This is a genomic window from Marinobacter sp., from assembly GCF_040882185.1.
GTDB lineage: Bacteria > Pseudomonadota > Gammaproteobacteria > Pseudomonadales > Oleiphilaceae > Marinobacter.
Genome location: NZ_JBBEBW010000034.1, coordinates 1 through 57,671, shown reverse-complemented (window position 1 = coordinate 57,671; position 57,671 = coordinate 1). Strand labels below are relative to the sequence as shown.

General features: G+C 50.3%; 48 protein-coding genes and 1 other RNA gene. 28 read left to right on the top strand and 21 right to left on the bottom strand.

Annotation, left to right across the window (positions count from 1 at the left end):
- Positions 1–83 precede the first annotated feature (83 nt).
- Complete coding sequence (locus WEB64_RS16495) at positions 84–806, top strand: hypothetical protein (protein WP_368059487.1); 723 nt, start codon at positions 84–86, stop codon at positions 804–806.
- A gap of 17 nt (positions 807–823) precedes the next feature.
- On the top strand, positions 824–2,308 hold the full coding sequence (gene prpD / locus WEB64_RS16490) for a 2-methylcitrate dehydratase (RefSeq protein ID WP_368059489.1): 1,485 nt from the start codon (positions 824–826) through the stop codon (positions 2,306–2,308).
- 75 nt (positions 2,309–2,383) lie between these two features.
- On the opposite strand, the gene WEB64_RS16485 is transcribed toward prpD, so the two are convergent.
- On the bottom strand, positions 2,384–3,121 hold the full coding sequence (locus WEB64_RS16485; RefSeq protein WP_368059491.1) for a PEP-CTERM sorting domain-containing protein: 738 nt from the start codon (positions 3,119–3,121) through the stop codon (positions 2,384–2,386).
- A gap of 394 nt (positions 3,122–3,515) precedes the next feature.
- Here WEB64_RS16485 and WEB64_RS16480 point away from each other — a divergent pair, with 394 nt between their 5' ends.
- The 8 genes from WEB64_RS16480 to WEB64_RS16445 all read left to right on the top strand — a co-directional run bounded on the left by WEB64_RS16480 (position 3,516) and on the right by WEB64_RS16445 (position 12,693).
- Positions 3,516–4,928 carry a TIGR03013 family XrtA/PEP-CTERM system glycosyltransferase gene (locus WEB64_RS16480; protein WP_368059493.1) on the top strand — a complete coding sequence of 471 codons (1,413 nt, stop codon included), beginning with the start codon at positions 3,516–3,518 and terminating at the stop codon, positions 4,926–4,928.
- Positions 4,929–5,038: 110 nt separating this feature from the next.
- Entirely contained in the window at positions 5,039–5,656 is a 618-nt protein-coding gene (locus WEB64_RS16475; protein ID WP_368059495.1) for an XrtA/PEP-CTERM system exopolysaccharide export protein, read from the top strand.
- Positions 5,657–5,707: 51 nt separating this feature from the next.
- A complete protein-coding gene (locus WEB64_RS16470) occupies positions 5,708–7,237 on the top strand; it encodes an XrtA system polysaccharide chain length determinant (protein ID WP_368059497.1) in 1,530 nt (509 codons plus the stop codon).
- The gene (locus WEB64_RS16465) at positions 7,237–8,175 is read left to right on the top strand and encodes a polysaccharide biosynthesis protein (RefSeq protein ID WP_368059499.1); all 939 of its coding nucleotides are present in this window, start codon (positions 7,237–7,239) and stop codon (positions 8,173–8,175) included. The genes WEB64_RS16470 and WEB64_RS16465 overlap by 1 nt, the downstream gene beginning before the upstream one ends.
- A gap of 475 nt (positions 8,176–8,650) precedes the next feature.
- Complete coding sequence (locus WEB64_RS16460) at positions 8,651–9,457, top strand: outer membrane beta-barrel protein (RefSeq protein WP_368065681.1); 807 nt, start codon at positions 8,651–8,653, stop codon at positions 9,455–9,457.
- A gap of 33 nt (positions 9,458–9,490) precedes the next feature.
- Positions 9,491–10,357: an XrtA system polysaccharide deacetylase gene (locus tag WEB64_RS16455; protein ID WP_368059503.1), complete on the top strand. Its 867-nt coding sequence runs from the start codon at positions 9,491–9,493 to the stop codon at positions 10,355–10,357.
- 10 nt (positions 10,358–10,367) lie between these two features.
- Positions 10,368–11,699 (top strand): FemAB family XrtA/PEP-CTERM system-associated protein, encoded by a 1,332-nt coding sequence (locus WEB64_RS16450; RefSeq protein WP_368059505.1) that lies wholly within the window; start codon positions 10,368–10,370, stop codon positions 11,697–11,699.
- A gap of 1 nt (position 11,700) precedes the next feature.
- Positions 11,701–12,693 (top strand): GNAT family N-acetyltransferase, encoded by a 993-nt coding sequence (locus WEB64_RS16445; RefSeq protein WP_368059506.1) that lies wholly within the window; start codon positions 11,701–11,703, stop codon positions 12,691–12,693.
- A gap of 25 nt (positions 12,694–12,718) precedes the next feature.
- Here the strand turns inward: WEB64_RS16445 and WEB64_RS16440 are convergent, their stop codons facing one another.
- Both WEB64_RS16440 and WEB64_RS16435 read right to left on the bottom strand, forming a co-directional pair.
- Positions 12,719–13,681 (bottom strand): polysaccharide deacetylase family protein, encoded by a 963-nt coding sequence (locus WEB64_RS16440; RefSeq protein ID WP_368065683.1) that lies wholly within the window; start codon positions 13,679–13,681, stop codon positions 12,719–12,721.
- A gap of 115 nt (positions 13,682–13,796) precedes the next feature.
- A complete protein-coding gene (locus tag WEB64_RS16435) occupies positions 13,797–14,975 on the bottom strand; it encodes an ATP-grasp domain-containing protein (protein ID WP_368059508.1) in 1,179 nt (392 codons plus the stop codon).
- A 116-nt stretch (positions 14,976–15,091) separates the two neighbouring features.
- On the opposite strand from WEB64_RS16435, the gene WEB64_RS16430 reads away from it, so the two are divergent.
- The 5 genes from WEB64_RS16430 (at position 15,092) to WEB64_RS16410 (ending at position 21,074) form a co-directional block, all read left to right on the top strand.
- The gene (locus WEB64_RS16430; RefSeq protein WP_368059510.1) at positions 15,092–16,207 is read left to right on the top strand and encodes a glycosyltransferase family 4 protein; all 1,116 of its coding nucleotides are present in this window, start codon (positions 15,092–15,094) and stop codon (positions 16,205–16,207) included.
- Positions 16,204–16,758, top strand: coding sequence for a low molecular weight phosphatase family protein (locus WEB64_RS16425; RefSeq protein ID WP_368059512.1), 555 nt, complete (start codon positions 16,204–16,206; stop codon positions 16,756–16,758). The genes WEB64_RS16430 and WEB64_RS16425 overlap by 4 nt, the downstream gene beginning before the upstream one ends.
- 3 nt (positions 16,759–16,761) lie before the next feature.
- The gene (locus WEB64_RS16420; protein ID WP_368059514.1) at positions 16,762–18,042 is read left to right on the top strand and encodes an O-antigen ligase family protein; all 1,281 of its coding nucleotides are present in this window, start codon (positions 16,762–16,764) and stop codon (positions 18,040–18,042) included.
- A 483-nt stretch (positions 18,043–18,525) separates the two neighbouring features.
- Entirely contained in the window at positions 18,526–19,791 is a 1,266-nt protein-coding gene (locus WEB64_RS16415) for a glycosyltransferase family 4 protein (RefSeq protein WP_368059516.1), read from the top strand.
- On the top strand, positions 19,788–21,074 hold the full coding sequence (locus WEB64_RS16410; RefSeq protein ID WP_368059518.1) for a phenylacetate--CoA ligase family protein: 1,287 nt from the start codon (positions 19,788–19,790) through the stop codon (positions 21,072–21,074). The genes WEB64_RS16415 and WEB64_RS16410 overlap by 4 nt, the downstream gene beginning before the upstream one ends.
- A 268-nt stretch (positions 21,075–21,342) precedes the next feature.
- On the opposite strand, the gene WEB64_RS16405 is transcribed toward WEB64_RS16410, so the two are convergent.
- The 10 genes from WEB64_RS16405 to WEB64_RS16360 all read right to left on the bottom strand — a co-directional run bounded on the left by WEB64_RS16405 (position 21,343) and on the right by WEB64_RS16360 (position 33,126).
- Complete coding sequence (locus tag WEB64_RS16405) at positions 21,343–22,233, bottom strand: hypothetical protein (protein WP_368059520.1); 891 nt, start codon at positions 22,231–22,233, stop codon at positions 21,343–21,345.
- Positions 22,234–22,344: 111 nt separating this feature from the next.
- Positions 22,345–23,523: an acyltransferase family protein gene (locus tag WEB64_RS16400; RefSeq protein WP_368059522.1), complete on the bottom strand. Its 1,179-nt coding sequence runs from the start codon at positions 23,521–23,523 to the stop codon at positions 22,345–22,347.
- Between the two features lie 370 nt (positions 23,524–23,893).
- The gene (locus tag WEB64_RS16395; protein ID WP_368059524.1) at positions 23,894–25,054 is read right to left on the bottom strand and encodes a glycosyltransferase family 4 protein; all 1,161 of its coding nucleotides are present in this window, start codon (positions 25,052–25,054) and stop codon (positions 23,894–23,896) included.
- An 87-nt stretch (positions 25,055–25,141) separates the two neighbouring features.
- A complete protein-coding gene (locus WEB64_RS16390) occupies positions 25,142–26,077 on the bottom strand; it encodes an ATP-grasp fold amidoligase family protein (protein ID WP_368059526.1) in 936 nt (311 codons plus the stop codon).
- 133 nt (positions 26,078–26,210) lie between these two features.
- Positions 26,211–28,016: an ABC transporter ATP-binding protein gene (locus WEB64_RS16385; RefSeq protein ID WP_368065680.1), complete on the bottom strand. Its 1,806-nt coding sequence runs from the start codon at positions 28,014–28,016 to the stop codon at positions 26,211–26,213.
- 65 nt (positions 28,017–28,081) lie between these two features.
- A complete protein-coding gene (locus tag WEB64_RS16380) occupies positions 28,082–29,251 on the bottom strand; it encodes a glycosyltransferase family 4 protein (RefSeq protein ID WP_368059530.1) in 1,170 nt (389 codons plus the stop codon).
- Between the two features lies 1 nt (position 29,252).
- Complete coding sequence (locus WEB64_RS16375) at positions 29,253–30,290, bottom strand: polysaccharide deacetylase family protein (protein WP_368059532.1); 1,038 nt, start codon at positions 30,288–30,290, stop codon at positions 29,253–29,255.
- A gap of 206 nt (positions 30,291–30,496) precedes the next feature.
- Complete coding sequence (locus tag WEB64_RS16370; protein ID WP_368059534.1) at positions 30,497–31,540, bottom strand: sugar-transfer associated ATP-grasp domain-containing protein; 1,044 nt, start codon at positions 31,538–31,540, stop codon at positions 30,497–30,499.
- Positions 31,541–32,083: 543 nt separating this feature from the next.
- The gene (locus WEB64_RS16365; RefSeq protein ID WP_368059582.1) at positions 32,084–32,575 is read right to left on the bottom strand and encodes a sugar-transfer associated ATP-grasp domain-containing protein; all 492 of its coding nucleotides are present in this window, start codon (positions 32,573–32,575) and stop codon (positions 32,084–32,086) included.
- 8 nt (positions 32,576–32,583) lie between these two features.
- Complete coding sequence (locus tag WEB64_RS16360; RefSeq protein ID WP_368059536.1) at positions 32,584–33,126, bottom strand: hypothetical protein; 543 nt, start codon at positions 33,124–33,126, stop codon at positions 32,584–32,586.
- 316 nt (positions 33,127–33,442) lie between these two features.
- On the opposite strand from WEB64_RS16360, the gene WEB64_RS16355 reads away from it, so the two are divergent.
- Positions 33,443–34,594: a glycosyltransferase family 2 protein gene (locus tag WEB64_RS16355; RefSeq protein ID WP_368059538.1), complete on the top strand. Its 1,152-nt coding sequence runs from the start codon at positions 33,443–33,445 to the stop codon at positions 34,592–34,594.
- Positions 34,595–34,603: 9 nt separating this feature from the next.
- Positions 34,604–35,785, top strand: coding sequence for a DegT/DnrJ/EryC1/StrS family aminotransferase (locus WEB64_RS16350; protein ID WP_368059540.1), 1,182 nt, complete (start codon positions 34,604–34,606; stop codon positions 35,783–35,785).
- A gap of 80 nt (positions 35,786–35,865) precedes the next feature.
- Here the strand turns inward: WEB64_RS16350 and WEB64_RS16345 are convergent, their stop codons facing one another.
- Positions 35,866–36,537, bottom strand: a complete 672-nt coding sequence (locus WEB64_RS16345; RefSeq protein WP_368059542.1) for a THxN family PEP-CTERM protein — start codon at positions 36,535–36,537, stop codon at positions 35,866–35,868.
- Positions 36,538–36,913: 376 nt separating this feature from the next.
- Here WEB64_RS16345 and xrt point away from each other — a divergent pair, with 376 nt between their 5' ends.
- Positions 36,914–38,488: an exosortase gene (gene xrt, locus WEB64_RS16340; RefSeq protein ID WP_368059544.1), complete on the top strand. Its 1,575-nt coding sequence runs from the start codon at positions 36,914–36,916 to the stop codon at positions 38,486–38,488.
- A 25-nt stretch (positions 38,489–38,513) separates the two neighbouring features.
- Here the strand turns inward: xrt and WEB64_RS16335 are convergent, their stop codons facing one another.
- From WEB64_RS16335 to WEB64_RS16305, 7 genes are all read right to left on the bottom strand, one after another.
- Positions 38,514–38,879: a fibronectin type III domain-containing protein gene (locus WEB64_RS16335; RefSeq protein ID WP_368059546.1), complete on the bottom strand. Its 366-nt coding sequence runs from the start codon at positions 38,877–38,879 to the stop codon at positions 38,514–38,516.
- 425 nt (positions 38,880–39,304) lie between these two features.
- Positions 39,305–41,998 (bottom strand): tetratricopeptide repeat protein, encoded by a 2,694-nt coding sequence (locus tag WEB64_RS16330; RefSeq protein ID WP_368059548.1) that lies wholly within the window; start codon positions 41,996–41,998, stop codon positions 39,305–39,307.
- Positions 41,999–42,061: 63 nt separating this feature from the next.
- Positions 42,062–43,435 (bottom strand): PEP-CTERM-box response regulator transcription factor, encoded by a 1,374-nt coding sequence (prsR, locus tag WEB64_RS16325; protein ID WP_368059550.1) that lies wholly within the window; start codon positions 43,433–43,435, stop codon positions 42,062–42,064.
- A 125-nt stretch (positions 43,436–43,560) separates the two neighbouring features.
- Complete coding sequence (gene prsK / locus WEB64_RS16320; RefSeq protein ID WP_368059552.1) at positions 43,561–45,747, bottom strand: XrtA/PEP-CTERM system histidine kinase PrsK; 2,187 nt, start codon at positions 45,745–45,747, stop codon at positions 43,561–43,563.
- Positions 45,748–45,798: 51 nt separating this feature from the next.
- A complete protein-coding gene (locus tag WEB64_RS16315) occupies positions 45,799–46,746 on the bottom strand; it encodes an SDR family oxidoreductase (protein ID WP_368059554.1) in 948 nt (315 codons plus the stop codon).
- Positions 46,746–47,561, bottom strand: coding sequence for a lysophospholipid acyltransferase family protein (locus WEB64_RS16310; RefSeq protein WP_368059556.1), 816 nt, complete (start codon positions 47,559–47,561; stop codon positions 46,746–46,748). The genes WEB64_RS16315 and WEB64_RS16310 overlap by 1 nt, the downstream gene beginning before the upstream one ends.
- Before the next feature lie 14 nt (positions 47,562–47,575).
- A complete protein-coding gene (locus tag WEB64_RS16305; RefSeq protein ID WP_368059558.1) occupies positions 47,576–48,469 on the bottom strand; it encodes a D-hexose-6-phosphate mutarotase in 894 nt (297 codons plus the stop codon).
- Positions 48,470–48,838: 369 nt separating this feature from the next.
- Between WEB64_RS16305 and WEB64_RS16300 the strand changes: the two genes are divergently transcribed.
- The 10 genes from WEB64_RS16300 (at position 48,839) to WEB64_RS16255 (ending at position 57,566) form a co-directional block, all read left to right on the top strand.
- Positions 48,839–49,555 (top strand): 2OG-Fe(II) oxygenase, encoded by a 717-nt coding sequence (locus tag WEB64_RS16300; RefSeq protein WP_368059560.1) that lies wholly within the window; start codon positions 48,839–48,841, stop codon positions 49,553–49,555.
- A 100-nt stretch (positions 49,556–49,655) separates the two neighbouring features.
- Positions 49,656–49,752, top strand: an RNA gene (ffs, locus tag WEB64_RS16295) — signal recognition particle sRNA small type.
- Between the two features lie 175 nt (positions 49,753–49,927).
- A complete protein-coding gene (dnaX, locus tag WEB64_RS16290; protein ID WP_368059562.1) occupies positions 49,928–51,910 on the top strand; it encodes a DNA polymerase III subunit gamma/tau in 1,983 nt (660 codons plus the stop codon).
- A 102-nt stretch (positions 51,911–52,012) separates the two neighbouring features.
- On the top strand, positions 52,013–52,333 hold the full coding sequence (locus WEB64_RS16285; RefSeq protein ID WP_368059564.1) for a YbaB/EbfC family nucleoid-associated protein: 321 nt from the start codon (positions 52,013–52,015) through the stop codon (positions 52,331–52,333).
- 41 nt (positions 52,334–52,374) lie between these two features.
- On the top strand, positions 52,375–52,977 hold the full coding sequence (gene recR / locus WEB64_RS16280) for a recombination mediator RecR (protein WP_368059566.1): 603 nt from the start codon (positions 52,375–52,377) through the stop codon (positions 52,975–52,977).
- 18 nt (positions 52,978–52,995) lie between these two features.
- A complete protein-coding gene (locus WEB64_RS16275; protein WP_368059568.1) occupies positions 52,996–54,147 on the top strand; it encodes a ribonuclease D in 1,152 nt (383 codons plus the stop codon).
- The gene (locus WEB64_RS16270; RefSeq protein WP_368059570.1) at positions 54,144–54,437 is read left to right on the top strand and encodes a YcgL domain-containing protein; all 294 of its coding nucleotides are present in this window, start codon (positions 54,144–54,146) and stop codon (positions 54,435–54,437) included. The genes WEB64_RS16275 and WEB64_RS16270 overlap by 4 nt, the downstream gene beginning before the upstream one ends.
- Entirely contained in the window at positions 54,434–54,880 is a 447-nt protein-coding gene (locus WEB64_RS16265) for a YcgN family cysteine cluster protein (RefSeq protein ID WP_368059572.1), read from the top strand. The genes WEB64_RS16270 and WEB64_RS16265 overlap by 4 nt, the downstream gene beginning before the upstream one ends.
- Positions 54,881–54,896: 16 nt before the next feature.
- Positions 54,897–55,238: a hypothetical protein gene (locus WEB64_RS16260; RefSeq protein ID WP_368059574.1), complete on the top strand. Its 342-nt coding sequence runs from the start codon at positions 54,897–54,899 to the stop codon at positions 55,236–55,238.
- A 69-nt stretch (positions 55,239–55,307) separates the two neighbouring features.
- On the top strand, positions 55,308–57,566 hold the full coding sequence (locus WEB64_RS16255) for a VWA domain-containing protein (RefSeq protein WP_368059576.1): 2,259 nt from the start codon (positions 55,308–55,310) through the stop codon (positions 57,564–57,566).
- The last annotated feature ends 105 nt before the right edge of the window (positions 57,567–57,671 follow it).

The window sequence follows — 57,671 nt, the reverse complement described above, 5'->3', positions numbered from 1 at the left end:
CTAAAAGTTTGGCTGAGTCGTTGTGTAACTAAAATGTAACAACTAAGCTGTCGTCCTAACAACGCATTCAGGAACTGGTTGGTATGAAAATTAGAATTACCCCCTTGCACATATATTTTGGCTTTCTGACCATAATAGGTATTTTGCTGCTTTCGAATCTTGCGGGAATAGCGCTTGCGCATTTCACAATTCATGACCATGCGTGGGGTTTAATAAGCCTGTTCGATTTTCGCACAGAGCGCAGTATTCCGGCTTTTTATTCATCATTGGCTATTTTGATTTCGGCCTTGCTTCTCTTTACGATTGGAAGAAGACATTGGCAGGCGGGTGAGCGCGCAGTAGCTTGGATATTTTTAGGATTCATTTTTGTCTTTTTGAGTTTTGATGAGATTGCTTCCTTTCATGAAAGATTAGGTGATCCGGCACAGGAGTACTTTCAGACCAGCGGGTTCCTGCATTTTGCATGGGTCATACCGGGCGTTGTTGCTATTTTGATTGTTGGTCTGCTGTATATCCCTTTTTTACTGCGGTTACCCCGGAGAACTGCTGCTATTTTTATTGGGGCAGGCACTCTTTTTGTTGGTGGTGCCATTGGTGTCGAAATGATTGGCGGTTGGTATTATGAAAGCAATGGTGCTACCAGTATCTATGGGATTATTTATACGTTGGAGGAGTTAATGGAAAAACTTGGTATTGCTACGTTCATTTACGGCCTTCTCGATTACATGACGCGTCGATTCGGAAGCATACAAACTCAAATATTATCGCCAGCTCAGTTCAACCACGAATCCAAAGACAGGCAATAAACAGCCCGGGGGAAACTATGAGCATAAATGTCGACCAGAACGCCCGCCCGGATTACGACGAGATCCTGCAAAGAATTGCGGATTACGTCCTCACCTACGAAATCGATAGTCAGGATGCCTGGGACACCGCCCGGAACTGTTTAATCGACACCCTCGGTTGCGGTCTGTTGGCCTTGCGGTTTCCTGAGTGTACGAAACACTTGGGGCCGTTAGTGGAGGGCACCACTGTTCCTCATGGAGCCCGTGTGCCCGGAACGTCTTTTCGTCTCGACCCGGTGAAAGCTGCCTGGGATATCGGTTGCATCATCCGCTGGCTCGACTATAACGACACGTGGCTTGCAGCGGAGTGGGGTCATCCTTCAGACAACCTCGGGGGCATTCTGGCGGTGGCCGATCACCTGTCCCAGAAACGGGTAGCTGAAGGCAAAGATCCGTTAACCGTGAGAGACGTTCTGGAAGGCATGATCATGGCCCATGAAATCCAGGGCGTATTAGCGCTGGAAAATTCGTTTAACCGCGTAGGGCTGGATCATGTGGTGCTGGTTAAAGTTGCTTCAACAGCGGTGACTGCCAAGTTAATGGGCGCAAGCCGCGAGCAGCTGCTGTCTGCATTGTCCCATGCCTGGGCCGACGGCCAATCCCTCAGAACCTATCGCCATGCTCCTAACGCGGGCTCCCGAAAATCCTGGGCGGCAGGGGATGCGACTTCACGCGCGGTGCGTCTGGCGGATATTGCCATGAGGGGCGAAATGGGAATACCCGGTGTTCTCACTGCGCCGCAATGGGGTTTCTATGATGTTTTATTCAACAAGACCAATAAAGACCAGAAACTAAAACCGGAAGATAAGCGCCGGTTTTCGCTGCCACAAGATTTTGGCTCCTACGTGATGGAACACGTATTATTCAAAATTTCCTTTCCTGCCGAGTTCCATGCTCAGACGGCAGCAGAAGCTGCTGTCCTCCTGCACCCCGAAGTAAAAGATCGGTTACATGAGATCGACCGGATTGTGCTTACCACCCACGAGTCCGCCATTCGTATCATTTCCAAGCAAGGCAAGCTTGCCAATGCTGCGGACCGGGACCACTGTCTGCAATACATGACCGCTGTTCCATTAATCTTTGGCAATCTGGTCGCTGAACAATACGAAGACAGCTTTCACGAAGCTAACCCGATTATTGATGAAATCCGCGAGAAGATGGAGGTCATTGAGGACGAACGCTACACCCAAGAGTACCTTGAATCAGACAAGCGCTCTATTGCCAATGCCATTCAGGTGTTCTTCAAGGATGGCACCAGTACGGACAAGGTCGTGGTGGAATATCCCATTGGCCACCGCCGCCGCCGGACCGATGGCATTCCGTTATTGGAAGAAAAGTTTCGCAACAACCTGGCCACTCGCTTCCCCGCGCAGCGGTGCGAGCAAATTTTTGACTTGTGTGGGAATCAGAAAATTCTGGAGGAGACGCCAGTGCATGACTTTGTGGGGATGTTTGTTATCTGACGGGCAAACAATAAAAAACCCGAGGATTCTGATCCTCGGGTTTCGAATTATCTCTAATTCGTTAGGACTGAACCATTACGCCTTGCGGCGACGAGCGATTACAAGTCCCATCATGCCGAGGCCGAACAGCGCAAGAGTGCCTGGCTCAGGTACTTTTGCAAGTGTTACGTTATCAATACCCCATCCGTCGTTGTCGCCTACGCCGTTGTTAAACACCAATGACGCGTTGGAAAAGTAAACGTCTGAGAATAACGTAATGTAAGCAATGTTACCGTTGCGCAGGGGGCTTGTCAGATCCAGCGTTTCGGTGGTGCCATCGTTAAATTCGAGCGTCAAGGCAGCGCCTTGATCGTTGGCATCAGAGATGTAAAAACCAAAGGCATTGTATTGGCCGTCGAGGATATCCCACAACACTGAGTCTGCGTCGTTGCTGTCCAGCCACTGGGAATCATAGTTGTCGCTGCGACCGAATTCGCCAGTTGTGGCGTCTTCAATCATGAGATCACCAGGGTTAACGTCATTCCCGTCGGGGGACGCTTCCGGGCTTTGCATTGAGAAAGTGCCGACAGCCGTGTCGAAAGACGGTGCTGCCTGAATCCAGCTATCCTGGTCACTGCTGCCAACCTGGCCGGTGTTCGCAAAGCCATTGAACGTTTCGGTGGTCTGATTATGGGAGTTTCCCAAAAATTGCGCTTCAGCTGCAGTCGCATCAGCCAGACCATACGCTGCTTCGAATTTCAAAAGTGCTGCGCTTGCGGAGCTGGCTGCGCCAACAAGTGCTACACCCAGTAAAGCTCTAGAAAATAGTTTCATAAGACAACAATTCCTTTATAAAAGTTTTCCAGTTTAATACGGCGACGCCGCTCGTGATTGAGTTAAAGCGAGATACGTGCCAAAATCTAAAATAATATTTAAAACAATAAGATGTGGTTTAATGTATGGGAAGGCTAGATAGCGGTGGTGTAAATAAAATCGACGGTTTTAGCTGTGAGTGTTCCCATTTGCTTACATGATTAACAAAGGCTGTTTGCTCTTTCGAATCTTAACCCCTGTTTAATGAACTAAATAAATTGACATTTGTTAACGCTATTAACCTATACAGATCGATTGAAGTTCCTTTCAATTACCGTACAATCGCCGTTCATCGCATAACCCGAAGCATTGGACGTGCTGTTCAGAAATTGAGTGAGCACCACAAGGAGTTGACGTGGCCCACGTCAGATTGTTCAGACACTATATTCACCTTCCTTTTGTTATTCTCGGCCTGATTGATTTTCTGGTGCTTGTACTCGCCTTCAGTTCGGCAGTGTTCTTCCGCTACTTCGGTGACACCTCTCTTCTGGTAGACAATTTTAATTTCCTGCTGCCTTCAGCGCTTGTGTTCTCAGCGGTCAACATTGTCGTGATGATTGCACTGGGCGTTCATCAGGCGCGAGTGGAAGAGGGCTTGTCCGGAATGATGCTGCGAACCATTATGGGGCTGATTGTTAGCTTGCCCCTCTGCGGCGCAGCTTACCTGATTTCCTCTGACTGGCTCTGGTATCTGGCGGGTGACGGTGTGTTAACAAGCGCATCCGTGTTTGGTTTTTTTCTTCTGGGCATTTTCCGTACTCTGTTCTTCTCACTGGTGAGCGCAGACGCGTTCAAGCGTCACGTGCTTGTATTGGGGGCCGGGGTGCGAGCGAGGCAAATACTCGAAGATCTTCGTACTCCGTTTAATCGTAAGGGATTTACCCTCGCAGGGTTTGTCGCTTTACCAGAGGAGCCGGTGGAGATCGACAAAAAGTACCTCGTAGACGTGCCACATTCCCTGCAGAGCTATGTCCTGACACATCCGATACGGGAAATCGTGGTGGCGGTAGACGACCGTCGCAAGGGTCTGCCAATGGAAGATCTGCTTGAGTGTAAAATGGAAGGTGTTCGAATTGTTGATGGCGCCACTTTCTATGAACGGGAGTCTCGCAAAGTGGCTCTTGAAATGATTACCCGGGGCTGGCTTGTGTTTTCGGATGGCTTTACGGTCTCGACAGTCTCGGGTTTTGGTAAGCGGGCTCTGGATATTCTCGCGGCTGCGACCCTGCTATTGGCGGGTTTACCGTTAATGCTTCTTACGGCGCTTGCCATAAAGATAGAGGATGGCCTGAAAGCACCCATTTTCTACAGCCAGGAGAGGGTTGGGTTGAATGGCCGCGTATTCAAAGTCCATAAGTTCAGATCGATGGGCACGGATGCCGAAAAAGATGGCGCGGTCTGGGCAAGCAAGAATGATGTGCGGGTGACCAGGGTAGGGGATTTTATCCGCAAGGTAAGAATTGACGAGCTGCCACAAATATTCAACGTGTTGAATGGCACAATGGCCTTTGTCGGCCCCCGGCCGGAAAGGCCAATGTTTGTGGAGCAATTGATTGAAGCCATTCCGCTTTATAACGAGCGTCACAGGGTAAAGCCGGGTTTGACGGGCTGGGCACAGCTCTGTTTTGCTTACGCAGATAACGAGGAAGACACTCGTGAAAAGCTCCGGTATGACCTTTATTACATTAAGAACCAAAGCGTGTTGCTGGATTTGTTGATTATAATTCAAACAGTAGAAGTGGTATTGTTCAAAAAAGGATCAAGGTAGTTCCGGGTAACACGTAGTACGGGACATAGACTCATTGCACCGACCCATATATTTAGAGAGGTAGATCGATGTTGCGTAGACCACTATTGCGAAAGTTCCCTGGACTTAGCGTGTTTTTGACGGGTATGGCAGTCATTTTGCTGGCTGGCTGTGCCGCGAATCCGTCATCCTCCCCTGAAAGAATCCAGGCAGCTTTGAACGCGAGTTCAGGTGGTGATACACCGCCTTATATTCTGGGTGCCACCGATGTGGTTACTGTATCCGTCTGGCGTAATCCGGATCTCAGTACTTCAGTGCCTGTTCGTCCGGATGGAAAAATCTCGGTTCCACTGATTGGGGATGTCCAGGCCAGTGGAAGGGCACCACAAGAGCTTGCAAAAAGTATCGAAGTAGATCTGAGTAGCTTTATTCGCGAACCTCAGGTCAGCGTGGTTGTTACCTCCATGGGGAGCCATGAATTCACCGACCGTGTCAGGGTTACCGGGGCGGTCGCAAGTCCTGTCTCATTGCCCCATCGAGACGGAATGACAGTGCTGGATTTATTACTCAATGCTGGCGGCGCCAATGAGTTTGCTGCGTTGAATAACGCCATGCTCTATAGAACTTTTCAGGGTGAGATAGTCGCGATACCGGTTCGGTTGGACGATATCCTGAGCCGGGGTATTATAAAAACCAATTACCGTATGCGGCCAGGTGACATCCTGACTATTCCAGAGCGAAACTTTTAAAAAGCAGTTCACGTTTGTCCAGAATGTTTACATGAATTTCGGGTATTAATTATGGCATTACCGTTGTCCCATCTACCTAAAGAGATTGCTCGCGAAGTCCGCACCCGCAAATGGCTGGCGTTCCTGCTGTTTGCTGTAGTCAGTTTCGCGGTTCTTGCTGCAGGGTTCCTGTGGCCCTACAAATACAGCTCTCAGGTTGTAATTTACGTTGATGACCAGAACATCATCGGGACATTGATGGAGGGTAGTGCCGTTACTACGAAGATAGATGAGCGCGCTTCGACCGCCAGAGAAACGTTATGGGGGAGGAGCGTTCTTGAACAGATTGCCACCGACCCTGATATCTATGGTGAAGGTGCAGCATCAGCAGAGCAGGCCCAGATTGAAGGCCGGGTAGCCTCACTTCGCGGTGGTATCAGTGTTGAGGCGAGAGGTGACAATTACTTCAATATAATTTATAGCGGTTCGTCTCCCATGCAGACATTCCGTATCGCTCAGCGGCTCGGGCAGGTATTTATCGAGGAGACCAACCGAAGAAAACGGGTGGAAAGCCGCGGCGCTTATGATTTTATTGATAAGCAAGTAAAAAGCTATGAGGAGCAGTTGGCAGCGGTCGAGACTCGTCTTCAGGGGTTTCTCTCAGAGAACACCGAGGGTACCGAAGCAGAAGCGAACTCCCGAATGGCAAACTTGCGGGGCCAGTTGGAGCTTGCCGAACTTAATAAAGCCGAACTCACCACGCGAATGAATTCGTTGGAAAACCAGATTGCAGGTGTGGATCAAACCATACGTCAGGGCCGTACGGTGGACGTTTATCAGGAACGTATCAGAGCCATGGAGTCGCAACTGGATGAACTGCGCCTCAGGTACCTGGATACGTACCCTGATATCGTTATTTTAAGAGAGCAAATAGCCGAATTGCGCAAACAGCGAGACCAGGCGCTCGCAGGTGGCCAGCCTAGCCAAGACACTTCGTTAACAAGCGAAAGCACGATAAACCCGCTGTATCAGGAATTGGGTGGTGTTTTGTCTGAAACCCGGGCAGACATGGCCAGCCTCGAGACCCGGATCCGCTCGCTTCAGCAGCTCATAGCCCAGCAAGAAAATCGCATGGAGATCATCCAGGCCAATAAAACGGAATACTCTGAACTGACCCGTGACATGGAGGTAAACAAGCAGATTTACGATGACCTCCTTAAACGCCGCGAAAAAGCAAGGGTGTCCATGCACCTGGACATTGAGGGCCAGGGTCTTAACTACCGAATAAATGAGACAGCGCAATATCCGTTAACACCGGATGGACCCAAATTCTTCATGTTCGCCATTGCGGGTCTGTTTCTTGGTATGGCCGCCCCTTTCGGGACTGCGGCTGGGCTGCTTCAGGTTGATCCCCGAGTGCGGGCCCGCGAGCAAATGGAAGAGCAAACTGGGTTCCCCGTGCTGATGGAAATTCCGAATGTCCGAACGCCTTTCGAGAAGAGGCGCGACAGGCGAGCCAAGTCGGGAATAATTGTTTGTTCACTCATCGTTATAGTGGTTTATGTCGCTATTGCAGTAACGTCTGAACTAGGGATTTTTTGATGACTGAATCCAAACAGAACAGCAAGGACACTCTTCATACTGTTGCCACGGGCAAAAAGAACCCCGACGACGTCGAAAGCGGCGAGGCAAAAGACCTTGATACTTCCGATAGTCTTCCCGAGAAAACAGAATCCTATTGGATGAAACAGAAAGACCGGGATGACGGCGGTGTCGTCAGCTACTCTGAATTTGACGACTCGAGGCTGCTAGTGCCCAGCTCCCTTGAGCTCGGGCCTGGCGTCGTCGACAAATACGTCATAAGCAAGCAAATAGTCAGGATGCAGGAACCGCGTACGCTGACAGGTGATGACCTGGACGAACGCCGAATCATCTATCCTGACTCCCCTAACCGGGACTTGGTAAATCGCTTCAGAAGCCTGAGGACCAAACTGCTTGAGAGGTCCGGTGGTAACAATTTCACGATGGTAGTGAGCGGAGCCAGTGAGAGTGCTGGCTCCTCCTTTGTCGCGTTGAACCTGGCAGCAGCGTTTGCATTTGACGAAGCTAAAACAGCGTTGATAATCGACTGTAATCTTCATGACCCGGCACTGCATTCAACTCTGGATATTGTCCCGGAGAGCGGTCTTACTGATTTTCTTGAGGATCCGGATTACGATATTGGCCGCATTCTTTACCCCACGGGTATTCCGAGGCTTCGTCTCATTCCTGCGGGTAGGCGACGGGAGACACCTGCTGAATTTTTTACATCTTTCCGTATGAAGCAGTTTCTGCAAGCGGTCAGGCGTCGTTATCCAGACCGCTTCATTATCCTGGATACTGCGCCTATCTCTGACTCGCCGGATGCGCGCATCCTGACCGAACTATGCGATTTTGCATTATTGGTGGTGCCGCACGGTAAAATTACACCGGGAAAGGTTGAAGAATTGGCTATGTCATTCAATCCGGAAAAATTTGCTGGGGCGGTTATCAATGGTTAAATTTAATCGATCAGGGAAGATGCGGCTGCTTGCGGCTCTTTCATCCGGTGCAGGTCTGGTTCTCGTGTCTTCCCATCTCCTTGCCGAGCCCGTTCGGCTTTCCGTTGGGCTTGATAATCGGTTCAGCGATAACGTGAATTTGTCAGAAAATAACGAACAAAGCGACCTTGAGACACGTTTCAATGTCCGTGCGCAGCACCAAAGTGACCCGGGACGTTGCAATTCGTATCTCTCCGCGGACCTGGGTTATGGTTATTTTCACAAGGATACCTTCGATCCAGAGGTATATACTAATGGCAGTTTCGTAGGGAACTGCGAGTTAACTGAAAGGCTTGTGTGGCAGGTGTCTGACGAGCTCCGGCAAGTGAATCAGAACAGCAGAAACCCTTCCACACCTGCAAATACGACACGTAGAAACATTTTTCGAACGGGTCCTCGATATTCTCTCGAGCTGGGCGAGGTGGATACTGTTAATTTGTCTGCTGAATACCAACGTACGGAGGTAGAGGGATCGCAAGGAACGGACAGTGACCGCGTAATCGGTACCGTAGCATGGGATCACATCTTCAGTGATACCTTTACCGGGGGTGTCAAAGCTGAAACCAATCGTGCGGAACTGGATACCGGAGAAGAAATTGACAGCAATACATTCAGGCTAACGTTTACTCAGCGCTGGGTAGCAACTCTGGTAAGCGGCTCCCTGGGTTATACTGAGCAGGAGCGTAGGTTTGGAAATACAATTCAGGAAAGCAACGCGATAGTCGGCGATATAATGGTGCAACGGAGTATCAATCCAAGCACGGATCTGTATTTTACCGCCAGCCGCGATCTGACAGACCAGACATCCGATTTCGATACCCAGTTTGACGAGTTCCAGTTTAACCTTCAGGAGAGTTCCACTGTTGAAGTGACAGCAGCAGAGGCTGGTATCAATAAACGCTTCAGTGACGCCAGTTCTGTCAATGTCGGTTTTAATGCCAGTCGTTCACTTTACCTGCTGACTGATACCAGAGAAGACTCCTTCGGTTTGTCCACCCGGTATGTCCGCCCGGTAGCAGAGCAACTTTTATTTAACGCGGGTGCCAGCTATCGTTATCTCCGGTATCAGGATGAAACCAGCGAGGATAACATCGCAAGCGTGGATCTCGGACTGGTCTACCAGCTTAACCGCAAGCTCGATCTCTCCGGCAGAATCGGACATAACCAGCGAACCAGCAATGTGGCTGGCCGGGAATATACCGAAAACTGGGTCCTCGTAGGGCTGAACTACCGCTTCCTGTAGTGGTTAACCATTTATCAGAAAACTGAGTAAATCATGCAACAGATAAAGAACGCCCTGACCGTCGATGTGGAAGATTATTTCCAGGTTGCGGCGTTAGCGGAAGCCGTCGAAGTCAAAGACTGGCCCTCCATGGAGTACCGGGTAGAAGCCAATACCGATAAGCTTCTTGAACTGTTTGACGCGCGCCAGACCAAAGCTACCTTTTTTACTTTGGGCTGGGTAGCAGAACGTTCACCCGCTTTGGTTCGCAGAATTCAGCAAGCTGGCCACGAAATCGCAAGCCATGGTTATAGTCATCAACTGGTCTATAACCAGAGCCCTGAGGTGTTTCGCGAAGAAACCCGCAAATCCAAGCAACTTCTTGAAGACATCACCGGCGAGCCAATAAAAGGTTATCGGGCGGCCAGTTATTCCATCACCGCCCAGTCTCGTTGGGCGCTTGATATTCTGTGTGAAGAGGGCTTCACCTGGGACTCCTCCATATTCCCGGTGCACCATGATCGGTACGGCATGCCTGGCACGCCACAACATCCCTATCTTCTCGAGGCTCCTTCCGGTGGTGTATTAAAGGAATTTCCGCTTTCGACCTGTCCAGTGGGAAGCTATCGCATGCCGATCGCTGGCGGGGGTTACTTCAGATTGTACCCGTACGCGTTGAGTCGCTGGGGCCTGGGTAAAATCAACCGGGCAGGGCAGCCGTTTATCTTCTACCTGCATCCGTGGGAAATAGACCCCGGCCAGCCGCGATTAAAGGTCAGTGCATTTTCGAAGTTCCGGCATTACAACAATCTGTCCGTCTGCTATGACCGTTTGCGTCGACTTTTAACGGATTTCCAGTTTGGTTCGGTGTCTGACGTAATGGACGTCATTGAGTTCAATGCATCGCCAGTAAAGGTCTAGATCATACCTTATGGAAGAGTTGTCTCACTCCGTGGTCCAGTCACACAAACCGTCAACTAAACAGCGATTGGAAGATCTCAAAGCCCTAAAGGGGGGCTTGAGTCGTCAGATTGGCCAAGCCAAGAAAGCCGGTGATGATCCAGATACCCTGATTGAACAGCTTAAGGCCGTGTCGGACGAACTCAAAGCTTTGCAAAAAGCGCAGAAGAACAAGCTAAACAAGGCCGAAGATTCGGCTGTACCTGCAGAACTGACTCTGCCGGACCTTGCCAACCCAATCCAGAACATCTCCTCAAAACCGGTTCATCAAATAGTGGCGGTGGTTCGAGGAGCAGAGGCAGAAGCAGCCTGGGATGAGTTTGTTAAAAACCACCCTGCAGCCACTCCTTATCATTTCATCAATATTCGCAATTTTATCGAGCAGACTTACGGGCACCGTACCCAATACTGCTACGCTTTGTCTGCGGATGGTGAAATGCTCGGCGTTCTTCCTTTGGTTCAGCTTCGCAGCCGGTTGTTCGGGAACTTTGCGGTCTCCGTACCTTATTTTAATTACGGGGGCCTGCTCGCCAACAGTCCGGAGGCGGCGACCAAGTTGCTGGCCGCAGCTGAGGACTGGCGCGCGCGCGTTGGCGCCAGTCACATAGAGATGCGCCATATTCAGAATAGTGGGCTGGGGTTGCAACAACGAAGCGATAAAGTCACTTTCTGGCTACCCTTACCAGCCGACTCGAACACGCTATGGCAAAGTTTCCGGCCCAAACTTCGAGCGCAAATTCGTCGGTCCGACAGAGAAATACCGGAAGTGAGAATTGGCGGGCCTGAACTGCTGGTTGCATTCTATGAAGTGTTTGCCAGCAACATGCGTGATCTCGGCACTCCCGTTTACGGCAGGGACTTCTTCCTGAATTTGTTGAAAAACCTTGGTGAGTCGGCCCGGCTAGTGGTCGTTCAGTTAAGTGGCAAGCCCGCCGGTTGTGCATTTTTAATAGGCCATGGGGAGCAGATGGAGATCCCCTGGGCTTCCACCCTCCGGGAATTTAACACCACCGGCATCAACATGTTCATGTACTGGAAAGTACTGGAATATACGATATCCAAAGGCTACAAGGTGTTTGATTTTGGGCGCTGCAGCAAAGATGCTGGCACCTACAAATTCAAACAGCAGTGGGGCGCCCAGCCGATCCCTTTGCATTGGGATTATTGCTTGCCGAAAGGCGAAAGCCTGCCTGAACTTAACCCTAATAATCCTAAATTCAAACTGCTGATTGCAGTTTGGCAGCGGCTGCCAATATGGCTTACGCGGGTTATCGGGCCCCATATCGTGAAAAGCCTGCCGTGATATGAGCCTGTTTCAAACCGCCGCCTGGCAAAGTGCCTGGTGGGATACCTGGGGCGCGGACAACGACCTAAAACTCGTCAGAAACTGGGGCGCGGGCAGGTCCGGCATATATATCTCTACCTACCGTATAAAGGGCCTGCTACCCATTACATCTATCGAGTTTGTGGGCAGCAGCTATCGGAAATTCCGGTCCACCAGAACGGAATACAATACCTTTTTGAAAGCGAATGAAGCGCCCTCATCAGCCCTAGAGCAAGTAAAAAAACTGCTGGATAACCGCCCCTGGGCAGAAGCCATATTCAATGACCTGCTTGCCAGTTCAGACGAAGTGGCTGAACTTCTCGCATTAGCCCATCACAAAGGATGGCTGGTTCGGATCGCTGCAGAGGATACCGCGTGGAAAATTGGTACCGACAGCTGCTTTGAAGAATATCTGAAGTCCCTGGGACGCAATACGCGACTTCGTCTTTATAACCGTCGTACAGTTCTGGAATCTCTGGGGGCTATTTCCCACGCAAATGTCTATGAGGCCAGCAGCGATCCAGCGGAGTTCTTTCGTTTCCTCAATGATTTTCATCAACGCCGCTGGGGGAAACCAGTCTACGGCGCGAAAGCCCTGGCTTTCAATACCGCCTTTCTGGAGCGAGTGATAAGCGAAGGCGGGGCGCCCCAACTTCTTGCGCTACGGTCCCGTGGCCAACTGATATCCGTGCTCTACAACGTGAAGTATCAGGGCTGTGTCTACAACCTCCAAAGTGGCTTTGAGGAAAACTTCCACCCCAAGCTCGCCATTGGCACCCTGCACCTCGGTTACGCCATTGAGAGGGCATTTCAGGAGGAGGGCGCCCTTAGCTTCGATATGCTGGCCGGCTCGGGAAAGAATGAAAATTACAAAAAGCGGTTGGCGACGGATAGCGAGCCACTGGTGTCTTTAATGCTGGTGAGAAATCCGCTTTTGAAACGACTATACAAGTGGAAAGACAAGAAGAGATAAGTATTCAGTTTTTCCTTAGAGAACACTACCCACGAGACATCCTCTCTTTGGCATACTCAAGCCAACTGCAATATTGCTTGAAGTGAGCCATATCGTTCGGAAAACTAAACCGTTTCAAGGCATAAAGGTTGTTCTTCGCCTGCGTCAGATGAACATAGCCAGGATCAGCAGACAATGCACCGATCAAGCCTGCTTGTTTCACGATTTCCTGTTCTCTCTCGCCAAAATCAATACCTTCCCGGCCGCTCGGGTAACAAAAAATCGGGACAGGATTCGCGATATTGGCCTGCAGCGCTTTCCAACTACCAGTAATTTCTTTTTGTGCCTGAGTATCGCTGATCTGGGCCAGAATGGGATGGCGCTGAGTGTGTGGTCCGAATTCAATATAGCTCGACTCCAGGCTGCGGGCTTGCTCCCAAGTGATCGGTTGGTATTCGTCAGGGGCTTCTGCGGGTAGATCTACCTCAAGGCGCTCTGCGAAGCTTGCGACAGCAGCTTCTGCTCCGTGGTTTGGTAGGCGCTTATGAACGTTTCTCAGCTTTCGTACCAGCGTTCTTCTGTCTCCGGGGTCTGCAAAAGCCATTTCTCTCGTTCCTTCACCGAGATCAAGTTCCAGATATTCGAGAGAAGTATGTTTGAACAGGTATTCGAGCTTGTAGTCCCACGACCAGTAACGCTGGTCCTGCATGTCGGTGGCCAGAAATAATGTAACCGGTGCTTGATAGCTTTCGAATACAGGCAACGCGGTTTTGGCCTGGTCATAGAAACCATCATCAAGGCTGAACGCAACGGCTCTCGGTGGCAGTGATTCACCACTAATGACGGATTCAACAACTTGTCGAACAGATACTACGGTATACCCGTTATTGTTGAGATACGTAAGCGCAGCTTCCAGGTGAGCCTGGGAGTGCCCCAGTATGCCCCGGGCCTCATCCGCGAAACGGTGTAACAGAAAAACCGGTACCACTTGGCCTCTGAGCGGCTGCATTAGCCGACAAACGGGTCCACTGGTCAGGAGGTTAATGGCGGTTTGAGATAACATCACCCTGAAACTGCTCCCGTAAAACGACCGTGGGTGATTGTAAAACTGTAAACAGTAAACATTATTTAAACAGTGCCTTTATATACTGTTTGAATTCAAGCCATGCTGGCATCAGATCCTCCACCCGGTTTACCTCGTGCTTTTGCTTGCGCCATCTGACCGCTAAAAAGCTTAAAATATGCCGTACCTTGGCAGGCCAGGGATGGGGCTTCTTCAGGAACAAGTACAGGCTGTCCAGATCCCCCAGCAGCCATCGTAACCGCTGGTCATACTCATAGTCTTGTACATTCAACACCGGACGCCCAAGTTGAGCATTGGCCAACATCAGCGGGAAATCCACTCCTGAGTCTATTGCCAGTTGCAACGACCCCCAGAAACGGGTGTTAATCTCCATCAAATAGGCTTTGCCTTCCGGAGTAATCCGGTACTCAACCATTGCCACACCATGCCAGTTGACCGCATCAAGCAACTTCTGAGCGGCCGCTTTGAGTTCCTGGTCCGCCGGAACACTCCGGCATAACACACTGACGCCACCCTCCGGCGGTTTTTCTCTTAGGCGCTCATGGGCAAAAAATTGCACAGCCCGGCCCTTGTTATACAAGCAGAAAACACCACCACCATGGCCCGGAATAAAAGCTTGCAGCATAAAAGGCGACGTTTTGAGATACGGGGAGCTTTCTAAAGCCTCGGTTAACCCGGCAGCATCGTGAATGACTCTCACCTGAGTGTGCACCCAGTCATCGCCGGTATAAATACGCGACAAAGCTGGCTTGAGAACACAGGGGTAACTCAGTGAAACTCCCTCCAACTCCGCAGCATTTCTGAACATTTGACTATCTGGTACGTCTATACCGAGACTGTTGGCAAGCTCCACAAGTGAAATCTTGTCAGACAGGGCCATTACCGTTTTATAGGGCGCAAAGGGGAGATTGATCTTTGGCAACTCATCCTGACAAAACAGAAGTAGCTGGCTGCTAACTTCAGTGGTGGGCATTACCAAATCGAAATGCTGGCGAGCAGTGAGGTCCTGTATCCAGGCTATAAAGTCCCGAGGCCGCTGGCCCGGATCAGGGTGCTGAAGGTAAGCCTGGCTGTAGCGGGAGAACCCAGCGAGTGCTTGTTCTGTCGCGTCAGCCGTAGTGATACGAAACTGGCCCGACTTGCCCAGGGATCGCGTTACTGCTAGAGCACTACGCTGGTTAGCGTCCAGAACCAACACACTGGGCAGATTAGAATCCATTCACAACCTCTTGGAAATACGAATAATCGAACCTAACAAAACCGTGTAGAAACAGAACTGGCTCCACATATTCACGTAGGTTAACATAGAATAAATACAGAGAGCGGATCAATGGAATGGCCAGACGTGGAAATAACCCCACCGTACTTCATGTAATCGACACTACAGGCCCGGGAGGAGCGGAAACCGTCTTCCTGGCGTTAGCTGAGGGCTGTATAAAGCAGGGCTACCGGAGCGTTGCGTTAATTCGTGGGCCGGGTTGGGTAGAGCAACAGCTTAAACAACGTGCAATTCCTTATTATATCCGGGATTGTAAAGGCTCGTTAAATCTCAAATTCCTTTTTGAAATCTTTGCTATTATCCGTAAGGAAAAAGTGACTCACATTCAATCCCACCTGCTTGGTTCCAACGTCTACACTTCTATTGTGGGGCTCTTTACTAGGCTTCCTGTCACTGCTACCTTCCATGGCCACGTAGATATTTCCCCTGACGAACGTTTTCGTAATGCGAAGCTGGCTCTCATCAAAATGGGCTCCAGGCATGTTGTGTCTGTGACGGAAGACCTGAAAAACACCATAAATCACACCACCAATTCCTACTGCAGGCTGCGTCCAATAGTTATTCCTAATGGCATTAATTTAAGTGAATTGGAAAAACTGCCGGTCGCTGCACTGGAAATGTCGGACAAACCTCTCGTTCTGGGGTGTCTGGGGAATATACGGCCCGCGAAAAACTACCCCCTCGCCGTTGAGTTTGTGGGGCTTTTGAAAAGCAAAGGTATAAACGTCAGGCTTCGAATCGCCGGTGACGGCACAAAGAGCGGCGGCATTGAGCTTAAAAAGAGGGTAAATGAGTTGGGGCTGCAGGAAAACGTAGAGTTCCTGGGTTTTATCGACGACGTACCCGGTTTTTTCGAGTCCATTGATGTGTTCATGATGACATCTTCATCAGAGGGGCATCCACTAGCGTTGACCCAGGCACTTGCAGCGGCCAAGCCAATTCTCTCCACACGCAATGGTGTTGAGCGCGTAGTACCTGAACACCTTTTGTTTCTAGCTGAGGAGCATACTGCAACATCGCTGTTTTCAGCGCTGGAAACACTTCAGCAAAGCACACAGAGCACTGAAGGTTCAAATCGCCTGGTTGAGGGAAGAAAGTACGTAAAGGACAACTACAGCGAGGACGTGATGCGTGAGCGGTACACCACTCTCTATGGATTTGAGGTAGTATGATGTTCCGTGAACACATAATGAACAAATTTGGCAGTAAAAAGGGCTTTTTGCGGTATTGCCTAGACGAGTTACGCTGCCGCATAGGCCTCTATCGGGAATATACCCGAAGCGAGAATGCACCGGAGCGGCTGGTATTCGTCTGTCAGGGAAACATCTGTCGAAGCGCACTTGCGGAGTGGGTATTTAAAAGCCATTCCGACCTCGACGCCATCTCCCTGGGACTGAACACAAACACCGGAAAGGGCGCCAACCCCCGGCTGTTGAAAATTGCCAATGAAAGAAAAAATATTGACCTGTCATCCCATAAAACCACGAGCGTAGAGGACTACGTTCCCAGGGCAGGCGATGTTTTTATCTGTATGGAAGCCAGCCACATCCAGGAAATCAAAAACCTCGGATACAGTGGACCATTTTTGCTCTTGGGATCTTTCGGAAAAAAGAAAACCTTCCGTATCAACGATCCCTATTCTGCCAATGACACCTTTATGGAAAAGACTATTGATGACATCGTCTACCACACGGTTGAATTGGCGAATAGCCTAAAGAGGTAACAGGTGTTTTCTGTAATTAAAGATGATGTAAAAGCATTTCGCCAAGGCTTGAAAGGGCAGGACCTGATTTTCTATCTAGGGCTGGCCTTCATAGTTCTGTATTACCTACGTCCCCAGGTCATCATTCCTGGCCTAGATATCATCCCCTGGCTCCAGATCACTGTTATCGTCGGTTTTATAGCCATGATCGGTAATAGCAGACTTAAGTTCACCGGCACGCACTTCCTACTGTTTCTTTTTGCGACTCTAGCCGTGTTATCGGCGATCAACTCCCTTTACCCCCAGATCTCCTTCAGGGATATCACCACGCCCTTCATATTTGCCCTTGAGGTGCTGTTTCTCTCTAACTGCGTAAAAAACGTCAAACAACTTCAGTTGCTGATGATTGTCTTCTTTTTGTGTATTTTCAAAATGTCTTTCTTTGGTGCTCGCGTCTGGACCATGCGTGGCTTCGGATTCACTGGTTGGGGCATACAGGGCCCTACGGGGTTCTTCCAAAATAGCGGCGAATTTAGTCTGCTGATGACAATTTGCGCGGTGATGTCGATTCCTCTGCTACTTCACATGAAACCAAAAGTGAAGCTTTACTGGCTCTTACCGATAACAGCAGTCATGACTGTTATGGGGGCCAGTTCACGTGGGGGACAGTTAGCTCTTCTGGTAGGTTTAATCTATTTGCTTTTGGCCTACAAAAAAATCAGTTTTAGAAACCTGGTGTATGTGGCTGTTTTTGTCTCTGTCGCTTGGGCAATTTTTCCCGAAGAGCAGAAGGCTCGTTTCGACACAGCAGGGTCGGACCAGACATCCACCACCAGGTTGGATTATTGGGCGGCTGGAATTGATATGGCCAAGAATTATCCTGTGTTAGGCGTGGGATTCAGGGCATTTCCGGAACATTATCACCGGTTTTACAAAGAGAAGGATGGAAGTTACCTCTCGAACAGGAAAGAGGTTGCTCATAATGCCCTTATTGAAGTCGTATCCACTCTGGGAGTTCCTGCTCTTATTTTATATGTATGGTTCCATTTTTCAGTGTTTTCAGGCAGGTCCCTGGTGAAAAAAAACAAAGATCCTGGGCCCGAAGTTGAGTTTCTTGAATGCTTCCGGATTTCCCTTAACGGAGCAATTTTAGCCTATTTTGTAGGTGCAATTTTCATGTCCATTTCATTTTATCCCTTTATATATTTTCTTTTAGCTTTAGCGATAATCAAGGTGCGACTTTTCAAAGAGAGGGAGCGGAAAACTAAAGTGCAAAAGGGAGTTTATAGTGCTAGAGCCGTATGAAACTGTTTAGGGCCTCCACGTGCTAATCCATCGCAGCATTGAAAGCATAAACTTATAAAATCCGTTTTTATTATTAACTCATTGATATAATAGATAAAAATAAAATAGCGTCGTGATCTGAGTACCTCAAAGGCACTGCCTAAAGGTGACACCTATAGTATCGAATAGCTGAGGTCTCCATTAACTCCGGAGAGTCTTATAGTGATATTTTCGAGTCGATTGGTTACGAGGCCACTGAAAACAGTGGTTATTCTAGATATTCTAGTAGTTGTTTATCGACGACTTGGCAGGCGTTCGATCCCAGACGGCTGTAAAGACCGTCAAGGATTGAGTGGCAACTGCGTAAATTTAAATTCTCGGATTTCGTGATGTCTGACCGCTTGAACATTGTTTATTGGCATTTTTTCTCTGGTTTTAACTCGCACTCACCTTGGCATTGGATAAAAGTTTCAAAGTCAGCATGACGCAAAGACAAGGACAATAATGAAGTTACTCTGGCTGTCTCATCTCATCCCTTATCCTCCGAAAGGAGGGGTACTGCAGCGGACTTACAATATGTTGAGGGAAGTCAGCAAGTATCATGAAGTTACTCTCGTTGCTTTCAACCAGGCAGGTTTTCTTTCAGCGAGCCTACCCGATCAGGCAGATCCACTTGAATTTGCAAAGCAGGAGTTGCTCACAAGCGTTGAGTCCATACACGTGCTGACAATCCCGGAGGATACTATCTTCGGAGGTCGGTATCTGACGGCATTGAAGGCGCTAGTTTGTGGGCGATCCTACAATATGGAATGGCTCAGATCGGCAGAAGCTAGGGAAACTATCGTTAACCTGCTCGCTGAAAAATCGTTTGATGTGGTGCATATTGATACAGTAAGTCTCTGCGTCTACTTTGACCTTTTCGAGGGGCTTCCCATTGCCCTCAATCATCACAATTTCGAGTCAGCTATGCTCGAGTCAAGGGCAAAAACTGAACAGAGCTTGATTAAAAGCCTTTATTACAGCTACGAGGCTTCGCGGCTATTGAAAAGCGAAATACAGCATTGCCGGAAATCACATCTGAACGTTACCTGTTCTGACGATGATGCGGAGGCGATGAAGGCTACTATTGGTGGTGGCGAATTCCTCTCAGTTCCAAACGGAGTTGATATCTCTTATTTTTTCCCAAATCGCTCTTTCATGGTGTCAGAGAAGAGCTTAGTGATTGTCGGGGGGCTTTCTTGGTACCCGAACCGCGAGGCGGTAGAATATTTTATCCGAGAGATATGGCCTTTGATCAAAGCACGGATTCCAGGAATGAGCGTCGACATCATTGGCCGAGGGCCGACTCAGGAAATGTTGAAGCTTGCCGAATCCGATGAATTATTCCGTGTTCACGGATTCGTTGATGATGTGCGAGATTATCTTTGGCGGGCCCGGTTTTATCTTTGCCCCATTCGTACTGGGGGCGGCACAAAACTCAAGATTCTGGATGCGCTCGCTAGTGGCTGCTGCATTATCGCTGATTCCTTTGCCTGTAAGGGTATCGATGTTCAAAATGGAGTCCATGTAATGTATGCGCAAACACCAGAGAGCTATGTTGGCGCAATCCTGAAGCTGCTGGATCACCCGGAGGAAGAAGCAAGATTGCGTGAAGCTGGCCCAGAGTTGATCAGGGATCGCTACAGTTACAGCGGCATCGGAGAACGGTACGCGGAATCGTTAGATCAACTGACTATCCATTTTAGAAACCATAAAAGGGGCGCCCGATGAATTCTACGCTGGCTCGGAGCATTTTTGAGGTGGGTGCGAAAGCACGAAATCCTACGTTATTTCAGCAATACGATTACCTGAAATCAACTGAATGGCTCTCCAGAAACGAGCTACAACAGATTCAGCTTGAGAGTGCTGAGCGATTTTTGAGTTTTTGTGGTGAGCACTCGCCCTATTATAAGCATCTTTTCAGAAAAGTCGGCTTCAAACCTTCGCTGTTATCGGCGGTGTCTGATCTCAACGTGTTGCCGGAGTTGGAGAAAGCGACGTTGATCCGCGAAAATCCCGCCATTCACACTCATGGGCTTGACGAAAAACTTCGGCTTTCCGAAACTTCCGGCACCTCTGGGGAGGCTCTAGCCTTTTATAGGAACGAACGCTGGGACTCTGTTAACCGTGCAGCTCTGATGCGTTCCTATGACTGGTACAATGTTAAACCGTGGGAGAAAAACGGGTATTTGTGGGGGTACAATGTAAGCGCCTCCCAAGCACGGAAGGTGGCACTCTTGGATGCGGTACAGAATCGGTTCCGATTGTTCAAGTATTCCGAAGCGGAGATAAGGACGTTCTGTCACAAGCTACAGAATTCAAGTTACATCTCCGGCTACTCAAGTATGATTTATGAGGTCGCCAAATGTGTCAACGAACTTGACTTGGGTCCGCTGGCTCTCAAGATGGTCAAGGGCACATCAGAGATGATTCTGGATGCCTATCATCCCGAATCGGTGAAGGCATTTGGAAAGAATATAAGCAGTGAGTATGGGGCAGCAGAAGCGGGATTGATTGCGTTCGAATGTCCGGCAGGGGGCATTCATGTGAATATCGAGAACGTCATTCTTGAGCAGAATGAGGATGGCGAGTTGCTCGTCACTAATCTCTCATCATACTCCTTCCCTATAATCCGTTATCGTTTGGGTGACATGGTCACGTTAAGCGATAAAACCTGTTCCTGTGGGCGTAATCACCCGGTACTGAAAAATATTTTAGGTCGAAAAGGCGCTAATGTTCATGGTGAACGGCAAACCTATCCGGCGCTAACATTCTATTACGTATTCAAGAATCTCGCCCTAGAGAAAAACATACTGCTCAACTACAAAGCGGTTCAACAAACCAAGGGTAAAGTTGAAATTTATATTGAAGATAAAGCGAATCAGCGGTACCAGAATGATATCGACCAGCAGCTACGACGGTATTTTAACAACGATGTTACCTTCACGACTGTTTATATTGATCGATTTTTCAATGAAATGAAGAAAAGACAGTATTTTGAAACCAGTTTATAATCTAAAAATAAGTTATAAATTAAAGCTGAATTTGTAATAGCTTCTACTGTTAACATCCCTGTTTTAGTTGCACCGCTGATTAGAGTTTTCCGCCCGGCCGGTTGTGTTTTGCCAGGTATTCCCACGGCATCAGGTCTTCCAGTGAATCGTGGGGTGTAAACATCCCTATTTTAGATTAACGAATTAACCAGGCGAAACGCTAGCTAGCTTGGCCAAGTCTCCGCTCGGCCAAAGTTTTTCGAGAGTTAAATTTACGGCGTTATTGATATTATTTGATAGCAATCCCTGAGGGAGAATTCGGAGCGTTTGAATGTAAGAATAAAGGCGTCGTAGATAATTCAAAATCATCAATTAGGAATTCGGTATCCACGGGATATACAGCGTTGGCCCACCCCATCAAGTAGCCATTGGCGAAACCATTAACTCTTGAACTGAGCCTGATTGGCTGATTCTTTAAGTCTTGTGTTTTAACATATTCAGAAGTGCCTTCCCATTTACGCCACACTTCCATCAGCCCGTCTTTAGCGCCGACGAAACTTTCACTCGTGACATGAACCACCAAGTGCATCCATTTACCCCGGTGTTTTGGAACCTCTATGAAAGATGCAATACCTTTGTCTATACCGGCTCCCCTATTACCACCGGGACTTATTTTTCCATAAAAATAGGAACCACCGCGGCCATTTCCTCTAAATTCCATACCCACGCTTGAGCCTTCACCTTTTGTTGAGTATCCATCCATCCAAAGAAAGAAGAGTTTTTGGTTGTCACCTGCGTTTGGAGTTTTAGGATGTGTAAAATTGGTTGGGACTCGCAGCCAAAAGCCCATCCATATTTCGGAATAGGGTTTGCCAATTTTGAATCTTTGTTCGGTCCAAGACTCGTTCGATTCATACAAGAAGCTTAAGCTGTGTTCGGCATTATTGGATTTCCAATTTCTGTTGCTAGTAAAAACCGTGTCTTGGGCAGTATCGTTATACTCAACCACTTTAGTTTTAACAACGGATGTTCGATTATTCTTGTCCCAGGTGAAGCCATTGTTATTCGTCGCCGAGGTGTCTCCCGACTCGAAGGAGTCAAAGAAAATTGGTTCAGCGTGGGCGGCTATCGCCAAGAGTGACGTGAAGGCCAATATTGATAGGGATTTAAAATACGCCATGGGTATCAAGCTCCGGGATTTTTGACTTTTAGCTTCAGGTATATTTGCATATTTTATGGTTTTATACCGTTGTAATTCAGTAACTGCTTGTGATTTCCTGAGGGTAAACGTTCAGGCATTTGGTGAGGAGGGTGATCCCATTCTATAGTTTAAGGTCTGAGGGAGTGTGATAGTTTTGGAGAATCGATGTGATGGTGCTTCAATAAATTTATACATTATCCATGCTGAGAAAACGGATATGGACACGCCAGCCACCAACGCTATCCAGGCTTGCCATGGAGAAAAATCCGCGCCGTTCAGCTCATGCAACAATTTTATGAATCGCCACCCGATAACGGCGTGAAGCAGGTAGATGCTATACGAAAGTGTCCCAAGAAACTGCGGAACAGCACCTGACAGCCAGTTATCCATGCCCTTTGTCTGCGCTGCAGCATAGACTGTGCAAATTACAAAAAAGGTAGCTAAACCGTTGTCTGCTCCCGAGTTGACATCAAGGAAGATGGCGATTAAAAGCATTCCCATAGCTGAAAAAAAACACCAAACTGGTGTTTTACCAAGGATATGGAGCGTTAGGAGGCAGCCAATGAAAAATTGCCACCATCTATTGATGAATAATCCTGTAGTTGGATTCTCAGCAGCCCCAAAAAAAATTGCTAGCGACCATGTGAAAGCTGAAAATCCTGCTATGACTAAAATGGTATTTACGGCTTGCGTATATAGTATCAATCTTCGTGCATAACTTGCCAGCATCAGTGTCCCTACCAAAACAATATAAAATTGGAATTCGTAGCATAACGTCCAGAAAATTGAAACGATGTTGCCATACCCTAGAAGATCTTGTGCATAAAACAAATGCGAGATAATAGTAGGAAGGTCCGGAACGGGTGTGTCAAGGCTCGGGAAGAGGGCTAGCCCGATGTATATGAGGGCGATTTCTATTAATATCGTTACCCAGTAGGCTGGGTCGAGCCGTATAGACCGACGGAGTCCGAATCTGGCAAAATAACGAAGAGAAAAATCGCCATTACGTATGCTGAAAGATATAACAAATCCGCTGAGAACAAAAAACACATCTACGCCCAAATATCCGTATGAGAATAGCGTGTCAATCCAATGCCATGCCCAAGAACCTGCGGTTTGAGCGACGGCGTCATAAAAATGAAATAGGACAACAGCAAGTGCAGCGAAAGCCCTCAAACCGTCAATAAAGACAAAGCGCTGACCAGAGAGGTTGACAGCTTTTTGTGCGTGAAAGGAAGTATCGGGTTGTTGGTTGATAGGATCGAACATAAGATATCCGGTTAAAGGGTTTATTTTTTGCTATCCGGCTCCGAATCGCTGTTCTACGCTTTCAGATTTCACGAAAAGCGGTCTCAGAGCAATCAAAGACGCCGATAAATGACTGTTTGCATTACTTTGGAGGTATAACTTTAGTGATCCCGCCATGGGAGATGCCTTGTGCGAGATCGAATCCATGCGGCACTTCGACGAAATGCGGACAAAAAACGAACAAACAACGGGATAACTATGTCAAAATTGCGTAATAATAGCTTTCATCCGAGTTGAAAAGCGATTCAGCGACAAACCCGGCGTTAATTAGACCTTCCTTAGAATTTTGTAGGACATTATTATGCTTGGCGCGGACAAAATACTCACAGAGTTAAGCTTGCTGCACCATGCTATGTTCAAGCGTATCGAACACCCTGATTATTGCGTTTGCTTGGGCGGCACGTGAATAATGTTTTATTACCCGTTCTCTGCCTTTTTTGCCCATCTGTATTCTAAGCTCTGGGTTGCTCAGGAGCTGACTCAGTTTATTAGCTGCGTCGCTGTAGTCACTCACGGTAAAGGAAAGGCCGGTCTCATTGGTGATGGTTTCGTTTAAACCAGGTAAATCGGAAACGAGAAGAGGAAGCTCCGTTGCTGCCATTTCTAAGGAAGACATAGGAAACGAATCCCACTCGGTTGAAGCGATCATACCAATGGCGCAGCTCTTAAGTATGCAGGGTAAATCGTCTCGATATCCACCGAACGTTACGTGGTTGTTTACTTCAGTGTCCTTTAGGTAGCTTGAAAAAACCTCTTTTTCTCCGGGCCTGTTTCCCAAAATAAGAAAATGAACGTTATGCTGATGAAGATCCTGCAGCAATGCTTTCGCAGCTTGGAGGATAATATGTACACCTTTTCGCCGCTCCATATGACCAGAGAATATAACGATTTTTCTGTTGTATGGTATGTCAAGCTGGTCATGCGCATATGTTGATTTGGCAGGATCAGGTGCATACTTTTCAGTATCAATTCCGGTTTTAACAATAGAGCATTTTGGAAAAGGTATCCCTCTCCCGTTTACAGCGGTTTCACGCATGCCCTCCGATTGAAAAATATAATGGTCGGGTCCTAAGCGAAGTAGTGATACTTCCAGCCTTTTTAATAGCAGCTTGACCCCCCTATTTAGGGAGCTGATTGGCGCACCCCAATATGAAACAAAGGTTTTTACGCCTCCCTTCCGAAGAGCCCGGTATGCGGGCAGGGATACTGGCTGGTCGAAGCCCAGTACTCGAGTAATATTGTGGCTGCGAACATACTCCTCAATCCACTTTAATTGGCCGACCTCGGAGCAGCGGGGATTTAGTTGGATGACGTTGGTGAGGCTTGGTGGCAAAGATGGTGTCAATCCACCGTCGAGGCTTGCATAAGCAAAATGCACTTGGCGAATATCACCGGTGAAATGCTTAGCCACCTCAAGAAAAGTATGTTCGTGGCTGGAGGCGGCATAGCCAGGATTGGATTCACAATGAAAAAGCACCATCATACCTGTCATGATATTACATCCTCTTTTTTGCAACGATGACTCTTATACCGCTCTATATATGCCATCAAATTGAATGGATGATAACCTGCGTGTTCCTTAATCCTTTTTAAACTGGCTGGTGGTTAACTTATTGAGCAGATTAATGGCGTTGATGCTAAGTCGGGACTTGAGCGGAATCTGCGCACAGGCGACGCTAAACTTTTCTCCAAAGATGTAATCAAACTCCTCGGGGGCAAAAGGAGAGAACCCGCCTCCTGGATAGAACGTTATCTCGGCAAAATAAAAACCGTCGGGATTCGCAAGAAAGTCAACTCTACAAAAGTTGAAATCAGAAGATAAGTCCTTAGCTATTCGGAGCATATCCTCAAAAAAAATAGGGCGGCCCTCTGCGGAATTACTTTGAACGTTATTACCTTTTCTGCAGTCCAACCTATGCCAACTAACATCGTAGATATCGAGTGCATGTTTGTCGCTGCGGTTCGAATCAACCTGTATGTATAAGGGCAAGCCTGAAAAGCAGAAGAACTTAAAATCTTTCAATGGGGAACGAAGAAAGCGCTCAATGATAATTTTCGGTTTGATACCTTTGTAAGACCACTCCCGAAGCTTCTGGTAGTGGTTATGGCGCATCCATTCTTCGAGCAGTGCACCGACCTTCTTTTCATCGATTAGCGACTTATTTTCACAAATGTAATTTGTGTTCCATGAGTGGTTACATTTGATCACAAACTCATTTGGCAAATCTTTAAAATCAATATCTTCGACTCGATCATACACCGCAATCAGATGATTAAGTATCGCTTCATGACCTTTGGCTTTCACATATTGCCTGACTTCGTATTTATCCGCCAGATTGGTCATCCGTGAATCTCTAACGTAAAGCTTTTGTACCTGAAGTTTTTCGTTAAATGTTTTCGGGTTGTAAAAATCAATATGCCTGCCAAAAGCATCAAAAAACTGTCGGTCAACAACAATTTCGTCGCTTAATAAGTTACGAATTAACCCTTTAAGTTTTTGTGAAATGGTCTGCATATTTGTACAATTTCCTAAAGTTTGTATATCACTTCCACGTTTTCGACGATCTTTGAATGCGAAGAAGTCTTATGTTTTGGGCCGCATTCTGATGAACAGATTGGCTTATGTGAGCGATCTGTTCAGCTAATTATTACGGTGATTCAACCGAGTGCGACACCATTTCCCGGAATTGTTCGTTTTTTGAGGTCAGGTCTTCATAAGTACCCATGTCATCTATCTGACCCTCAGCCATCAGAATTATCTCATCCGACATTTTGATAGAAGCTGGTCGATGAGAGATGACTAGTATGATTAAATCATGTTTTAAATCGTTTAACGTTTTCATCAATTTGTATTCTGACTCCATATCCAGCGCACTTGTAGGCTCATCAAGCACAAGGAGATCAGTTTTTTTGTAGAGGGCCCTCGCAATGCCTATGCGCTGACGTTGCCCACCACTTAATAACTTTCCGTCCTGCCCCAGGTTTGAATAGATACCTTTGGGCAGTTTTTCAACAAATTCTTCGGCATTTGCAAGCCGCAGGACTTTGTTTACCCGTTCCACATCAATATCGTTTTCAGGAAGGCCGAAGGCGACGTTGTTAATTACGTTGTCATCAAGAATAAATATATTTTGGGCTACGTAACCGAGCTTTCGTCTAAAGGAGGGTAGCCTTTCTTTAGTTAGGACTTCGCCGTTGACGACGAGATCGCCGGAACTTAGAGTCAATAAGCCCAGAATTATGTCAGCAAGAGTGGACTTGCCAGATCCGGAATGCCCGACCAAAGAATAAATTTCTCCTCGCTCCAGGGTGACCGACACATTTTTGAGTGCGGGCGCGCTGTGTGCATCGTAGGAAAAGTTCGCCGAGGAGAGCTCAACACGGTGGATGTCTAGGGGTTGCACGGATTCTGACGAAGCCTTCGGCGTGGCGACGCCTGATTCTATCTGCTTGCGTATAATCTGTGCTACCGAGCCATGTCCGCTGAGGCTTGCCATTGACTTATAGATTTGTTGCATAGTTGGCAATAACTTGTAACCCGCCAACGCATAGATACTCAGGATAGGCACGACAGAGCGAATATCGTCCTGGGTGACTAGCAAAACGAGGGCCAATATTAAGATGGCGCCGAAAGAGATCGATTCAATGATAAACTTTGGCAACTCACCGGATAATGCTATAAACGCTTGGGACCGTAGCCCTTTAACGTTTATAGTATTGAACTGCTTTATATATTTATCTTCCATTGCATCAAGTTTTACATCTTTTATTCCAATGAACGATTCGGATAATATGCTTTGAACTTGATTATTCTTATCTGAAATTATTGCACCATGATGTGATAATTTTTGACGAAGAACAATATAGGTCACGAGATAGGATCCGCCGATCAGTACCCCCGCGACCACCGCGAGTAGGGGGTCCAGAACAAGCAAGCCGATCATGATCAATATGGCAACAAACAATTGCGCTGTCAGCAAGAGGAAAGGTTGAACAAGCATGTACACAAATCGTGGTATCTGATGAGCCACCACTGAGATTTTTTTGTTATAGTTTTCTGTTTTATGAAACAAATAGTCTTTGAGTAGAAAGTTGCGGTAGACTACTTGTTGCAGTCTACTTCCCAATAACACGGAAAATTTATAGCTTAGCCATATTGTTATACCTGCAACTCCGTTTGACAACAGAATCAATATCAACGATCCGGCGGCGGCAGCCATTATAAATTGAAGGTCGTTGGTGAAGCCTATGGTTTCGTATATGTAAGAAAGAATCTCATTGGTGTGGATAATGTCCGGATTGGAAAGTATAGAAATGAACGGCCCTATACTTGCAATCCCGATCACCTGGAAAAAAGCGGCGATAAAAAACACGAACTGCAGACCGATATATTTCCTTTTGGTTTGGCCATCAAGCGCAGCCAAAATATTTTTTATCACACTGAATATATACATGAATAGACTCTGATAAATACTGCTTGCGACATTCCGATCACATGGAAGATCGGGCTAGCCGCTGCTTATGTGTTTTGGGTTAGGCGTTGCTTTTTCTGAGAGATAGCTCGGTAGAGCGCTTCGTAATTTTGTACATTCTTACGTTTACTGAACTCGTTTTTGACATGCTTCTGTCCGTTGGCTTTGAGCTTACCGGCTATTTTCGGCTGCTTGATGAGCTTTGCAAGTCCCTCGGCGTAACCCGTTGCGCTGTGGTTTTCTACCAGCAGACCGCAATTGCCGTAATTCAGAACTTCCGGTATACCGCCAGCGTGGTGGGCAACCACGGGTACGTTTCGTAGCAGTGCTTCCAGCAGCGTCATCGGCAAGCCCTCGTGGTCAGACGGCATGATCAACGCATCCATGGATGCCCATTCAGGTTCCATATTCTGGACAAAACCCCGGAAATCAATAAAATTTGCCACGCCTTTGGTTTCTGCGTACTGCTTCATGGTTTCCAATAGCGGACCGTCTCCGCAAATTTTGCCTTCGACTTTCAGGTGATGGTCGATTCTTAGTCGGGCAATGGTATCAATAAAAAGGTCAATGCGCTTGACCGGTACACAGCGACCAACCAGGGCAATGGTGTACGATGCCTCTGAGTCTTCCTGCTCATGAACTGGCTTCAAAGGTGAGCAGGATACCGTTTCGTCAGTATTAATAAAATTCCGGATGACGACGATCTTATTGGGATACCGTGGTTCCAGTACAGTTTTTAAATGCTGAGACACCGCAACCACTGCGTCCTGGCACAATTTTGTCAATGTGTGGTCCAGCAGATGGGTGATTTTTTTCTTGGGGTCTTGCCAGGTTGGCTGATGCTCAGGGCTACCATGCACGGTCTGAATGCTGCGTTTAACGCCGCTCAGGTATCGAGCGATAGTACCGAGTACGTTCTCCTTGAAACCATGAGTGTGAAGAATATCAGTGGAGTGCTGCCGCAAGTGCCCGCAGATGATTTTAAGCTGCTTGATAGGCGATAACGCTGATTCATCCGCAATGGTAACGTCAACACCCAATGCACTGAGTTTTTCAAAAAGGACGCCGGGGTTAAAGACAACCACGGTCGGTTTGATGACATCATTGGCCTGAAGTCCGGAAATGAGCTGAAAGGCTTGCGCTTCGGCACCTGCCCAGAGATCTCCTGAGACAACATGGGTTACTACCAGCTTTCTGTCTGCGCCACGAGCTGCCACCTTACGGTCTCCCGAGCGTCGCCAGAAAGCTCAGTGGCGTATTGCCGTTGCCATCATGGAAGTTGAATCGGCGCAGACCGAAGGGGTCGGAAGGGGTTTTGTTCCAACCGCTTCTGGTGGTACACGCACCGGTGAAATGCCCCTGTACGAGCTGCTCCCCTTTACCGGTGATGTCGCCGTTCGGATAACAGAAAATATTCACAGGTTTAAGACCGAGTTCTTCAAGATCCGTGCGGCTGCCAACGATCTCTGTCTCGAGATCGGCCGGGTTTGCCAGGTGGTTCAGGCGATAATGGTGCCGGGTGTGTGCTCCGAAAGTCACGAGCCCGCTTGAGAGCATGGTTTCGAGCTCTTGTTTGTTGAGCAGCGGCCTGGCGTTCAGATTGGCTTGGCTGAGCTCTGGGATGGCATCGCGCGCCTGCTCGAGGTTTGTCTCGATGGTGTGGTCATCCAACGTCTTGAGTCGGTTGATTACTGAGTCGGCCTGAAGAATCGTGTAACCCGACGATTGATTGGTATTTTGCGGATGATTAGCGAGGTAAGGGCGCAGCCATTGGAGTGCTTCGTGATCAAGATGCCGGGTGTGGTTGATCAGTAAGTCCAATACCTGTTCTGGCCAGAACTGCCAGGCTGTATTAATGCGCCGGGAGACCAGAAATATGGTCGCGGGCACGTTGTGCTTTTTGAGCACGGGGAACGCATGTTCGTAGTTGTCCTGCCAGCCATCGTCGAAGGTGACGGCGACCGCTAATCGAGGTAACGTTTTGTCCTGGCGTTGGGTGTTCAGCCAGGTATCCAGTGAAACGAACTCGGCCCCGAGCCTTTTTAGCAGGCTGATATGCATATCCAGAGCTTCCGGGGTAGCTATCATGCCGGGTTGTTCTGTCTGCCTGAGGGGGGACTGGTAGGGCAGTATGCGATGGTAGGTCAGGACGAGAAGGGACGGAGAGCCCTTGGCCTTTATTTTCAGCAATGCAACGGCGGCGAACAGGCTATTGCGGGCCTGTTTTAAAATCTGTTTCACCATCTGCACGATCACCAGTCCTCCATGACGCAAGAAATCAACGGCTCACGTGCCGTCGGGATAGCGATCGATAGTACCATGTCTTGCGACCTCTATCATTTTACATAAGGTTAACTTCGGTGAGGATTGAGCGTTTCTCTATGATGCACGGTACAGTGTTATGGCGCTCCCGCACCGATTGGGGGTTAACACCGCTGGTGAAACTCGCACCGCAGTTTTCATTAACGAAATTTCTCCCATCCTAAATCTACGAAGGCCGGTCCTTGGGTCGCTTCAGTGAGTTTTATGCCATTGTGTCCACCGTTCCACTCTAAAACCACCACTTTACCATCCTTATCTAGAATTACGTCCCACCCAATACATCTTACGAAAGGCACCTTCAAGTGGAGGGAGGTGGCAACATCAACGCAACTTCCAAAATTCGGTATTTTTACATTTGAAAAGCTTTTATGGCTAGTGGGATGTGAGTGAGTAGTTGTCCAGGAGGACATATACCCAATATCGTTCAGCTTTCCTGTCTTTAAATCAACAGGAATGTTCACGGCAGTGGCCGATTGAACGTGGGTATCATGCTCTGCCCCTAAACGAAGATAGGAGCCCCTGGCTGATACCTCACCTTCATCGTTGATTGCTGTAGTAATACGAATTGTTGCGACGGATTTTTTTGTGAATTCATCAAATAATGGATGTTGATCTACATATCTTTGAAAAAGGCCGTTGCCTAAAAATGCGAAATCTTCAATGTTGAAGCTGGTCCTGTCAAAGAAATGGATTCCTTGACCCTTAAAAGACTTATCGGCTTTAAATATGACACGGTTACAATCGCTAAATAATATTTCCTTGAACTCTTTTGGAGAGCGAACTCGATAATCTCGATCAAGAAACAATCCGTTGGTAAAGCTCCCTATGTCAGGAAACTCTTTCGCCTGGAAAAAAATGGTGTTGAGCGGCTTTAAGCTGGCGCAGTCACCATAGTGGCCTTTAATATTAGGAATTACTTGCGACCCATAAAAGTTGTCGGGTATCCATCCCTGCTTGAACTTTCCTGCCATAGTTGAATAAACGTAAAGCCACGGCGCATATTTTTTGTGGCCTAGTATCTCTATTGCATAGTCGTCGCACTCACGGATCAGCTGCTTTGACAAGGAGGCATACTCAGGTTCAATATTTTTTAAGACTTGACGTACTTGATATGCATGAGCTTCGTGATATGGTAGGTCTCTATTCCGAGCTATTCTTACCACTTTTTTTACGATATTTTCCATCATTTAATCCACAGTTGAGTGATTTCTTATGCTTCAATAAATATACTTGCAGGCCAGTTTGCTCGGCCTGTAGGAGGGGCATTGCGAGCCGCCAATTATAGATTAAACAAGCTGTACGATAAGCAACCCCTTATGCGGAACACTAAAGACCTCATCGCCAACCGTGCGTAGTGGTGCAGTTCATTTTGGACGCTATCATCATACACATAGCCAGCCTTGGCAAGGGCTTAACGGTTCTCGCAGAGGTATCCGATGTGCTATTATTTTGCCTTAGCTTCATCAGGTGCAGGGGGCGGGCGCTGGAAGTGGTATTTTGGCTTGATGTGCTCGCCCGGCATGCGCGCAAAAGGCTGTATTCGCTCCTTGTACAGGTGAATTGCGCCATCGTCCATGCTTCACTGGCCCGAGGTCATGAGGAGTAAATAATGTGTGTCCGAAAACTGGAAACGGTCAGGTAATAACCAGTTTTGGCGGTAGTTACTTCGCTCCGGTGCTATCGGAGCTGGCCTGCGAAGCTTTTGAGGGTGCTATGAGAAGTCCTGATTAACGGAATTTTTCCCACTTCATGTCTACAAAAGCTGGCCCTTGGGTCGCTTCAGTAAATTTTATCCCGTTGTGTCCACCGTTCCACTCTAAAACAACCACTTCACCTTTTTTGTCTATGGTGACATCCCAGCCTATACATCTTACGAAAGGCACTTTCAGATGGAGAGAGGTAACAACATCAACGCATTTTCCAAAACTCGGTATTATTACATTAGCAAAACTTTTATGGCTTGTTGGATGTGAGTGAATTGTTAGATAAGATGGCATATACCCAATCTCATCCAGCGCTCCCGTCATTAAATCGATAGGGATTCTCACCTCTGTGGCCGACTGCACGTGAGTGTCATTCTCTGTGCCTAAGCGAAGATGGGAGCCCCTGACTGATGTTTTACCCTCATCGTCGATTACTGTCGTTATGCGAATTGTGGCGACGGATTGTGGCGTGTATTCATTAAATAATGAATGTTGTTCTATATAATTTTGAAAAATACCGTTGCCTAAAACTTTGAAATCTTCAGCGTTAAATTTGGCTCTGTCAAAAAAAAAATCCCTTTACCTTTTAATGACTTATCAGCTTTAAATATAACATTATTACAATCTCTAAATATGATGTCCTTGAAATCCGTAGCGGAGTGAACTTGATGAAATTTATCAAGAAAGAATCCGTTGATGAAGCTTCCTATGTCTGGAAACTCTTTTGCCTGGAAGAAAGTTATGTTTAGTGGTTTTAAGCTTGCACAGGCACCATAGTGGCCGTTTAGGTTAGGAACTACTTGCGATCCATAAAAGTTGTCGGGTATCCATCCCTGCTTGAACTTTCCTGCCATAGTTGAATAAACGTAAAGCCACGGCGCATATTTTTTGTGGCCTAGTATCTCTATCGCATAGTCGTCGCACTCACCGATCAATTGCTTTGGTAGGATGCCGCGCTCAGGTTCAATGTTTTCTAATATTTTGCTTACTTGATATGCATGAGATTCGTGAAAAGATAGCTCTTTATTCAAAGCTATTCTTAAAGCTTTTTGTACGATATTTTCCATTTTTGATCCACAGCTGAGCGAGTTTATATTCTTCTAATGCAAGCATTCGCAGGCCAGCTTGCTCGGCCTGCAGGAGAAAGTATTAGGAGCTGTATTTTTATTAACCACTCGTTAAAAGCCAAACAATCTGCACTACCAACAACAAACGCCTGATGCGGAATACTAACTACCTCATCCTTAATCGTGGGCGGAAATTTAAGTGTAGTCGGTATGGTCATACATTTAGTCGGCATTGGCAAGGGCGGAGCAGCTCTCTCGAAGGCAACATTGTGCTACTATTGCGCTTCAAATTTGGTCAGATACAGGAATGATTCGGATGTTAGAAGTAGTGTTCTGGGTTGCAGTGTTAGGGTCTCTATACAGCTATTTTATCTATCCGCTGGTGCTTATGGCTTTGCCTGAAAAGCGTGAGCTTCCCAAGAGAACTGCCAGCGCTGAGCAGGCTTTCACCCAGGGTGCCGCGCCATCTGTTTCTCTGATTATTACGGCCCACAACGAAGCGGGGCGAATTCGCCAAAAGCTTGAGAACACACTCGAACTGGTCTACCCGAACCTTGAGATTATCGTGGCGTCCGATTGCTCTGCCGACGAGACGGATAACATTGTACGGGAATATGACAGCCGGGGAATCCTGCTTTCCAGAACCAATGAGCGACTGGGTAAAGAGAACGCGCAGAAAGATGCCATTGCCATGGCAACTGGCGACATTATTGTGTTTTCGGATGTCGCTACCAGCATTCCACGGGATGCCATAAGTGCGTTGGTTCGATACTTCGACAACCCCACGGTGGGTGCGATTTCCAGTGAAGATGTCTTTGTCAGCCGTGACGGCGGCGTAGTAGGCGAGGGCGCCTATGTGAAATACGAAATGTGGCTGCGCAAACTGGAGTCACTTCGGGGTGGCCTGGTTGGCCTCAGCGGATCGTTTTTTGCTGCCCGGCATGTGCTGTGTCGGCGCTGGGATATTCACGCGCCCAGTGACTTTAATACGGCACTGAACTGTGCTCTGGACGGCTACGTAGCGGTTTCTGCCCCTGACGTACTCGGCCACTACCAGGACGTAGCAGACCCCGGTAAAGAATATCAGCGCAAACTTCGTACAGTTATTCGGGGCTGGACTGCTTTGGCCAGGCACCCGGAAGTACTGAATCCGGCCAAGTTCGGTATGTTCGCCTGGCAGGTATTCAGCCACAAGCTGATGCGTTGGGCCGTACCCTGGTTTTTGGTCGTCCTGTTCGTGGTGTCCGTTATGTTGGCCGGGAGTGGCTGGATCTATAGCCTGGCGTTGCTGCTGCAGATCGTTTTTTACGGGGTTGTTTTGGCGGCCCATTTATCGCCAGCTATACGGGCGAAAGGCTATATCCGGATTCCGTATTTCTTTGTTCAGGTAAATTATGCCATCGCCCACGCTACCCTGCAGTTTATGGGAGGGCGCAGGATGACGGTCTGGTCGCCTTCCCAGCGATAGGAGCGTAGCGTGGGTCTATCCAAATTACGGCCGGTAGGAAGCCGGGTGCCCTTACCGAAACCCGGTTCAGTAGTTCTGGCTGGCCCTTGGGCTGACCACTACGAGTTGCAATTTATTAACAGCGGAACCGCCGCGCTTTCCCTGGCAGTCCAATTAGCTGCCGCCCACCGAAAAGCCCCGGGAAAGCCTGAAGTGATTCTCCCAGCCTATGGATGTCCGGATCTTATTGCCGCCGTAGTGGCTCAGGGAGCTTGTCCGGTTTTGGTGGATTTGACGGAAGATCGGCCATGGATGGATCTGGAGGCAGTTAAACAGGCTTTATCTGATAACACCGTGGCTATCATAGCTGTCGGATTTTTGGGAATATCGGAGCGTTTGACTGCTCTAAGACGAATTGCGGACGAAGCCGGTGCTGTTTTAGTCGAGGACTCCGCTCAGCTGTTCCCACCTTTTTCATCCGATAATGGCCTGGCCGATTACATCGTGTTGAGCTTCGGACGGGGGAAGCCCATAAATCTGATGGGTGGCGGAGCGTTGTTGATTCGCAAGGATCATGCAGCAAAGAGCGCGAGCGTTATATCAGAGCTCCCGGAAACCGAGGTTTCAGGAAACAGCGTCTGGCTGCTGCGCCGTTGGGTATTTAATCTGCTGCTCTCAAAACCACTCTATGGGCTGATGGAACGCATGCCTTTCCTCGGCATCGGACGAACCGAGTATCATCCGTTGGAAGTATTAAACCGTCAGCGTCCTGTTAAAGGCTTGCTGGAGGCGGGCATCGAAAGCTTCAACAACCGTAAGGATAATGGAGCGGTTTACACGAGAACTCTATCGGAACTTAGTGTTAAGGGTTGGATTCTTCTGCCACAGGTGTGTACTGAGGGGTGGTCACCTGGAAGCGTCGCCTCATCGCGATCCATATTGCTGCGCTACTCACTGCTCGCTCCCTCTAGCCAGATTCGCGACATGGCGCTTATTGAACTTAACCGTCGTGGCATTGGAGCAAGTGTTTTCTATGGGCGGGCGTTACCTGCATTAGACGGCGTTAACGAAACAGTTGCCATCGCTGATCCTGATGTGGGTTTTTCTTACGCGAGCGATTTTTCAGAGCGACTAATAACGCTTCCGACCCATGAGGATGTGAGCTCCCTGGATATCGAAACTGTAACTTCGGTATTACTTTCAATGAGCTAAAATAAATCCCCCAAACATTCTTGAGGGATTCTTTTAGTACGTGCTACTCGTCCTTGAGTTATGTGATTATTGGTTACAAATCAGACTTTGCGGCGACGTGACGCTGCCAGTCCAACAAAGCCAAGCCCGAGCAGCGCGATGGTGCCTGGCTCAGGAACTTGGGCTGCGGTGAAGATGCCTCTCAGGTCCGCAGTGTTTGCCCCATTTTCAGTAGTACTGAACTGACTTTCGAGCGAATCACCAAGATGGAAGCCGGTCAGATCAAGGGTGTAAGACGTTCCGTCGACTACAAAGCTTTCAGAGGTATTGAGGGCGGCAAACGTGACTATGTCATCGCAGCAGCCTTCGCCGGTGTTCTGGGTTTCGCTATGCAGAAAACTGAAAGATTGAGCGTCGCTGAACTCTTGGCCATCAATGGTGACATCAAAGAACAGGTTTAGCACAGCACTCTGAATGCCGCCCCCGCTGTTGAGAGCATAGTTCAAATGAGTGAAGTCCCCTAGAGTAAACTGGGAATCAAGAGCAGGCGTTACGGGTGTTTCTACAGCGTCAAAACGATAGCCGCTTTGGAGGCCAGCGTCATTGGATGGAACTCCCCAAGAGATCTCGTTGGTGCCTTCTCCTGATACGTTTTGGCCACCAACAATATCGCTCCAATTGCCGGAGATGTTGTCGACCGAAATCATCGCAGCAGAAGCCGGTATTGCTAAAGAGCCAGATAGTACACCGGCGCAAAATAGAAGTTTATTCATTTTAAATCCTTGGTTTCGTTTAGGTAAATCAACTTTCCGCTGTCGTACTCTACACTTGCGCTATTTGTATTCCAGTTAAATAAAATACATTAATTACAGTTGCTTGAGTTAATATATTAAAGTCGTTTGGTATGTATAATAAGTATGTGTAAATTTAACGTCACATGTACATTTAATAGGGCTTTAAAGGAGGGGGTAACTTTTGGCACTGCTGCCGTTCAGGTTTGCTGGGCTCTCGCTAAACGCCTGGCGAATTGTGAGATTAAAAAAAATTTGCCGATTATCGAGCTAATTGATAACTGGAGCGGGTGAAACATCACTCTAAACAGAGTACATTCCGGTTACGTTTATTCATCAAAAGCTGAGAACCCTACACATGGAACGTATCCGCAGTTTGGCTGGTTCACGCTGGTTTTCGCCCTTCCTGTTTTTAATCATTTTTGTACTGGCTACCTGGCCCGCCTGGCTAACACTGGCAGACCGTTGGCTTAAATTTGATGAATCCTATTCCCACGGTTTTCTGATTCTGGCGGTTAGCCTGTATCTCAGCGTAGCGACCTGGCGTCGTGAGCGGCCTCGCCCCGGATTTTACTGGTTTTGGATTGTGCCCCTTCTTGCCGCTACAGCGGTTTATTGTGCTGGCCGTATTCTATTGGTGGGGACTTTTGAGCAACTGGCGTTGATTCCGATTTTATTGGGTGGTCTGCTGGTTCTTTGGGGTTGGCGTCAGACCCTGCCTTTTCTTGTGCCCGTCGGTTTGATGGTTTTCACCTTACCGTTGTGGGATTACCTTTCATGGCCATTGCAGCTGGTGACGGTTGCTGTGAATCAATTCATGCTCTCATGGTTTGATATTGAGTTTGTAGTTGAGGGTGTTTTTGTTTACTTCCCTGATATTGGCGCGTTTGAAATTGCAGAAGGCTGTTCCGGGCTGCGTTACTTCCTGGTTGGTATGACGCTGGCTTTCTTATATGGGGAGCTGAATTTTGATCGCCTGCGCAGCCGGATTCTGATTCTGGCGGCAGCAGTGCTGCTCGCACTGGTAGCGAACTGGGTACGTGTTTTTGTCATTATTTATATGGGTCATGAAACCAACATGACTTCTTCATTGATCGATGACCACGACATGTTTGGTTGGTGGGTTTTCGCCGCAACCTTGGTACCTCTGTTTTTCTTCGCTCGTCGGCTGGAGCTTCTGGAGAGTCGGGCCGAGGCGGCTACTAACGTCGAAAAATCACCAAACCGCATGGTAGAGGGCAGACACAACGCTCCTCAATTCGGATTGGCATTCGCCGTTTTACCATTGCTGGCTATTGTCGCTGTGTCATGGCTGGCGTTGCCTTCAGAAGCTGATTCTGAGACCTCGAACATGCGGTCGCACAGTGTCTCTTTGGTCGACACGGATACCTGGCTACCGCTTTTTGGGCAGAGTCTGAATGGTTGGCAGCCCAGTATGCAGCGCCCGGACAGGCTACTTGAAAAGACTTACGTGAAACGGGAGAGCCTTGGAGAGAACGGCGGGGAGGGAGAGCAGCTATTTGTCGCCCTCTACACTTATAACTTCCAGCGGCCCGGGGGCGAGGTGGTTTATTACAGAAACCGGCTTTATGACTCGTCCACTCAACTACCAGAGCAAACATTTAACATTGAGGCCGGCACGGCAGCTCCGATGGGTGGCTTAACCCTTCGCTATCGCCGCTCGGATGAGGTAATTAATCTGGCTTATGGCTATTACGTCGAAGGCCGCTGGGAAACCAACGAGTTGCAGGCCAAACTTGCCCAACTACCCGGCATACTTAACTCCCGAACCGATGCCTCCCTCTTGGTGATCGGATTGCGCTGTGACGGCTGTGATAGCAAAGAAAGGCTGAAGGAGCTCGCACCCGATATCCAGATGCGAGCGCTCAATTATCTTGATGACCTTTATGATTCTCCCGACGATGCTTCGTAAAGCCTCCTCGTATCCATCATGACGCTCAATTTAATTTTTTGGTCACCAGGCCTGAAGGGGGGCTTTTCAGGCCATTGTCATCCACGACCACAATGGAGAAGTGCCAGCGACCCTGACGGAGACTCTTGAAGCGGTATCGTGTTTCATCACTGTCCACTTTCTGGAGTTTCGACAGATCCTTGGCGCTCATTCCATAACGAATTTCATAGTGATGAATTTCGCTGAGTGCTATTGAGCTGCCATCCATCCGCGTTAGAGGCGCCGTCCAGGACAGGTCCACGCTATTGAGAGAGGTGCCTGGTTGTGGTTGTTGTGCCGAGGCTGAACTGTAGGAAAAACTGCAGGTACCGGCGAGAAATAACGTAAGTCCCGTACGGAGTAGCGTTGTCATGGCTATGAGTCGGTCTCTTTTATCGATGAGTTAATGCAGCAGTACCAATGCTTGCCTGGCCTGCTTTATAGCTAAGGCACCTCTGATTAACTCTTGGATCATCTTTGGCTTGCAGAGCGATTTAGGAGTTAATCAGAGGCTCCCTAAGTGTCTTGCTTTTATACGGTAACTACTGACTTTTATGTAATGTATATAGGGTAATTCGGTTGACGCGGTGCGGCTTAATTAAAATTTGTTCAATTTGTAACACAAGTAGTTGAAAAAGTATTTTTCACGAAAAGAGAATCGCAACTTAAGTCGCTGCTACAAAGGCAGGCGGGGTTTACGAGCTGGTTCAAACGTTAAATCCTGGATGGACCTGCGTGCAGTACAGCGACGCAGGTCATCTTCAGAAAGTGGTAAGAGCGGTTTTGGACGAGGTCAGGCTACCCCTGAATCTTCTCAAGGATTGCCTTGGCTTTGTCTTGCTCACCAGCGGCCTTGTAGGCTTCGGCGAGGTGCAGGGCGATTTCTTCAGACTCGGGCTCCAGCGAGTGAGCTTTTTCGAGTATGGGAAGGCTTTCAGCCTGCTGACCCGTGGTAAAGAGTATCCAGCCGTAGGTATCTGCGACAGCGGCTGACTCAGGGCTGAGTTCAAACGCACGTTCTGCAATGTCCAAGGCGCGTGGGTCTTCAGATTGCTGATAGAGCCAGGCGAGGTTATTCAGAATGACCACGTTCTCCGGTTGAACTTCAAGCAGCTCTTCATACCCTGAGATTGCTTTCTCGAACTTGCCTGCTTCCTGATGTGCCAGCGCCAGCATAACGGTAATCTGGGTTTGGCCAGGGAAGGCGACTTTTGCCTCCTCAAGTGCCTGGATAGCCTTGGTTGGTTGTTCTGACCGTTGTAACGCCTGTGCATAACGGACTTCAGTCTCCGGGGTCCGCTGTTTCTGCAAGGCTAGCTGATAAAGTTCTGCAGCTTCCTTATACTTACTTTCCCGGGCCATCTGGGCGGCTTCAAGAAGGAACGGGCGGGCTGAGTCCGGGTGCATGAGCTTGGCTTCCTGCAGAATGTCCAAAGCTTCTGACTTACGATCGTTTTGGAACTCCAGTGCAGCCGATTGCAGGCTGATGTCTTCATTTTCAGGAAACAGAGCCCTGGCCCGATCAAGGATGGCTTTTGCCTGGTCAAGCTCTTCAGCCTGAATTTTCCTTGCGGCCACCGCATTGTATATACCTCCGACGAACGGAGTTAGCCGGGAGGGCGTATTCGCTTCGGTACTCTCGAGTAACACAGCGGTATGGTCGTCTGTCGCCTGCTCATTTCCCTCCATCAGGGCAATCTCAAGCAGAACCAGACGGGGGCCGGAGGCTTCGGGGTTGTTTTCCAGCACTTGCGTCAAGAAGCTTTTGCTTTCTGACGTGCTGAGTGTATTGGCCAGTGCCTGCAGTGCCTGGCGGTTGTCAGGAGCCACGGTGACCGCGGCGCGCAAGTGTTTGCCTGCCTCATCGTCTTTATCCTGGGCCCTGGCCAGATTTGCCAATGCTACCAGCGGTGCCGGATTTTCCGTGGACGCTGATGCCGCCTGCTCAAAGTAACTCCTGGCTTCTTCAAAATCCCCCTGGCGGGCGGCGAGCTGCCCGCGAGTAAGTTTGGCAGCGATGTTGTCAGGTTGCTCTTTCACCCAGGCGCTCGCTGACTCAATAGCCGCATCGGAATTACCCGCTGCACTATGAGTCTGAATAGTGAGAATGCGGGCCTCTGATGATTCCGGATCACGCTCCATGGCTTGTTCAGTCTGCGCTAACGCTTGTTCATATTTGTTTTGTTGGAGAAGATAGCGCGCGTAACGAAGCCTTAGGGCGTTATTATCGGGGTTGAGTTCCAAAGATTTCAGGATGAGTTCCTCGCCCGCCTGGCTGTCGCCGCTGGCCAATGTAGCAATGCCGACGAGCGCCAGAATATCGGGGTCGGTGTCTTTGTCACTGAGGCCTTCGAGGATAGCCTTGGCTTCCTCGACATCCCGCAACTGAATCTTGGTAGCAGCCAGAAGTTTGGCCGCCGCTTCGGTGTCGTCATTCTGGGCGATCGGTGCCAGTAGCCTTTCAGCCTCTTCCATGCGGCCCTGACGGAAGCGGATCATGCCCAGCATCATTGTACTTTGTTCATGGTTGGGCGATTGCGAAAGTATCTCTTCGAGATAACGTCCGGCTTGATCCAGATCGCCTTCATTGAATGCGTCCTGGGCTGCCGCAACGTTGCTGCGTATGGTGCCGGGGGCAGATTTGGCGAGAATTTCCTCGTACACGAAAGCTTCAGCGGACTTGTTCTGGGCCCGGAGAACTCTTATAAGCGCCGCAATGGTTTCGTACTTTTGGTACGTCATGATGTCGTATTGGCCAATATCTTCCAGCGCTCTTATGTAGGCCTCTTCAGCCTGAGACCAGTTCTCTTCTGCTTGGGCAATCTGCGCCTGCCACAGCCAGAGATCCGGGTTCGTTTCATCGATGGCCATCGCCTCATCAATCAGCTCTTTCGCATCGGCTACCTGCTCATTTGCATAAGCGACCCGGGACAGGCCGATCAGGGCCTTGACCGCTGAAGAATCCAGCTCCTTCGCCTCGGTGTAAGCAGACTTCGCTTCATCCAACTTTCGGGTACCCAGCAATATATCGCCGCGAAGGAGCATGGCCTGCAGTTCCTGGGCACGGTCTGGATTGCTCACCTCGTCAAGGTGGGAGAGCGCTTTGACGGCGTCGCCTCTCATTTGCCAGGATTTGGCGCGAATCAGGTTGATCCGGTTTTGAGTGGTGTCGTTCATGGATTCTTCGCTGATAAGTTCAGCCAGCATACTGGCCTGACGTTCAGCGTTCACTGCATCACCTGCCGTCAGCAGGTTGTCAATAACGACAAAATAGGGTTCGGCGTTCTCCGGTTGCAGATCAATAGCGCTTCTTGCCTCCAGGGTACTCGCCTTGAGTTCGCCCTGGCGCTGAAAAAAACGAGCCTGGTCCAGGTGGCTCAGATACTGAATCTCCTCCTGGCTCATGTCGTCGGCGCTTTCACCGCACCCAGAGAGGCCCAGTCCGAGGGCGATGGTTATTAATGTGGCACGCACTAGTGGGAGTGATTTCATGGCCCGTATCCTATGTTTCAAAATTCGTGTCGTCCTTACTACCGGTTGAACCCTGAATCGGGGTCAGACACTGGAGGCTTCGGGGGACGTTTCTATTTTGTATTTGTCGGTTAGATTGTAAAGCGTCGGTCGGGTGATACCCAGCAACCTGGCGGCTTGAGCCATATTGTAATGGCTGGTGTACAGCGCCTGATTGATGGCATTCCGCTCGGCGGTTTCACGAACCTGACGCAAATTAAGTAGCCCTTCGGCGGATTGTTCGTCACCGTTCAGTTCCAGGTCGGCGGCGGTAATTTTTTTACCGTCAGCCATGATAATGGCCCTTTTGACCTTGTTGATCATTTCCCGGACGTTACCCGGCCAGGAATGGGCATTGATCGCATTGATGGCATCCTGGCTGAAGGTGAGGTGAGTGCGTTCCATTTGCTTACCGAGGGATTTGATCAATGATTGTGCAATAACCAGAGCGTCACCACCACGGTCCCTGAGGGCTGGCACGTCCAGTGTGACTTCGCTGATGCGGTAGTACAGGTCTTCCCGGAAGGTCCCCTGGCTGATCAGCTCTTTGACATCTCTATGGGTGGCGCATACCACGCGAACGTCGACCGGCACGGGCTGAACCCCGCCGATCCGGTCAACAGTGCGCTCTTGCAGGAATCGAAGTAGCTTGGCCTGCAAGGCCATTGGCATGTCGCCTATTTCGTCAAGGAACAGAGTGCCGCCGTTGGCGGATTCGACCTTACCTTTTTTGCTTTGTGTCGCGCCGGTAAACGCGCCTTTCTCGTAGCCGAAAAGCTCGCTTTCAAGCAGATTTTCCGGAATGGCGGCGCAGTTGATCGCTGCAAAAGGTTTATCGCAACGATTACTGAGATCATGGACCGCTCTCGCGAGCAACTCCTTACCTGTGCCGGTCTCGCCGGTGATCAGCGTGGTAACGTCGGCCGGGGCTACTTTTTCAAGCGTGCGGCAAACTGTCAGCATTTGAGGGCTTGCTGCTACAATACCTTTTATGGAAGTGCCGTTGCGGTCGCGGGAGAGCTCCAGATTTTCACGCTCAAGCTCTGACAGTCGCAGCGCCCGGTTTACCACAAAGGTCAGGATGTCAGCATCCAGCGGTTTCTGATAAAAGTCACTGGCACCCATGCCAATAGCTTTGACCGCATTTTCCTTATCTTCCCGTCCGGTGACCACCACCACTTTAGTCTGCGGACTAAGGCGCAGGATATCTTCCAGCAGGGCGAAACCCTGACTTGCACCACCCGGGTCCGGGGGCAGGCCGAGATCCAGAGTTACTACGTCAGGTTCCAGGCGTCGCAGAGCCGCCAACGCTGACTCTCGGTCGTTGGCCAGGGCGATCTCGAGATCGTCACTAAAGCACCACCGCATCTGGCTTTGCAGGCCAGGGTCATCTTCAACAATTAAAAGTCGTTTGCTCACAACAGCGCTAAATCCTTTTTATGTCTCATGCTATCCGGTTTTTTCATGGGTCCAAGTCTCACCAGAAACTTCGCGTTTTGCAATGAAAATAGAGGTTGATAACTAAAAATGCCCGTTATTCGCCATCAGCTTTTCCCGCTTAATTGTGACATCCCCTGTGCTTGTGGAGTTTCAGCGGGCGGTGATGTCTCCGGTGGCCCAGCCGGATGGGATGCTTCCGTTTCGCCAGTCTCTCCTGACGCAGAGGTAGGTTGCGCGGAAGCAAGCGGCAAGCGCACCGAGAAGCACGAGCCGACACCGGGTTCGCTGGTTACATCGATGTTGCCACCAATGCGTCTGATGTACTCCCGGGCCTGGTAGGCTCCGATTCCCATGCCTGTGAGGCCTTTGGTGCTTTCAAAAGGTTTAAATAGTTGCATCTGGATGAAATCTTCAGTCATCCCGGTGCCGCTGTCCTGAATGAATAGCACCACTTGTCCGCTGGCCGTTTTCAGCGCCAGGCTTACTTCGCCATCTGGCGGGGTTGCGTCTTGTGCGTTCTGGATCAAGTGGCTTAATACACTACGCAGCTGTTCGGGGTCCGCGTGAACGGTCACCTGGTCCTTTGACCCCTCAACAGACGGTGCAGGCTGATTTCTGGCGTGATGGGTGGCAAGTTCAGATACAAGTGTATATAAGTCCATAGGTTGAACGTTTTCATTACTATCGACTGGCTTGCGAATATGGTCTACCAGGTTGGCCATCTTCAGCACTGCATGATCCGTGGTGTGAATCATATCGTCAATAAATGCGGGGTTCTCCCGATGTTTTGGCGCATTTTTTACCAGCAGGGAGAGCTGGGCAATGATCGTTTTGAGGTCGTGCACCATGAATGCTGAGGTTTTGCTGACTGCCTCGAACTGCATTGCGCGAGAGAGTCGGTTCTGGGCGTCAGCCTGAGCGAGAAGGTTGGATGTCTGGCGTGCCACTACGCGCACCAGGTCGAAGTTCTCCCAGTTAAGCTCAACTTTGGAGTAGGGGGCGCCAATCAGGGCAATGCCATACAGCTCATCGCCCAGATACATGGGGATGATCAGCCATCCATCGGGGAAGTTGAGAATGGGGTCGGGGATTTCCAGCAGGTTGTAGCGTATCGGGTCCGCGCGGTATTCGTTCAGATCGATGATCCATTCCCGATCTTGAAAAAAGCGCACCAGTTCTGATTTGCTATCGATGGTCGTGTATTTGGGCGGAGCAAGGTTAACGGACTTGCTGAGTACGTAATTGCCTTCTTCGCTCTGAACCCAGAGTACGCCGGCGTTACTTTCAACCAGGCCTGAAAGTATGCGGATAACCCGCTCTGGAAGCGGCGGTTCGTCACTGAGGTTGGAGAAGACCTGAGTCATCTTCAGCCATTCTTCCCGGTAGTCATACTTGTAATCGAAGAAGTTCTGGCTGATGAGAATCATCATGCGTGCCCGGAATCGCCTCGAAACCAGTAGTGCGGCGAATAACGACATCAACATGGTGAAGAAAAGCACCTGCAGCGCTTCACCCCAGTCTCCGCCCATTATGCGCACGTAGTATCCGCCAGCGGCGACAAACATCATGTAGCCACCGGCGAAAATGAGCGTGCCAACGTGGAAAATGGCAGTGCGTGATAGCTGGAAGTCAACCGGCTGCTTGCGGGTGTTGATCATGTTTACAGCGAATAGCGGCACAATCAGTGCGTTGACGCCACCACGGGCATTCCAGAATGCGCTTGAAATTTGCCCGAACAGCAGGGCGTCTGCGTACATGAAGAAGTCAAAAGCGAACAGGGTGCCAATGCCAATGCAGATATACTTGACGCTTGAGCGTCCGAAGGAGACAGAATTGCGCCAGATTTGTTCTACCAGGCAAATGCCGAGAAGCGAGAGTGCGATTTGACCAATAATCTTGGTTTTGCCATCGAGGAGATTCCAGTCCATCAGATACTCGAGGGCACCCACTGCCAGCAGGCTGACTAACAGAATGATGGTTGTATTGCCCATGACGGAGCGGATTTTTAACGCCAGTTCACCGTTCCTTGATCCATCCCGTATCAAGGCAAACAATACCCCTATCCAGGCCGCATCCCGTAAGAGTTCCAGGAGATAACGAATGAAAAACGGGGGCTGGCCCCAAAGAGCTTGGGATACCAGAGAGAAAGACCACAGGAGAGAAACAACGGCAGCAAGGAACAGGGCCTGGTCAGTGTCACGGCGGAGATACCGTGTGGCAATTAGGATAGCCAGCAGCAAAAAAGCGAGTGCTGCTCCGGAATGGCTGATCAGGCTGAAATCTGTGGCCATGCTCAATCACATCCTGTGGGACGTCAGAAGCGGGCCGGAGCCCGGCTGCTGCTAAATGGGTTTTTTGTTTTCCCGATAGAACCGGAAAATGTCCTTCAAAGACCGACGGGGCTTGAAGTCAAAAGCTTTGGCAAACGAGCGCCCGTCTATCACGACCGGGTACTTGAAGAAGTCCATCAAATAAGACGGGAAACTTCTCAGGTTGAGCGTCCGCAATATCAACCTCGGTAAGAGCGGTGGGATCGACGGTATGGGTATGCGTTTACACCCGCACAGAGCCAAGGCATGTTGATAAGCCACCCAATCTTCCGGTGCTACATTATAAATGCCTTTATGGCCTTTCTGATAGGCAAGAACGAGGGCATCGGCCATGTCGTCGATGTGGATAAACTGCATCATGGGTGAAAACCCGGCCAGAACCGGGGCGCGCTCGCTGGCGAGCAACGTGCTGATGGAGTTCCGGACGCCCGGCCCCACAATATTACAAGGGCGCAGCACGGTGATATTAAGATCCGGGTAGCGCCATAAATAGATGTTCGCGAGGTTTTCCAGTTCCACCGAATCGATCAGATCAGCACTTAGCCCAGCGCCCTTCAGAGGGGCTTCTTCATCAATGAGAGCCGGGTTGTAGGCTACGGCCCCGTATACATGATAAGTCGACAGCACGACTACCCGTTTTATACCGTATTTCTGGCTAAGGTCCAGTAGCTTCTGCGTTCCCAGGACATTGGCATTGTATCGACGCATTCGGGTGAGCTGACTCGACATGATTCGTCCAAGGTGAATAACACCGTCGAAGTCATAACGTCTGAACAGATCTTCAAAGACTCTTTTATTGAAATCAATGCAATAACTGGGGATGTCGTCCCCCAGATACACCTGTTCCCGGAAATCGACGGCGACCAGGTCACAATGATCTCTCAGGCGATTGATGACCTGTTGTGCCAGGGCACCGGCGGCACCGGTGACCAGAATATGGGGGCGGCGTGTCGTACTCATCAAAACAGCCTTTTTCGTTCGCTGAGGCCTTTGTCAATCAGCTGGCTGATTGCTGCTTTTACCTGCTCGACCCGCTCGGTGACAAGCTCTTCCGGGATTTCAGTGTCGTCGAAGAACATTGGGTCGCCGAAATTGAGGTGGACTTTAGCTGGAAAAACCACGGGCAGTGCGACTGGCGCATACGGAACGCCGAGGGCTTTGGCCAGCGGTTTGATATTGGCGATGGCCGGAATACTTTCCTCGCAGCCGACCACTCCCACGGGCACGATGGTGGCCTTGTGTTGCATGGCCAGATGCATGAAGCCGTTGCCGAATCGCTTCAGCTGATACCGGTCGCGGTATAGCTTGCCTGAACCCCTTATCCCTTCTGGAAACACAATAATCGCTTCGCTGTTAGCAAGCATCTTGGCGCAGTTGGTCGGGTCTCCCAGCACGGCACCCATTTCATTAAGCAGGTTGCCAAGGTAGGGAACAGTCGGAAAAAAACGTTCAATCATTGCCCGGGGCATTCGGGGGTCAGTCTGCCGGGAGGCCAGGGCATACCCGATGAGCACGCCATCAAGCGGTAACTGTCCGCTATGATTAGCCACGAGCAGGACAGGGCCCTCGGCTGGCACCTTATCGACGCCGTCGCACACAACCCTGAAGTATTTTTCGTAAAGGTGACGGGTAAGCGAAAACCCAACCTTCATAACCTCATTATTATAACCCCAGGGGTCATAGCCCAGGCTACCGATCGGTTTGCGAATACGGGTAATCTGCGCATCCAGCGCTGCTGGGACAAGTTTTGCTTTCAGGTAAGAGCGTAAACTCATTCAATATCCTTTTGTCAGCACCGTGTAAGCATCATAGCGAGAGTATAGCTGTGGCCTTCATTAAGTACCTGGTAATCATTGGCTGCATTGGCGGTTTCAACGCAGAGCATACTTTTCCATCCCTCCGCAGGGAAGTCACTGAGTCGCGCTGCCTTAACGGGCCCTGGGTTCCAGACAACGGTTGAATCGCTTCCGGAGGACGACAGCTTGCGAATACCGCCGGGCGTTGCGATACGAAGGGTCTCCCCGGATTCGTAGATTCTGTCAGTTTCGCCGGAAAAGCGCACCGGACCATTCTGTAGGTGAGTGCTCCAATTATCGAGCGTGTCGATATAGCTGGTTTTATTCAGGCCTCGTATCCGGGTCTCCGAAATATCGGCTGTGGGTAGGTAAGTATGGAGCGCCTGAGTCAGGGCTAGCGGCTCACGCCCGGCGTTGGTGGTTGTTAGCGCAAGCTGCAGCCCTCTACTGGAGAAGCTGAATGTCAGAAGTGCACGGCAGCGACCTTCCCAGAGCTCGGAAAAGTCTTCGTTGGCGTCCAGAGACAGGCTGACTTCAACTTCCTGGGCTGACTCCCGAATATCTTCCAGCTTCCAGACTGCAGTGCGAGCAAACCCGTGAGCGTTTTCTGTCAGAATGCGCTTGCGCACCTCGGGCGGGTTTTTCTCCGGATTTCCAAACCAGGGCCAGCACACAGGAATACCGCCCCTGACGGCACGACCGGTTTCGAAACGCGCCGTTTCGCTCATCCACAACCAGTTGGCTTGCCCACTTGGCGAGTAATGAGTGAGGTGAGCACCCTGAAGAAACATTTTGGCGCTGAACAGCGGATGATGAATCTGTAAACCTTCAAGCTGGCCGATCGTAATCCAGCGGGTAAAGGACCAATGGCCTGGGGCGGTGGTCAAATGCATACCTCATTGTTACTGTTATTTTGTATTAGGGAGCCTCTGATTAACTCCTGAATCGTCTCTGCGGGCTCTGAAGGCTGTAGGTGCAAGGCGCGGCTCGCCGCCAATGGCCGTAACCCTTGGCAAGAGTCGCAACGCCGCAGATGCAGCCTTCAGAGCGCGCCCTTCGGGGCTTTCAGAGCGATTCACACTCCGCGTTGCGACTTTTAGCAAGGTCTGGACATTACTGCAAAGCCGCGCCTTGATTGTGAACCGCTCTGAAAGCCAGAGCCGATCCAGGAGTTAATCAGAGGCTCCTTAGATCTATCCTACAGTAATGGGATCTTGAGTGGGGCGGTGTTCGTGCTACCTGGTTTTCCGGAGAATATGATAGCAAAAATGGACGTTAACGATTTATCCACTTTCTCGGTAGCTGCGGACCGTCCTGGCTCGAATTTGGCTGCCATGGACCTCAAAGACTTTGAAGAGGCGATGGCGCATGTCTGTCATGATCTCACGGAATTCGGGTGGGCGAATCTGTCGGTGCTCGATTATGTGCCGCCTGAGCTGATCCCCGCTTTAATGGCGGAGGTCAGGCAACTTCATTCCGAAGGCAGCATGAAAGAAGCCGGTATCGGGCGGGGCGCCAATCATTCCCGGGACCGTTCGATTCGCCGCGACCGGATCGTCTGGCTTAAAGGTGACACAGAGCCTCAAGCGGCGCTGTTCCAATTTCTCGAATTGGTACGTATGGACCTGAACCGGCTGCTGTTCCTCGGGCTGAGCCGGTTTGAGGCTCATTATGCAAGCTACGAGTCGGGAGACTTTTATCGGCGGCACATTGATAGCTTCAAGGGCAGGCGGTCCCGAATTGTCAGTATGGTGTTGTATCTCAATGACCAATGGCAGTCTCAGGATGGGGGCATGCTGCGATTGTTCAATCGGGATTCTCCTGATGAAATTTGCGGCACAGTGTTGCCCGAAGCGGGCAGGATGGTGTTATTCATGAGTGAAGAGATGCCCCATGAAGTCCTTACGGCGCAACGTACACGTTACAGTCTGGCATGCTGGTTCCGACAGGACGAAGTGCCCATTCCTCTATGAACCTGGAACGGTTAAATGGTTTTGGGATTGCTGCCGCCCCCGTCGCCTGCTACTATGCGCGCCGCATCCCATCGAGTGGATGCGAACGTTATGGTGGCTCCGCTGGTGCCTCCGCAACATGAAATCGTGAACCCGGTCAGACCCGGAAGGGAGCAGCCGAAGCGGTGGAATTGTGTGCCGGAGTGTTGCTGGTGGGGCCACCCCCAGATTTCCCCGCCTGAAGTTAAAGCGATATTTATCAGTTTCTTGAAATGACTTTCTGATGTGATTTCTCGGAATCTTCCTGTTGTTTGTCACCTTGTCATTCGGCTTCTTCTATGGGGCGGTCCGTGCTAAGGTTGAGCCTATTTACAGCCGCAGTTGACGCACATCATGAGCTACCAGGTACTCGCCAGAAAATGGCGCCCCCAGACATTTGAAGACATGGTCGGGCAGGAGCATGTCCTGCAGGCGCTGGTGCATGCCCTGGAACATCAGCGGTTGCATCATGCATACCTGTTTACCGGCACTCGGGGTGTCGGGAAAACGACAATTGGTCGGTTGCTGGCGCGCTGCCTGAACTGCGAAACCGGCATAACCCCGAAACCCTGTGGTGTCTGTTCCAGCTGTGTCGAGCTGCAAGAAGGCCGGTTCGTTGATCTGATCGAGATTGATGCAGCCTCCCGGACTGGCGTCGATGATATGCGGGAGCTCACAGACAATGTCCAGTACGCCCCGTCTCGTGGCCGCTTCAAGGTATACCTGATTGACGAAGTTCACATGCTTACCAATCAGTCGTTCAATGCGTTCCTGAAAACACTTGAGGAGCCGCCGGAACACGTCAAGTTCCTGCTGGCAACCACTGATCCCCAGAAGCTCCCGGTCACGGTGTTGTCCCGGTGTCTGCAATTCAATCTCAAGCGCATGACGCCTGAGCATATTGCAGGCCATCTTCGTCACGTATTGACCGAAGAACACATTCCTTTTGACGAACCCGCGTTGTGGCTGCTGGCCCGGGCCGCGGATGGAAGCATGCGTGACGCCTTGAGCCTGACAGACCAGGCCATTGCCTTCGGTAACCAGAAACTGGCCGCGAGCGATGTCAGCAGCATGCTGGGAACTATTGACCAGCGCGACATCGCACAACTGGTCAAAGCCCTGGTTCAGAACGATGGGCCAGCGCTGTTATCGGAAATCCGTCGGATCTCCGATTTCGCGCCGGATTATGCAGCGATATTAGCTGATCTGCTGTCGCTGTTTCACCGCGTGACCATGGAGCAGGTTATTCCTGGCAGCGCTGACAACTCTCTGGGTGATGCCGAGCAGGTTCAGACACTGGCGCGACAGTTGAGCGCTGAAGATGCGCAGTTGTTCTACCAGGCCGCGCTGATGGGCCGGAAGGACCTCGCTATTACGCCGGATGCCCGTATGGGCTTTGAGATGACACTGCTTCGAATGCTGGCGTTTCGGCCTGGAACCAGCCGGGGAGAGCCTCCGACAGTGTCGTCATCCGGAACTGCGAACGCCCCGAAGAGCGTTCGGGAGGAACCCGACCCCGCAGTCGAGAGTGCAAATTCGTCGGCAACCACCGAGGCCCCTGAAGTGCCCCGCGCGGGTAATTCAGAACCGGAAGTGGAACCTGAGCCCGTTTCCGAACCGGAACCCGAGCTTGAGCCAGAACCGGTATCGGAACCAGAATCCTTACCTGAGCCTGAGCCTGAGCCTGAGCCAATAGATAGCGTCGAAGTGACCCCGGTGGCGGCCAGTCAGGACGCTGCGCCAGTGGGTCCGACGAATCACGAGTATGCTGAGCTGGATGCTTATGCGGACAGTCAGGTACAGGATGACAGAGATGAGCCTGAGCCTGTTTCGGCAGAGGTGTCGGAGGCACCGTTATCAGCCGCTTTGCAGGCGGCTCCAATGACAGAAGCATTACCGCAGCAGGCGCCTCGGGAGGATCAAGCTACCAGGTCGGAGCAGCAGACGGCTGAACCGGAGATCAGCGACTTCCATTGGCCAAGGGATTTCCGCAGTCTTGAGATCGTGGGTATGCCTGGCAACCTGGCCAGCCACTCGGCGTTCCATCAAGAAGGTGATGTGATCACCCTGACCATCGATGAGGGCCACGCCCGGTTACTGACGGGTCGTCATCAAGACCGTATAAAGGAAGCTCTGGTAACGCGTTTCGGTGATGACGTTAAATTGCAGATCGAAGAGGGCGATGCTGGCAACAACACCCCTGCGATCTGGGAAGAGCAGGCACGGATTGCCCGGCAGCAAGCTGCGGAAGATGCAGTTCGCACCGACCCGCTGATCCAGTCGATCGTGGAACGTTTTGAAGGCAGAGTCGTCGAAGATAGCATACGACCAGCATGAAGGGCTGCCGGATACGTATAGCCGGAAACCAGTCGTTGAGTAGTTATGAGTAGCCATGAGAAGTTATGAAATTTCAGTCTTCAGAGAGAGGAGTGTCACAAGATGAACGGCATGGGTGACTTGATGAAAAAAGCCCAGAAAATGCAGGAAGAAATGCAGAAGGCTCAGGAGGAAATTGCCAAATCCGAGGTCGTCGGTCAAGCTGGCGCAGGCCTGATCAAAGTGACCATGACCGGTCGTCATGATGTACGGAAGGTGGATATTGACCCGTCGCTGATGAGCGAAGACAAGGATATTCTGGAAGACCTGCTGGCCGCTGCGGTTAATGATGCCGTTCGCAGGGTAGAAGAGAATCAGAAAGAACGGATGTCCGGGATGGCTTCAGGCATGGGTCTGCCGCCGGGCTTCAAGATGCCTTTCTGATCGGTCGGGCACGATGTATGGTTTTTTCCTGAGGAACTGGAATGGCGTTTAGTCCGCTCGTCGATGAATTGGTTGAGTCGTTGCGATGTTTGCCCGGCGTGGGACAGAAAACGGCCCAGCGCATGGCGTTTCATTTGCTCGAAAGAGGGCGTTCAGGTGGCGAGCAATTGGCAGACGCACTTGCCCGTGCAATGACCGGCGTTCGCCGCTGCGAAACCTGCCAGAATTTTTCCGATACACCGACCTGTACCCTTTGCCAGAATTCCGAACGCAATACCGGCACAGTCTGCGTCGTAGAAAGCCCTTCTGACTTACTGGCAATAGAACAGGCCGGTGATTATCGCGGCAGCTATTTTGTGTTGATGGGTCATCTCTCTCCCATAGATGGTGTCGGGCCAGCAGATATCGGTATTGATGTTCTGCTGCGGCGAGTTCGGGAGGAGGAAGTCACTGAACTTATCCTCGCAACCAATCCTACCGTTGAAGGCGAAGCAACCGCGCACTATATAGCTGACCGGCTCGATGGCACGCCAGTATTGATTACACGTCTCGCCCACGGCATTCCCGTTGGCGGGGAGCTCGGATACGTGGATGGCTTCACCCTTACTCATGCTTTCCGGGGCAGAAAGCCCCTGTCAGACTGAGCCAACCTGAGATTGACTATGGTTTCCAATCCCGATCCCGCCCACGTTCACTGGGTAAAAACCCCCGGCGCCCTGGACGACTGGTTACAGTCTGAACCTGATGAAGCGCTTGCGCTGGATACAGAGTTTGAACGCGTGTCCACGTTTTTTCCCATACCCGGCCTGGTTCAACTGGGCCTTGGGAGGCAGTTCTGTCTGGTGGATCCATCGGTGGCGGAACAATCAGACGAATTCCGGCGGGTTCTCGCTGACCCTGATCGCCCCAAGCTACTCTACGCAATGAGCGAAGATCTTGAATTGTTCCGGCACTGGCTTGGGGTAAGCCTGACGGGGGTTGTGGATCTTCAAATTGGCGCGTCTCTGGCCGGGGCGGGGTTCTCCGTAGGCTATGCTCGGCTTGTGGAACGCTTGTTCGGTCATGCTCTCGACAAATCCGCGACCCGCTCTGACTGGCTCGCGCGCCCCCTGTCGCCAGAGCAGGAGCGGTATGCTCTTGATGACGTGCGGTATTTGAAGCCACTTTACAAATGGGTTGCTGACGGCCTGGAAGCAAAAGGGCTGACACCTGCGCTGGCTGAAGAATCCGCCCGTTTTGCCGATGATCTGAACAATCAGGCGGAGCCCGATCAGTATTATCTGAAGGTGCGGGGTGGCTGGCATCTCAATCAGCAACAGCAACGGTTATTACAGGCGCTGGTGCAGTGGCGGGAGCTGGAATGTCGGGAGCGGGATCGACCCCGCGGCCGGGTACTGGCTGACAATTTGTTGATTGCCATTGCTGAAGCGGTGCCAGCCAACACAGGAAAACTGGCTTCGTTACCGGATATGCCGCCAGTGGTGGTTCGACGCTATGGTGAGACGTTGCTGGACCTGGTGAGCCAGACAAGCACCCATTCGGACGCAGGCTTTGTTATGATTACACCGCCTTTGACCCGGGAACAGCAGGGTACCTATAAACAGATCAAGCGGGTATTTTCGGACATTGCCGAACAGCAGGATGTACCGGTGGAATTGCTTGCTCCAAGACGTCGGCTGGAAGCTCTGGTTCGGGACGGTATGAACGATTCAAATCAGGCTTCCAGCACTTCGTTCAACACACTCTTCGAAGGCTGGCGCGGGGCTATGACATCCCCCGCTAAAGAAAAGATCAGGGTAATACTGACATCATGAATGAGCGACAATTTGTTTCCGTATTCCGGAGCAGCAAAAGCACCGACACTTATATCTACGTAAAACGGGGGAAAACCTGGGGTGAACTCCCGGAGCCTCTAAGAGGCGCCTTCGGCCGGCCTGTGCACACCATGGATCTGCTGTTGACGGCAGAACGGAAATTATCGCGGACAACCGGTGAGGAAGTGTTGGGCTCAATCAGGGATCAGGGTTTCTTCCTCCAGATGCCGCAAAAACTGGACAGTTATCTGGTTGAATTCAAGGAGAAGGTCGGGAAGCGCACAACGTGATCGCTGCCATCCCGTTCTGGCAACGTAAACGCCTGAACGAGATGACCCCGGCCGAATGGGAGTCACTGTGTGACGGCTGCGGCAAATGTTGTCTGGCCAAGCTGGAGGATGAAGACACCGGTGACGTCTATTACACCGATCTGGTGTGCCGCTACATGGACCGTGAATCCTGCGGATGCACTGTGTATGAGAACCGGCTGCAAAAGGTGCCTGCCTGTACCGTGCTGACACCGGACACCATAAACGACTACCATTGGCTGCCATACACCTGCGCCTACCGGACCCTGGCCGAAGGCCGCCCGCTGGCCGATTGGCATCCGCTACGTTCGGGCGACCCGGAAACCGTCCATCAGGCCAGCGTATCAGTCCGCCATCGGGTAATGTCCGAGGCCGATGTGCCCGAGGACGAATGGGAAGAACACATTATCCATTGGGTCTTATAAAAAAAGGAAACATGTTATGGATTCGGAAGCCCAGCTGGCCTACGGAATTTTCTGGGCCCTCTATGCGGTCGCTTTTGTGGTTTTTTTCTACATGGTATCCCGCTTGTTTCGCCTGGTGCCTCTTTACGGCTTGCGTACGTTGTTGCAGGCGGCGCTGGTGGTCATTTTTCTGACTCCGGTTGAATCCTCGGAAGCGGTTAACTGGTGGATACCTGCCTGGCTGCACGGCGGCTATGAGGGCATTCTTGGCAACGCCGAGGAAGCGGCCCGTGCGTTCTTCAATCTCGGGTTGGCCTCGCTGGTCATGCTTTTGGTCTGGATGCTGGATCTCGTGCGCTATCGGCTGGTGCGTAAATAATAAGACGGGTCCGTCGGAAAGGCGCCTGCTTTTGCTTCAACCCAATAATAACAAAAGGCCGGGCTGCCGATGAAACACCTGATGTACGGAGTTTGGGTATACGCGCTGCTGTTATTTTCAGCTTCGAAGTTACTGGCACAATCCGCAAACACGGTGCCGGAGTTGCCAGCACCTGCGGATGTGCGGGTTATCGTCGATATCTCCGGCAGTATGAAAATCAATGACCCCGATAATCTCCGCCAACCGGCTGTGCGGCTCATCGCTCGTCTGCTTCCAGAGGGCACTAGCGCCGGTATCTGGACGTTCGGGCAGTATGTCAACATGCTGGTGCCTTTTGCAGAGGTGAACAGCGCATGGCGTCAGCAAGCACTTGAGCGCTCCAGTCAGATTAACTCCGTTGCCCTCCGCACCAACCTGGGGGAAGCGCTGGAAGTTGCCAGCGATAGTTACCTCAGCGATGGTGATCTATCGAACACCCAGTTCATCCTTCTTACCGACGGCAAGGTTGATATTGACCCTGAAGACAGTATCAATGAGACCGAGAGGCAACGGGTCCTGGGCGAACTGCTGGAGCGTATCAAAGCATCAGGCGCTCGAATTCATACGGTTGCACTATCGGAAGCAGCCGACCTGGACCTGTTGACTGCGCTTGCCAGCGGCACTGGCGGCAGCGGCTCGGTCGCAAACGACGCCAGCGAGCTGAGCCGCGTGTTCGTTACCGCGCTCAATACCGCAGTACCTCAGGAACAACTGCCCATTCGAGGTAATGGCTTCAAGGTTGATAGCGGTGTGGAGGAATTTACCGCATTGATTTTCAGTGACCGCAAGCAGGGCGGAGCCAGGTCGTCAGAAGCCTTGACCCTCTTGACGCCAAGTGGAGCGAAGGTAACCAGAGACTCGGGTCCGGATAATCTGCGCTGGGTCAGTGAGTCCGGGTATGACCTGATCACTGTGGATCAACCACAGCCCGGTGACTGGGAGCTCGTAGGCGTTTTGGGTGATGGCAGCCGTGTCACCGTCGTGAGTGACCTGCGGATGGTGGTTGGGGATCTTCCTGCAAGGTTTTATAGCGGTCAGGTAGTCAATGTTGATACCGCATTTTATGAGGACCAGTCGCAGATTACGAACCCCGATTTTCTGGGGGTGATGGACGTCAGTTTGATGCTGACCACCGAAGATGGCCGTAGCGGCCGGAAAGTGCTGTCCGAAACCAATCCGCCTGCAGACGGCGTCTATCGTGATGTTATCCAGCGCCTTGAACAGCCGGGGGATTACCAGATTGACCTGACCGCCGATGGCCAGACATTCAGCCGTAAGTTCAGCGGTGTGATTACCCTGCGGCCTCCCGTGCGGATTAGCGTAAGCACCAATCGCGCAACGGATAGACCCGAGTACCTTGTCACGGTCACTCCGGAACATCCGGAGCTGGATCTCGATGCCTCCAGTGTGGCGATGACTGTTACGTATCCGGATGGTGAGGTGAAAACTTCGCAGGTGCCATACTCCCCACCGAATAAGCAATGGCAGGGTGCCGTCACACCGGAACAGGGCGATGGCGCCTATAGCCTCGAGTTAGCGTTTACCGGGGCGACTCATGAAGGCACTGAGGTTAATTACAGCCCGGAGTCGTTCCAGGCTCGCTTTCCCCAGGAAAACGGCGCCGGGAACATCAGGGTATCGCTGAGCTCAGTGCCCCAGGCTCCGGAGCCATCATCAGCCTCGGGGTCGGAACCTGTTCTCGAGTCTGCCCAAAACCGACAGCCGGAAACGCCGACAACATCGGAACAGCCTGCTGAGCCACCACCGGTGACGTCAGAGACCAGTTTTGGCGCGGTGATATCCGAAATTGGTCCTATCGATATAAGCCAGGTCGAAACGCCCCTGGAAGTTGCGGAGGCGTCTGCGGATCAAAACGATGGCGGGGCAATGCCGATGTTATGGCTAGCTGCTGCCGGCGGGGCCGTTGTTCTCACAGGCATTGTCGGCGGTCTCCTTTGGTGGCGAAAAGGGTGGCGCAAGCGTCGGTCTGTAGATGAAGAGACGCCGGTAGTGAACGAGACTGAGACCCCTGAAGATGAACCCATGCCGGTGCTTGAAGATATAACGGATGAGCCTTTGGAAGCGCCGCTGGCTGAAGAGCAAGAGGAGCAGGTACCTCAGCTCGAGCCGGAGCCCGAAGTGGAGGAAGACATTCTCGATGAGCAGGAGAATGATTTTGGCTTGGAGGATTTTGATCTCTCAGACATTGAACAGCTGCCAGAAGTAGATGAGCAGGCGCCACCGGCAGACAATTCAGAGGATGATCCGGACAAGAAGCCAACCCCGTAAAAGAGTAGCCAGCTACAGTTTTACCCGGAAGGGGAAGGCTTTATACTTAGGAGCCTCTGATTAACTCCTGGATCGCCTCTGGCTTTCAGAGCGATTCACACTCAA

Bases quoted from the DNA above. Each gene is read 5' to 3' on its own strand.
- WEB64_RS16495 (WP_368059487.1), top strand. From the start codon at position 84: ATGAAAATTAGAATTACCCCCTTGCACATATATTTTGGCTTTCTGACC.
- prpD (WP_368059489.1), top strand. From the start codon at position 824: ATGAGCATAAATGTCGACCAGAACGCCCGCCCGGATTACGACGAGATC.
- WEB64_RS16485 (WP_368059491.1), bottom strand. From the start codon at position 3,121: ATGAAACTATTTTCTAGAGCTTTACTGGGTGTAGCACTTGTTGGCGCA.
- WEB64_RS16470 (WP_368059497.1), top strand. From the start codon at position 5,708: ATGGCATTACCGTTGTCCCATCTACCTAAAGAGATTGCTCGCGAAGTC.
- WEB64_RS16465 (WP_368059499.1), top strand. From the start codon at position 7,237: ATGACTGAATCCAAACAGAACAGCAAGGACACTCTTCATACTGTTGCC.
- WEB64_RS16455 (WP_368059503.1), top strand. From the start codon at position 9,491: ATGCAACAGATAAAGAACGCCCTGACCGTCGATGTGGAAGATTATTTC.
- WEB64_RS16450 (WP_368059505.1), top strand. From the start codon at position 10,368: ATGGAAGAGTTGTCTCACTCCGTGGTCCAGTCACACAAACCGTCAACT.
- WEB64_RS16445 (WP_368059506.1), top strand. From the start codon at position 11,701: ATGAGCCTGTTTCAAACCGCCGCCTGGCAAAGTGCCTGGTGGGATACC.
- WEB64_RS16440 (WP_368065683.1), bottom strand. From the start codon at position 13,681: ATGCAGCCGCTCAGAGGCCAAGTGGTACCGGTTTTTCTGTTACACCGT.
- WEB64_RS16435 (WP_368059508.1), bottom strand. From the start codon at position 14,975: ATGGATTCTAATCTGCCCAGTGTGTTGGTTCTGGACGCTAACCAGCGT.
- WEB64_RS16430 (WP_368059510.1), top strand. From the start codon at position 15,092: ATGGCCAGACGTGGAAATAACCCCACCGTACTTCATGTAATCGACACT.
- WEB64_RS16425 (WP_368059512.1), top strand. From the start codon at position 16,204: ATGATGTTCCGTGAACACATAATGAACAAATTTGGCAGTAAAAAGGGC.
- WEB64_RS16415 (WP_368059516.1), top strand. From the start codon at position 18,526: ATGAAGTTACTCTGGCTGTCTCATCTCATCCCTTATCCTCCGAAAGGA.
- WEB64_RS16410 (WP_368059518.1), top strand. From the start codon at position 19,788: ATGAATTCTACGCTGGCTCGGAGCATTTTTGAGGTGGGTGCGAAAGCA.
- WEB64_RS16405 (WP_368059520.1), bottom strand. From the start codon at position 22,233: ATGGCGTATTTTAAATCCCTATCAATATTGGCCTTCACGTCACTCTTG.
- WEB64_RS16400 (WP_368059522.1), bottom strand. From the start codon at position 23,523: ATGTTCGATCCTATCAACCAACAACCCGATACTTCCTTTCACGCACAA.
- WEB64_RS16395 (WP_368059524.1), bottom strand. From the start codon at position 25,054: ATGACAGGTATGATGGTGCTTTTTCATTGTGAATCCAATCCTGGCTAT.
- WEB64_RS16390 (WP_368059526.1), bottom strand. From the start codon at position 26,077: ATGCAGACCATTTCACAAAAACTTAAAGGGTTAATTCGTAACTTATTA.
- WEB64_RS16385 (WP_368065680.1), bottom strand. From the start codon at position 28,016: ATGTATATATTCAGTGTGATAAAAAATATTTTGGCTGCGCTTGATGGC.
- WEB64_RS16370 (WP_368059534.1), bottom strand. From the start codon at position 31,540: ATGGAAAATATCGTAAAAAAAGTGGTAAGAATAGCTCGGAATAGAGAC.
- WEB64_RS16360 (WP_368059536.1), bottom strand. From the start codon at position 33,126: ATGGAAAATATCGTACAAAAAGCTTTAAGAATAGCTTTGAATAAAGAG.
- WEB64_RS16355 (WP_368059538.1), top strand. From the start codon at position 33,443: ATGTTAGAAGTAGTGTTCTGGGTTGCAGTGTTAGGGTCTCTATACAGC.
- WEB64_RS16345 (WP_368059542.1), bottom strand. From the start codon at position 36,537: ATGAATAAACTTCTATTTTGCGCCGGTGTACTATCTGGCTCTTTAGCA.
- xrt (WP_368059544.1), top strand. From the start codon at position 36,914: ATGGAACGTATCCGCAGTTTGGCTGGTTCACGCTGGTTTTCGCCCTTC.
- WEB64_RS16335 (WP_368059546.1), bottom strand. From the start codon at position 38,879: ATGACAACGCTACTCCGTACGGGACTTACGTTATTTCTCGCCGGTACC.
- WEB64_RS16330 (WP_368059548.1), bottom strand. From the start codon at position 41,998: ATGAAATCACTCCCACTAGTGCGTGCCACATTAATAACCATCGCCCTC.
- prsK (WP_368059552.1), bottom strand. From the start codon at position 45,747: ATGGCCACAGATTTCAGCCTGATCAGCCATTCCGGAGCAGCACTCGCT.
- WEB64_RS16315 (WP_368059554.1), bottom strand. From the start codon at position 46,746: ATGAGTACGACACGCCGCCCCCATATTCTGGTCACCGGTGCCGCCGGT.
- WEB64_RS16310 (WP_368059556.1), bottom strand. From the start codon at position 47,561: ATGAGTTTACGCTCTTACCTGAAAGCAAAACTTGTCCCAGCAGCGCTG.
- WEB64_RS16300 (WP_368059560.1), top strand. From the start codon at position 48,839: ATGATAGCAAAAATGGACGTTAACGATTTATCCACTTTCTCGGTAGCT.
- dnaX (WP_368059562.1), top strand. From the start codon at position 49,928: ATGAGCTACCAGGTACTCGCCAGAAAATGGCGCCCCCAGACATTTGAA.
- WEB64_RS16285 (WP_368059564.1), top strand. From the start codon at position 52,013: ATGAACGGCATGGGTGACTTGATGAAAAAAGCCCAGAAAATGCAGGAA.
- recR (WP_368059566.1), top strand. From the start codon at position 52,375: ATGGCGTTTAGTCCGCTCGTCGATGAATTGGTTGAGTCGTTGCGATGT.
- WEB64_RS16275 (WP_368059568.1), top strand. From the start codon at position 52,996: ATGGTTTCCAATCCCGATCCCGCCCACGTTCACTGGGTAAAAACCCCC.
- WEB64_RS16270 (WP_368059570.1), top strand. From the start codon at position 54,144: ATGAATGAGCGACAATTTGTTTCCGTATTCCGGAGCAGCAAAAGCACC.
- WEB64_RS16260 (WP_368059574.1), top strand. From the start codon at position 54,897: ATGGATTCGGAAGCCCAGCTGGCCTACGGAATTTTCTGGGCCCTCTAT.
- WEB64_RS16255 (WP_368059576.1), top strand. From the start codon at position 55,308: ATGAAACACCTGATGTACGGAGTTTGGGTATACGCGCTGCTGTTATTT.